Raw genomic sequence first — 57495 nt, 5'->3', positions numbered from 1 at the left:
GAGCGGATCGAAGCGATGCGCCTCGACCGCCGCCACCACGTCCTCGGGGAGGTCGGGACAGGTCGCGGTGGTGCCGAAGCTGCCGTCGCGCATGCCGCGTCCGGCGCGCCCGGCGATCTGCGCCACCTCGGCGGCACTCAGCCGGCGCGGCCGCGACCCGTCGAACTTCGACAGCCCGGCGAAGCCGACATGGTTCACGTCCATGTTCAGCCCCATGCCGATCGCGTCGGTGGCGACGAGGTAGTCGACCTCCTTGTCCTGGTACAGCGCCACCTGCGCGTTGCGCGTGCGCGGCGACAGCCGGCCCATCACCACCGCGCAGCCGCCTCTACGGCGCCGGATCAGTTCCGCGATCGCATAGACCTCGGCCGCCGAGAACGCGACCACCGCCGAGCGCGGCGGCAGCTTGGTGAGCTTGGCGTTCCCTGTATAGGTGAGCTGCGACAATCTTGGCCTGGTCTCGATGTCGGCGTCCGGGATCAGGCGGCCCAGCAGCGGGCGGATCGTCTCGGCGCCGAGGAACATGGTCTCCACCAGGCCGCGCGCATGCAGCAGCCGCTCGGTGAAGACATGGCCACGGTCGGCGTCGGCGCAGAGCTGGATCTCGTCGACAGCGACAAACTCGGCGCTCCGGTCCAGCGGCATCGCCTCCACCGTGCAGGAGAAGTAGCGCGCGCCGGGCGGGACGATCTTTTCCTCGCCGGTGATCAGGGCGACGTGGCGCTCGCCCTTGGCGGCCACCATGCGGTCGTAGTTCTCGCGCGCCAGCAGCCGCAGGGGAAAGCCGATGATGCCCGAGCCGTGCGCCAGCAGCCGCTCGATGGCGAGATGGGTCTTGCCGGTATTGGTCGGCCCGAGCACCGCGCGGACGCGGTGCCGGCCGTAGGCTGGGTCATCCGCTGCTCCCTGCGACCTGCCGCCGGCGGCGGGGGAGTATGGGCTGCGAGCCCGGAAAGCGACGCCCGGCATGGGTTTGATGGTCGGGTCGGCGCGTGCGGATTGCAAGCGCAGCTTGGGGATTGCAAGCCCAGGTTGGCTGCATGACGGTGCCGGACCTTGCGAAGGATGACCATGATGTTCGACCGCCCGCTCGATTGCCTTGCCGACGGGCTCGGCGATGCCCGCGACACGCGGCCGGTGCATGTCGTCCGCCCCGAGTCGCTGCCGGACTTGGTCCAGGAGCTCGTGCAGGGCACCGGCTTTGCGGGGTCGCTGGCCGGCTGGCTGGAGCAGACCGGCTTCACCGCGAGCGCCGGGGAGATCGCGCTGCTGCCGGGCGGCGCGGGTGTCGGCGCGGCATTGCTCGGACTCGGTTCGGGGCGGCAGGCGCCGGCCCCGGAGGTCTATGCCGGATTGCCGCGTGGCCTGCCGCCCGGCGACTGGCATCTGGCCGGACCGGAGCCGCACGATGCCGAAATGGCGGTGCTCGGCTTCTGCCTCGGCGCCTACCGCTTCGGTGCGTTGCGCGATCCGGACGCGCGGCCGGCGGCGCGCCTCGCGATGCAGCATAGCGAGGGCGCGGCTCTGGCAGGCGCCGCGCAGGCGCGCGCGATCTGGCTGGCGCGCGACCTGGTCAACATGCCGGCGAACCGGCTCGGCCCGCAGCAGCTGGCCGAGGCGGCGTGCGAGGTTGCCGCACGCTTCGGCGCCCGCACCGCGCTGGTGTCCGGGGCGGATCTCGAATGCGGCTATCCCGCGATCCACGCCGTCGGGCGCGGGTCACGCCGCGCCCCCTGCGTCATGCGCGCCGACTGGCAGGGCTCGGCGGCCGATGCGCGGGCGCCGCTGGTGTCGCTCGTTGGCAAGGGCGTCTGCTTTGACACCGGCGGCCTGGACCTGAAGACCTCGGCGGCGATGCTGCGCATGAAGAAGGATATGGGCGGGGCCGCGATCATGCTCGGCCTCGCGCGGCTGATCATGCAGCGCGACCTGCCGGTGCGGCTGCAGCTGCGGCTGGGCTGCGTGGAGAACAGCGTGTCCGGCGACGCGATGCGGCCGTCCGATGTGATCGCGACCCGCGCCGGGCTCAACGTGGAGATCGGCAACACCGACGCCGAAGGACGGCTGGTGCTGAGTGACCTGCTGGCGGAGGCCTGCGAGGCCGCGCCGTCGGTCCTGATCGATGCCGCGACCCTGACCGGCGCCGCGCGGGTCGCACTCGGTCCCGACCTGCCGGCGCTGTTCAGCAACGATGACGATCTGGCGGGGGCCCTGCTGCAAGGCGGGATCGCCGCGCACGACCCGGTCTGGCGGCTGCCGCTGCATCCGGCGTACGACAGCTGGCTCAGCAGCCCGGTCGCACACCTGAATAATGTTTCATCGAAGCCGATGGCTGGTGCAGTCACGGCAGCCTTGTTTCTGCAACGATTCGTCAAAAAATCTGTCCGTTGGGCCCATCTCGACACATATGCCTGGCGCGACTCGGCGTCGCCGGGGCAACCGGAGGGGGGAGACGCCCAGGGACTCCGGGCCTGTTACAAAGGTTTGTTGCGGATTCTTAACCTGCACGGGGAACCGGATCAGCTTGGTAACATAATCGGCACTGAACCAAATCGATCTCCCCGTCTATAAAGCGAGCTGTTACGATCCTGTTAACGCTTTTGGGGATGGGCGCCATCGCGACCTGTCCTTCGCCGAATGCAGTCAGACCAACCGGATTATCGGTCGTGTCGTTGAAGAAAGGATTTGAAGGTGCCACAACCCTCGTCATCGGATCAGCTCGTTGGAACCCTGCGTGACACTGTCGTGTCGATGGTCCGCCGCGACGGACCGGACCTGTCGGCCCGCCAGCTCGGCGTGTTCCTGACCTGCTATCTCCAGGAGGGCGCGCACACGGTCCGCGGTTTGGCTGCGGAGCTGAACGTCTCGAAGCCGGCGATCACCCGGGCGCTCGACCGGCTCGGCGAACTCGATCTCGCCCGCCGCAAGGTCGATCCGATGGACCGCCGCTCCATCCTGGTGCAGCGGACCCTCAAGGGCGCCGCCTACCTGCGCGAGCTGCGTTCGATCATGACCGAGGCCTCCAGCGTCGCGCGCAAGGGTGGCCATGCCGCCGAGCATGGGTCGCGCCGCGCCGGCTGATCCGGCCTCCTGCCTGACCTGACGCCCGTGCCGACCTGACGACTGTGCCACGTGTTCCGCGAAAGCGGGATGCGGGGTGCGTCGTCGTCTCATACCCTGAGGCTTTTCTGGTCGGCGGGGCGATCTGCAGGCCTGTGTGTCCAAACGGGCACCCCTCCGGGCAGAGCCGCCATGGCCGCCCGCCTGTCCTGCAACCGGGCCGGTTCTCGAACGATACTGCCGCGAGCGCATCACATGACGATGCCGCGTCCTCCACGCCAAGAAAGGATCCTATCCATGCGGATCGCCGCCTTTGCTGCCGGTCTTGCCCTCTCCCTGCCCGTCCTCGCGGCGCCTGTGTTCGCGGGTCCGGCGCTCGCCGCGCGCGACCCTGGCGCCTCCGGCCCGGTCATCGGCCACGTCACCATCACCGCCAAGGCCGCCGATGTCGGCGTCGGCTATACCTGGGGTGACGGCGTGCTGCGCTTCCACGGCCGCGACTACCATTTCAACGTCAAGGGCGTGGATGTGGCGGCGGTCGGCTATTCGAGCGTGACCGGCCACGGCCGCGTCTATCACCTGCGCCATCTGCATGATTTCGACGGGACCTATGCCGCGGCCGACGGCGAGGCGACGCTCGGCAACGGCATCGGCGGCCGTGTGCTGAAGAACGGCAACGGCGTCGAGATACGCATCGACGACATCAGCAAGGGTGCCAGACTCTCCGGCGCGGCGCAGGGCATCCAGCTCAAGCTCTCCGAGTAGTCGCGCCGCACCTGCCCGGGCCACACGCCGTGTGGTCCGGGCAGCCGGCTCGAAGTGGCTACCAGCGCCCGACCGGATGAGTTCGGGTTCGACGGTGCACCAGCGCGGTCCAGGCGAGTTGCGGCACCAGCGCCGCCGCGACCACCGCGGGGAGCGAACCTTGCCCGCGCTGCAGCCCCAGCATCAACACGGCGCCCCACAGCACGAACCCCCAATGCAGCAGGGCGACCAGCCACGCCGGCACGCCGGCGCGGAACGCGACCTGGTACAGGTGGCCGCGATGCGCTTGCGACAGGCGCTCGCCACGCAGCGCGCGCCGGCACAGGGTGAAGCCGACATCGTAGAGGACGCCCGCCAGCAGCAACGGTCCGGCCAGCAGGCCGGCGGCTGAGGCACTGTGCCGCCAGTGCAGCAGCGCGCAGGCGGCGACCGCGAGCCCGGCGCCCTGGCTCCCGACATCGCCGAGGAAGATCCGGGCCCGCGGGTAGTTGAAGGGCAGGAAGCCGAGCAGCCCGGCGCAGAGCAGCAGCCCGGTGACGGCGCAGAGCGGGTCGGCCGCATCCAGGCCGAGCGCCAGCCCGCAGAGCGCCATGCTCCCGGCGGCCAGTCCGTTGAGGCCGTCGATGAAGTTCAGCGCGTTGGTCGCGAACATCAGCCAGCAGAAACCGATCGCCAGCGCCGGCCATGCAGCGCCGGCCGGCAGCGCGATCATCGTCGCCACCAGCGCCGCGCAGCCCGCCTGTGCCGCGAGCTTCACCAGCGGCCGGTATTGCCGCAGATCGTCCAGCCACGACACCGCGGCCAGGACCACCACCGCCAGCAGCAGAACCGCCGCACGCCGTCCCGCGACGACGCCCGCCGGAAGCTGGACGAGTGCCACCGGCAGCAGCAGCACCAGCGCCAGCACCGGGCCGACGCCGCCGCCCTTCGGAGTCGGGCGCACATGCGCGCTGCGATGGCCCGGACGATCCAGCACGCCGACCCGGATCATCAGCCGCACCGCGGCGGCCGAGATCAGCAGGGCCGCCACGCACAGCGGCACCACCAGCGACGGCGGCAGGCCGGCTGCCGGGACAAGACGCATCCCCCCTCCTTCCAGGCCCCGGTGCTTCCCTTCTAGCTCAGGTGCTTCTAGGCCGGGACCGGCTGGGCTATAGGGCGGCGGTGATGGCCTCGCAACGCCCCGTCAAACCGCCGGACCCCGATCGCGTGCCGGGTGGCGGCCAGCCGCCCCGGACGGCCCGGATGCGGTCCATCAACCGCATCCTGGTCAACATGGCGCTCGATGGCGCCCTCGCGGCCGCCGCCGCGCCGATCGCACGCTACCTCGCCGACCCGCATGGCGGCCTGATCCATCCGCTCTGGTTCCTGGCCGGCGGCGCCATCACCCTGCTGGTCGGCGGCGCGCCGTTCCGCATGCCGCAGCAATATTGGCGCTTCTCCGGCGTTGCCGACCTGCTCAGCATCGCCGGCGGCTCGGTGCTGAGTGCGGCGCTGTTCGCGCTGCTGTTCCACGTCACCGGCTTTCCGCTGCCCAGCGTCACCTTCCCGGTGATCCACGCCATGGTGCTGCTGCTGATGCTGGGCGGCCTGCGCATCGTCTATCGGCTGTCGCAGGCCAAGCGCGTGCGGCTCTCGGCCGAGGCGGTGCAGCCGGTGCTGCTGATCGGCGCCGACGAGCCCGCCGACCTGTTCCTGCGCGCCATCGGCCGCGACCGCTCCTCGCCGCTGCGCATCCTCGGGCTGCTGGCGCTGGGCGGCCACCAGGCCGGCCGGCGCATACGCGGCCACAGCATCCTGGGCACGGTGCGCGACGCCGGCCTGGTGCTCGACCGCCTTGCCGCCGCCGGCCGCGCGCCGCGCGCCCTGGTGGTGACCGAACCGGATTTCCGCGGCGAGAACCTGGCGGCGTTGATCGAGGCGGCGGATGCGCGCGGCATCGCGGTGCGCCGGGCGCCGAACCCGACCACGCTGGCGCCGGCGGCGCGCGTCGAGCTGCGCCCGGTGGCGATCGAGGAGCTGCTCAACCGTCCGCAGGTGCCGCTCGACCGGGACGGCATGGCCGGGCTGGTGCGCGGCCGGCGGGTGCTGGTGACCGGGGCGGGCGGCAGCATCGGCTCGGAACTGGCGCGCCAGGTGGCGTCGCTCGATCCGGAGCAGCTCGTGCTGGTCGATCATGGCGAGTTCGCGCTCTGGCAGATCGACCTCGAGCTCGGCGAGACGATGCCGCACGTGAAGCGGGCCGCGGTGATCGCCGATACCAGGGATGTGCTGCGCATCGACCGGGTGTTCCAGTCGTACCGGCCCGAGCTGGTGTTCCATGCGGCCGCCCTCAAGCATGTCCCGATGGTCGAGCTGAACCCGAACGAGGGGCTGCTCACCAATATCGTCGGCACCAGGCAGGTCGCCGACGCCGCGGCGCGGGCGGGGGCTCGCGCGATGGTGCTGATCTCGACCGACAAGGCGGTCAATCCGAGCAGCCTGATGGGAGCCTCCAAGCGCGCCGCCGAGATGTATTGCCAGGCGCTGGATATCCGGGCGCGGCATCTCGAGCAGGACCGGGGGGACTTGGAGTCCGAGGCGGCCGGCACGATGCGCTGCGTGACGGTTCGTTTCGGCAACGTGCTCGGCAGCAACGGCTCGGTGGTGCCGCTGTTCCGGCGCCAGCTCGAGCGCGGCGGCCCGCTGACTGTGACGCATCCGGACATGCAGCGCTACTTCATGACGGTGCCGGAAGCGGTCGGACTGGTGCTGCAGGCGAGCGTGCTGGGCATCGCGCGCTCGGGTGTCGGCCCCACCCTTGGCGACAGCACCCTCGGCGACAGCACCGCGTCGCGCCTGCGCGATGGCGGCATCTTCGTGCTCGACATGGGCCGGCTGGTGAAGATCGTCGATCTCGCGCGCCAGATGATCCGGCTCGCCGGCTTGCGGCCGGACGAGGACGTGGCGATCCGCTATACCGGCCTGCGGCCGGGCGAGAAGCTGATCGAGGAGCTGTTCCACGGCCACGAGCCGCCGGTGCCGACCAGCCATCCCGGCCTGCTGATGGCGACGCCGCGCACCGCCGACCTGCTGGCGGTGGGCGGCACGATCGATGCGATCGCGGCGGCCTGCCGCGGCGGCGACACGGCCGCCGCGATCAGCCTGCTGCACGCCCTGGTGCCCGAGTTCGCGCACAACCATGACGGCGCCTTGCCTGGTCCGGCCGCGGCACCCGTGCTGGCGGCGTTGCCGGTCAGCCGCGCCGAGAGGACCGCCTGATGACCCCGATCGCCTTTCTCGACCTCAAGGCGCAGCAGGCCCGCCTCGCGCCCGCCTTGCGGGCGCGGCTGGAGACGGTGCTGGCGCACTGCCAGTTCGTGCTCGGCCCTGAGGTGGCGGAACTCGAACAGCGGCTGGCCGCCTATTGTGGTGCGGCCGAGTGCGTCGGCGTCAGTTCCGGCACCGACGCCTTGCAGATCGCGATGATGGCCGAGGGCATCGGGCCGGGCGACGCGGTGTTCCTGCCGGCCTTCACCTACACCGCGACCGCCGAGGTGCCGCTGCTGCTCGGCGCCACGCCGGTGTTCGTCGATGTCGACCCGCGCAGCTTCCAGATCGACTGTGCCTCGCTGCGCGCGCGGATCGAGGCCGTGCGCCGGGCCGGCCGGCTGCGTCCGGCGGCGATCGTCGGCGTCGACCTGTTCGGGCAGCCGGCGCCTTGGGTGGAAGTGCGTGGCATCGCGCAGGCCGAGGGGATGTTCCTGCTCGACGATTGCGCGCAGAGCTTCGGCGCCAGCCTGGACGGACCAGACCGGGTGGCCCGCAAGCTCGGGCGCGAGGCGGACGCCACCGCGATCAGCTTCTTTCCGTCCAAGCCGCTGGGCGGCTACGGCGATGGCGGCGCGCTGCTGACCGACGATCCGGCGCGCGCGACGCTGTACCGGTCGTTGCGCACGCATGGCGAGGGCGAGACCCGCTACGAGGTGCTGCGCATCGGCATGAACGGCCGGCTGGACACGCTGCAGGCCGCGGTGCTGCTGGCCAAGCTCGACGGCTTCGACGCGGAACTCGCCCGGCGCGAGGCGATCGCCTGCGCCTACGATGCCGGGCTGGCCGGCAAGCTGGCGACGCCGGTACGGGTGGCCGGCAGCACCAGCGCCTGGGCGGTGTACGCGGTGCTGCTGCCGGACGCAGCGGCCCGCGCCACGACGCAGGCGGCGCTGCGTGAGGCGGGCGTGCCGAGTGCGATCTACTATCCGCGCCCGCTGCACCATCAGCCGGCCTATCGCGACCGGCATGACGGGGTGTCGCTGCCGGTGTCGGAGGATCTCGCGACCCGCATCCTTGCGCTGCCGATCCATCCGGACCTGACCGACCAGGAGGTGGCGCGGGTGATCGCCGCGGTGCCGGGGTAGACTGTTTGCAAACGCCTGCTGCTGGCGATCCCCCACTTTCCTAAGGTTGGGCGCCTTTTCTGTGCTCCGTTGCTCACGGCCCCGTCTTTCAAGTATGGGGAGGCCGCTGCGCTGCGGTGCTCGAAAAGCCACGCCGGCCGCGGCCCTACGGGCCGCTCTCATCCAGCATCAGGCGTTTTCAAACAGTCTCCTGGCAGTTTAACATAAGGGGGCCTGGGGCCTCAGGCCCCAGCGGGTCCAGGGCAGCGCCCTGGCCTTGCTTGTTCAGCCCCCGGCGCGCGCGAGGTCAGCCGGCCAGGGTGCCGCCGTCGATGGCGAGGCTTTGGCCGGTGATGAACGGCGCCTTGTCCGAGGCGAGGAACAGGATCGCCTGCGCGACTTCCTCGACATTGCCGAGGCGGCCGGCCGGGACCAGCGAGGTCATGAACGACTTGCCTGCCTCGGAGCCGCCGGTGAAGCGGTCCAGCATGGCGGTGACGATCGGCCCGGGCGCGATCGCGTTGACCCGCACGCCGGACTTGGCGGCTTCCAGAGCGGCGCTCCGGGTCAGGCCCTCGACGGCGTGCTTGCTGGCGACATAGACCGCGGCACCTGGAAAGCCGACCGAACCGGCCACCGAGGAGACGTTGACGATGTTGCCGTGGCCCTGCGGCAGCATGATGCGGAGCTGGTGCTTGAGGCTGAGCAGCACGCCGAGCACGTTGGTGTCGAAGGTCGCAGTGTAGTTCTCGATGGTCTGCTCGACGAGCGGGCCGATGCGACCCTCGGTGCCGGCATTGTTGACGGCGACGTCGAGGCGTCCGAAGCGCGTCACGGTCTGGTCGACCAGCGCGCGCACCTCGTCCTCGTGGCGGACGTCGGCCTGGATGAATTCGGCTTGTGTGCCGAGGTCGCGCAGTTCGGCGGCAAGCGCCTGGCCGGTGTCCTTGTTGCGACCCGAGACAACGAGGCTCGCGTGATCGCGGGCAAAGGCGAAGGCGGTGGCACGGCCGATGCCGGCGAGCGCGCCGGTGATCAGGACGACTTGGCTCGTCATGAGTGGATCCTTGCTGGCAGCCGGGGATCGGCGGCCTGTCGCTCCAATATGGACGTCCATATTGAGCCTGCAAGGGCCGTCAGCTGGATCGCGGTGCGGGCAGGATCCGCTCGAACAGCAGACGCTCGAAGCGGTCGAGCGGGGCGGCTTCGCCGGTCACCTTGGCCAGCAGGTTGGCGCCCTGCAGCGAGGCCACGATGAAGCCGGCGACGTCGTCGCAATCGAGCTGGGCGTCGATCTCGCCGGCCGCGACGGCGGCGCGCAGGCAGCAGGCGACGCTGGCCTGGAGTTCGCTGAAGGCGGCCAGCACGCGCCGGCGGATCGATCCGCTCTGTTCGCAGGCATCGGCGGCGAAGTTGCCCAGCAGGCAGCCGTTGCGCATGCTGCAGGCCGCCATGCTCTCGCGTCCGGCCTGCAGCCAGGCGTGCAGGCGCTGCAGGGGCGGCAGCGCCTCGTTGAGCAGCGTGCGGGCACCCAGGGCGCGCCCGGCCGCGTCGTACAGGTCGATGATCTCCAGTCCGAACGCCTCCTTGGAGGCGAAGTGATTGGTGAACGAGCCCTGCGGCACGCCTGCCGCCTGGACGATGTCGCGCACGCTCGCATTGGCGAAGCCGCGCTCATGCACGACACGCAGGCCTTCGGTGAGGATCTTCTCTCTGTTCGAGGTTCTGGCCATAACCTCAATATGGGCGTCCATAGTAGGCGGGCAAGCGAGGTCAAGCTATTGACCTGGACGGGCCTGAGCCGCGAAGGAGGGTGCCCTAAGAGCGTGCCGGGAGAATCATGAATGAAGATCACTGCGATAAGCACGCTCGTGGTGAATGCGCAGATGCGCAACTGGATCTTCGTGCGCGTCGAGACCGACCAGGCCGGGCTGTATGGCTGGGGCGAGGCGACGCTCGAATGGAAGACCCGGGCGGTGGTCGGCGCCGTCGAGGACCTGTCGCCGCTGGTGGTCGGGCGTGACCCGCGCGATATCGAGCAGCTCGTGCGGATCATGCGCAAGCACGGCTTCTGGCGCATCGGGGTGATCGGCAGCAGCGCGGTCGCCGGCATCGAGGTGGCGTTGTGGGACATCCTCGGCAAGAGCCTCGGCGTTCCGGTCTGGCGCCTGCTCGGCGGCCGCACGCGCGACCGGGTGCGCGTGTACACGCATCTGGGGCTCGGGCAGCTCGATGCGGTCTATCACACGCTGGCCGCGGCACCGCTGATCGAGCGCGCGCACAAGGTGCTGGAGCGCGGCTACCGGGCGATGAAGCTGGTGTTCATTCCCTACACCCACTACACCGCCGCCCGACGCGACATCGACCAGGTCGGGCGCATGATGGCCGACCTGCGGGCCGCGGTCGGCGACGAGGTCGAGCTGATGGTCGATTTCCACGGCCGCTGCGCGTCGGTGGGCGCCGCGCTGCACTATATCGAGGCCTTGGCGCCGGGGCGCCCACTGTTCGTCGAGGAGCCGTTGCCGCCGCAGGACGTGGCCGGACTGGCCATACTGTCGCAGCGCGCGCGGGTGCCGCTCGCGGCCGGCGAACGGCTGGTCGATCGGCACGAGTTCGCGCCGCTGCTCGCCGGCCGGATGATCGACATCGCGCAGCCCGACCTGTGCCATGTCGGGGGGTTCACCGAGGCGCGGAAGATCGCAGCTTTGGCGGAAGCGAACGGGGTCGGCATCGCGCCGCACAACCCGCTCGGCCCGCTCGCCGGCGTGGCGGCGCTGCATTTCGACATCGCCACGCCGAACTTCGTGATCCAGGAGGAGATGTCCGGCGCGGTGCCCTGGTACGAGGATGTGCTGCACGGCCCGATCCGGCGGGTGGACGGAGACTGGCAGGTGCCGGAGGCGCCGGGGCTGGGCATCGAGATCGACGAGGCGCAAGCGGCCCGGCACCCGTTCCGGCAGGAGATCATGACCGCGACCGAGGCGAGGCTGGCGGACGGCACGGTGGTCGACTGGTAGCCGCCGGGGCGCGCGGCTCGGGTTGCCAGTCTCGGGTTGCCAGTCATGACCGCGCCGGCACGCTAAAAGCACGGTATCGAGTTTCGATCCTCTACAATAACGATGCTGCGCCCCGGCGGATATGCTTTGAGATGAGCAGACCTGCTGGACTGGTACCGTGCCGTGACGCATCCGCTTGCCAATCGCGATCCCGAGGATGCCGCCCGGCTGGCCCTGGCAGTGGCGTTCCCCGCCCTGCTCGACCTGCAGGACCCGCATGACCCGCAGGACCGGCCGGCGGCGCCGCCCATGGTGGATGCGCTGCTGGAGGTCATGGAGGCGCGCTGGCACGACAGCCCGGCCGATCGGTGGCGGCATGACGGCCTTGCCTGGGAATTGCTGTCGGCGCTGCCGCTGCCGCCGGCGGCGCATGTGGTCGAGGCCGACCGCCGCGGCACCCGCTGGACGCGGCGCTGGATCGAGCGCGGCCATCGCGTCACCACCCTGGCCGGCATCGGCGACGCGGCAGCGGTTGCCGGGGACGCCGACCTGGTGCTGGCGACGGCGTCGCTGCAGGCGGCGCACGATCCGCACCGCGCGCTGCAGCATCTGAGCGGCCTGCTGCGGCCGGGCGGCGTGCTCTGTGTCCGCGTCGAGACCCTGCTGTCCCTGGTGCTGGGCTGGCGGCCGGACGATCGTCGCGTGAGAAGCGGCGAGCGACGCCTCTATGACAGCGCCACCCTGAAGGCGGCGCTGCTCGATGCCGGCCTGGTGGATGCGCGCTGCCACGCGCTCGCGGTGACCGCAACCGCATCCGGCCGGCTGGCCGCCTGCGCGCCGCCTGCCGGCGATGCCGTCCTGCATGCCGCCATCGACCGGCATGCCGCGCACGATCCGCTGCTCGCGGATGCCGGGCTGCACATCCTGGCGGTCGCACGCCGTCCGTGAACCTGGCGGCGCGGCCTTTCGGGCCGGCCCGTGCTTCTTGTGTGACGGTTCTTTCGCGATTATTTGTCTGACCAATCGTATCCGGATGCCAGCCGGACAGACAAGCACGAGAGAACACCGCCATGCCGAACGGCCAGGATCCCGGCACCATGCATCGCGCCAAGCCGGCGGGCCTGCGCTCGCAGGCCTGGTTCGACAACCCGCACAATCCGGACATGACCGCGCTCTATCTCGAGCGCTACATGAATTTCGGCCTGTCGCAGAAGGAGCTGCAGTCCGGCCGGCCGATCATCGGCATCGCGCAGACCGGCTCGGATCTCTCGCCGTGCAATCGCCACCACCTGGTCCTTGCCGAACGCGTGCGCGAGGGCATACGCGAGGCGGGCGGGATCGCCATCGAGTTCCCGGTGCATCCGATCCAGGAGACCGGCAAGCGGCCGACCGCGGGCCTCGACCGCAACCTCGCCTATATGGGCCTGGTCGAGGTGCTGTACGGCTACCCGCTCGACGGCGTCGTGCTGACCATCGGCTGCGACAAGACCACGCCCGCCTGCCTGATGGCGGCGGCGACCGTCAACATCCCGGCAATCGCGCTCTCGGTCGGCCCGATGCTGAATGGCTGGTTCCGCGGCCAGCGTACCGGCTCTGGCACCATCATCTGGCATGCGCGGCAGCTGCTGGCCGCCGGCGAGATCGACCACGAGGGCTTCATCAAGCTGGTGGCCTCGTCCGCCCCCTCGGCCGGCTACTGCAACACGATGGGCACCGCGACCACGATGAACTCGCTGGCCGAAGCGCTCGGCATGCAGCTGCCCGGCTCGGCGGCGATCCCCGCACCCTATCGCGACCGCCAGGAGATGGCCTGGGAGACCGGCCGGCGCATCGTCGACATGGTGCGCGACGACCTCAAGCCGTCCGACGTGATGACCAAGGACGCCTTCGTCAACGCGATCCGGGTGAACTCGGCGATCGGCGGCTCGACCAACGCGCCGATCCATCTGGCCGCGATCGCGCGTCACCTCGGCCTGGAGCTGCCGATCGAGGAATGGCAGAGCTACGGCCACGACATCCCGCTGCTGGTCAACCTGCAGCCGGCCGGCGAATATCTCGGCGAGGACTACTACCGCGCCGGCGGCGTGCCGGCGGTGGTCGGCGAGCTGATCCGGCACGGACTGATCCGCGAGCAGGCGATGACGGTGAAGGGCATCACCATCGGCGAGACCTGCGGCGGGCTGGGCACGCTGGATGCGGAGGTGATCCGGCCGTTCGAGCGACCGCTCAAGCAGCGCGCCGGCTTCCTGGTGCTGCACGGCAACCTGTTCCACTCCGCGATCATGAAGACCAGCGTGATCTCCGAGGAGTTCCGCGAACGCTACCTGAACGACCCGAACGATCCGGAGGCATTCGAGGGCCGCGCCGTGGTGTTCGACGGTCCCGAGGACTACCACGCCCGCATCGACGATCCGGCGCTCGACGTCACCACGCACGACATCCTGGTGATGCGCGGCGCCGGGCCGATCGGCTACCCGGGCGCCGCCGAGGTGGTCAACATGCGGCCGCCCTCGTACCTGATCCAGCAGGGCGTGCACGCGCTCGCCTGCATCGGCGACGGCCGGCAATCCGGCACCTCGGGCTCGCCCTCGATCCTGAACGCGTCGCCGGAGGCGGCGGCCGGTGGCAATCTCGCCATCCTGCGCAGCGGCGACCGGCTGCGGGTCGACCTGCGCCAGGGCCGCGTCGACATGCTGGTGCCGGAGGCCGAGATCGCCGAGCGCCGCGTCGCCCTGCAGGCCGATGGCGGCTACCGCTACCCGGCCAGCCAGACGCCCTGGCAGGAGCTGCAGCGCGGCGTGGTCGGCCAGTTGCAGACCGGGGCGGTGCTGGAGCCGGCGGTCGCCTACCAGCGCATCGCGCAGACCAAGGGATTGCCGCGCGATAATCATTAGGCAGGCAGGCGCGCGGCCCGCTCCGGAACCGGCTCGCCGCGGGTGCGTTGACGCTCTTACGGGCGGAGAGAAGCACGATGAGCACCACCACCTACACGGCGACGCCTGTGCGGGGGAGTGGCAAGACCCTGCTCACCGGTGGCGTCGCGGCCCTGGCCGGGTTGATGTTCGGCCTCGATATCGGGGTGATCTCGGGCGCGCTTGCCTTCATCGCCAAGCAGTTCAGCATTAGCGAGACGATGCAGGAGCTGATCGTCAGCAGCATGATGTTCGGTGCTGCCGTCGGCGCGATCCTGGCGGGCTACCTGTCGTCGAGCTTCGGCCGCAAGCGCTCGCTGATCCTGAGCGCCACCCTGTTCGTCGTCTCTTCGCTGCTCTGCGCCATGGCGCCGTCGGTCGGCTGGCTGCTCGCCGGCCGGGTCCTGCTCGGGCTCGCCATCGGCGTCGCCACCTTCACGGCGCCGCTCTACATCTCCGAGATCGCCGACGAGCGCCGGCGCGGCTCGATGATCTCGACCTACCAGTTGATGATCACCGTCGGCATCCTGGTCGCCTTCATCTCGGACGCTCTGCTCAGCTACAGCGGCGCGTGGCGCTGGATGCTGGGGCTCGTCGCCGTCCCCGGCGTGCTGTTCCTGGCAGGCGTGTTCGTGCTGCCAGACAGCCCGCGCTGGCTGATGATGAAAGGCCGGCGCCAGGATGCGGTGACCGTGCTCAACGATCTGCGTCCGGACAGCGCCGCGGTGCAGAGCGAGATCAAGGAGATCGAGGACCAGCTCAGGCAGAAGCAGAAGGGCTTCGCCATGTTCGGGGCCAACTCGAATTTCCGCCGCTCGGTATGGCTCGGCGTGCTGCTGCAGGTCATGCAGCAATTCACCGGCATGAATGTCGTGATGTATTACGCACCGAAGATCTTCGGCCTCGCCGGGTTCGGCCAGAATGCGTCGATGTGGGGGACCGCCATCGTCGGCGTGGTGAACGTGCTCGCCACCTTCATCGCCATCGGCCTGGTGGATCGCTGGGGCCGTCGCCCGATGCTGATCATGGGCTTTGCGGTGATGGCGATCGGCATGGGTGCGCTCGGCCTGCTGATCTTCGCCGGCATCGAGACCGAGCTCCAGCGCATCCTCGCGATCGCCGTGCTGCTCTGCTTCATCACCGGCTTCGCCTTCTCGGCCGGCCCGCTGATCTGGGTGCTGTGCTCGGAAGTGCAGCCGCTGCAGGGCCGCGATTTCGGCATCGCCTGCTCGACCTTCACCAACTGGGCGGCGAACTTCGTGGTCGGCCAGACCTTCCTGACGTTGCTCAGCACCTTCGGCAATGCCGAAACCTTCTGGCTCTACGCGGCGCTGAACGCGGTCTTTATTCTCGTCACCATCGCGCTGGTGCCGGAGACGAAAGGCATCTCGCTCGAGCATATCGAGCGCAACCTGATGGAAGGCCGCAAGCTGCGCAATATCGGTCGTTGAGTGCGGCCGATCGTGGCATCGGCGTCAGGCGGCGTTCAAATCAACCAGCGAAACGGGTGCAGGCGATCCCGGTCGCGTCGGTTTCGATCGCGAACAGCGAACCGGCGAGGGGTTGGGTCCGCAGTTCGGCGCCGGTGAGTTCCATGCAGGCGCTGGTGACGTACAACGTGCGCAGGTCGGCGCCCCCGAACACGCAGCAGGTCGGGCGGCTGACCGGCAGCGTCAGCACCGCATCGATGCGGCCGTCGGGCGCATAGCGCACCACCCGGCTGCCCTCCCATTGCGCGTTCCAGATATAGCCCTCGCGGTCGACCGTGCTGCCATCCGGATAGGCGCTGTCGCCATCGACAATGATCAGGTCTCGGCGGTTGCCGATGGTGCCGGCGGCGCTGTCGAAATCATAGGCGCGAATGACCCGCTCGGGCGTGTCGGCAAAATAGAACCGTGTATTGTCGGGACTGAAGCCGATCCCGTTCGAGATCGCGATCCCTTGCTCGATCCGCGTGCAGCCGAGGTCGGCATCGATACGATACAGCGCGCCGGTCCGCACCTCGTCCGCCTCGTTCATGGTGCCGATCCAGAGCCGGCCGTGGCTGTCGGTGCGCGCATCGTTGAAACGGATGCCGGGCCCGGCCTGGTCGAGCGAGAAGAAAGCCGCGGCCAGGCCGGTGGCGGGCTCGAACATGTGCAGGCTGCGCGACAACGCCACCAGCATGCCGCCATGCGCGCGTGGGATCGCGGTGGCGACGCGATCCGGCATGGACCAAAGCTGCCGCGCACCGGTGGCCGGATGCAGCCGGTGGATCTGGCGTCCGTAGATATCGACCCAGGTCAGTGCCTGGTCGACGGCGTCCCAGAACGGCGATTCGCCCAGCAGGTCATGGCCGTGGGCGGCGATGCGCGTCTCGTAACTCACGGCCGGACCGGAGAGCCGGCTTCCCGCGCGCCGAGCATGAAGGCATCCGCCACGAGCTGCAGCGGCCGGATCTCGACGTCCGAGCGGCCGGTGCGCAGCAGCGTCTCGAAATGCGCGTAGAGCCGCGGATACTCCTCGTCCTGCGCCTCGACCAATACCCGGCCGTCGAGCCTGAGCAGCGCCCCGCCACGCTCGAGGGTGAGCCGCCCACCATCGCCGAGCGTCCAGTCGATGGTCCAGGTCTCGCCATCCTGCTGGTCCCAGTCATGCTCGGAGTAAAAGCCGGTGCCGGTGCCAGGTGTCGCGAACTCGAGCCGCGCCGACATCGGCGTGTGCGCGCCCTGCGGGATCAGCAGCTTTGCCGCGCGCACGAAGATCGGCTCCGGCATCACGCCGACCAGGATGGAAAACGCATTCATCCCGGAATCGAACACCCCCATGCCGCCGGGCTGCCAGAACCAGTCCACCCCCGGATGCCATTTGCGGACATCCTCCTTCCACGCCATGCGCATGCCCTGCACGCCGCGCTCGGCCAGGATGATGCGGGCCTGGTCCACGGCGGCGCTGAACAGCGAATGCCACGCCGTGAACAGGGTCAGGCCGAGCTTGTCCGCATGGCGGGCGAGGTCGGCGATCTCGGCCGGCGTGGCGGCGGGCGGCTTTTCCAGCAGCACGTGGCGGCCGGCATCGAGCGCCTGGCGCGCCAGGCCGTAGCGGATCTGCGGCGGCGTGCAGAGCGCCACCGCGTCGAGCTCGGGCTGGCACTGCAGCATCTCGGCCAGCGACGCATAGACCGGCACGCCGGGCGGCCCCTGCACCGCTACCGGATTGGCGATCGCCGCGAGCCGCAGCCCGCTGCTGGCGGCCAGCGCCGGCGCATGCTGCATGCGGGCAATCTGGCCATAGCCGACGATCCCGATCGTGAGCCGGCGCTCGGTGTTGCGGACATCCCTCATGGTCCCGACACCGCGCCGCCGGCGACTGCATTCCAGGCGTTCACATACGCGTCCGCACGCCTGCGTACGTCCGCGGCGCTGCGTCCCGGAGCATAGAGACCCGAGCCGAGCCCGAAGCCGTCGGCGCCGGCGCGGACGAACTCGGCGAGGTTTTCCGGGGTCACCCCGCCGACCGGCAGGAAGAGGGTCTGCTTCGGAAACACCGCCCGCATGGCGCGCAGCACGTTCGGCCCGACCAGTTCGGCGGGGAACAGTTTCAGCGCATCCGCGCCGGCCTTCAGGGCGGCGAAGCCTTCCGTCGGCGTGGCGATCCCCGGCATGCAGACCATGCCGGCCTGCTTGGCTGCGCGTATCACCTCGGCATCGCCGTGCGGCATGACGATCAGCCGGCCACCGACAGCGCCGATCTCCGCCACCTGCGAGGGCGTCATCACCGTGCCGGCGCCGATCAGGCAGGTCTCGCCGTAGCGCTCCGCCAGCAGGCGGATGCTTTCCAGCGGGTGCTGCGAGTTCAGCGGCACCTCGAGCATGGTCATGCCGGCCTCCACCAGCGCATCGCCGACCGCCAGCGCCTCCTCCGGGGCGAGGCCGCGCAGGATGGCGGTGAAGGGCATGCGCCCGATCATCTGTCTGAGCATCTCAGGTTCCCGGTTGATGCAGTGCGGGGGACGAGGGCACCAGCCCGGCTGCGGCTGCGATATCCAGCAACCCCTGCAGCGCGCTGTTGTCGATCCGTTCGGGCGGCCCGCGCCCGGTGGCCTGGAAGGCGCGGACATAGCGCGCGCACAGCCTGTCGTCGCCGGTCAGCGCCACCCGGGCGGCGCCGGCCAGCAACGGCGCCGCGAGGCGCAGCTCCTCGCCGATCAGCAGGCCGGACAGGTAGTCCAGCGCGGCTCCGGCTTCGATCGCGCCGGTCAGCATCAGCGCGCGCGCCCCGAACAGCCGGGCCAGGGCGCCGCGGTCCTGTGCCGCCAGCACGCCGCGATCGAACGCCGCGTCGCGCACGTCGGTGGCCGGCTCCGGCGCCTCGGCGACAGCCCGGCCGAGGATCGAATGCTGCGACAGCAGCGCATACAGCTCGCCGGTCATCAGGGTCTCGAACGAGACCAGCCGGTGCCCCTGTAGCCGTGCCCATTTCGAGTGCGTGCCGGGCAGCACCAGCAGCGCGTCGCCCCCGAGCCGGCGCATGGCGCCGACCGCCTGCGTCTCCTCGCCACGCATCACATCGGGTGCGGCGGCGTCGTTCCCCTCCAGCACGCCCGGAACCAGATGCAGCAGGCCGGCACCGGTCTGGATCGTGCGCAGGCACCCGGCCAGTGTCTCGAGGCCGGCCGGAGTCGGCAGGTAGGGCACCTCGAGCCAGCCCTGCCGGCTGCCGACCATCCCGCAGGCGATCGCCGGACGCGCGCGGTCGTGCCAGCCCTCGGTGATGGCGGCATAGGCCACCGGATAGCCGCCCTCGGGCAGGTGCATGATGCCCCAGCCTTCCTGGCGGGCTGCGCGCACCGTGCCGTTCGGCGAAACCAGCCACGCCCGCAACGAACTGGTGCCCCAGTCGAGGGCGATCAGCCCATCCGTGCCCATCATTTGTCCGACAATTCAACCGCATCCCGGTTATGGACCGGTCCCGGCACCGCATCAACCGGCGCGTGCGCAGCCACGTCACCGGCGCCGGCTGCGAGCGAGGCATGCATGTCGGCCAGCGCGAAGCGGACCAGCTCGGTCATGCGCGCGCGAGCGCGCTCGGGATCGCGCCGGGTGATCGCGTCGAGCACCAGCCGATGCTCGGGCATCGGATCGCGAGGATGCGCCTGCACCCGTTGCTTGAACAACGTGGTCCAGCGGATCGCCGCCCCCACGCTGCTCGACAACGCCGTGATCGCCTCGTTCTGGGTCGCCGCCAGGATTGCGTGGTGGAAGCCGCGATCCGCGGCGCGTCCGGCCTCGGTGGACAGGGTCAGGCGGTCCATCTCGTCGAGCGCCTCGGCCATGACGCGCAGGTCGCGCGCCGAGGCCCGCTCGGCTGCATAGCCGGCGGCCGCCGGCTCGACCATCATCCGCACCTCGAACAGGTCGCGCACGAAGGCGTCGCTCGGATGCGTCTGCAGGAACCAGCCCAGCACGTCGGGATCGAGGATGTGCCAGCGATGGCGCGGACTGACCCGCGTGCCGGTCCGGGTGCGGCTTTCGACCATGCCCTTGGCGGCCAGGATGCGCACCGCCTCGCGATAGGCGGTCCGCGAGACCTCGAGCTGCGCGCTGGAGGCGACTTCCCCGGACAGCGTGTCGCCCGGCGACAGGGTGCCGGCGGCGATTGCGACCCCGAGGTCGCGGGCAATCGCCGTGTGCAGCCGCTCCGGTGCGCGCGGATGCGGCACTGACGGACTGTCGGCCTTCAGGCTGGCGGTCCGTCTTGGCCGGTTGTTCAAGGCGGCGTGCTCCCTGCATGCATCCGGACGCAGCCGCCCGGTTGCGCATACAGGCTCAGTCTGCCCCTGACCGGGCCTGCGAGGAAGTCTCTCAGCGCAGAACGCACCCCTATCTCCGTGTAGGATAAAGGACATATTAAGCGTTCAGTAGTGATACCGGCATTGGATAACCTCGATCCGCTGATCCTCACCCTGGCGCCCCTGGACACGATAGACCAGCCGGTGCTGCGCCGTGATCCGTCGGGACCACCAGCCGGACAGATCGCCCTTCAGGGCTTCCGGCTTGCCGATCCCCTGGAAGGGATGGCGACGCACATCCTCGATCAGCACGTTCAGCCTGCGATGGATCGTCGGATCCGCATCGACCCAGTGCAGATAGTCAGCCCACCCGTCATCGCTGAAATGGACCCTCACGTCCCGGGCGGCACCAGATCATGCTCGGTGCCGCGATCCGCCTCGAACTGCTGCACCCCACGCAGCAGACGTTCGGCGTTTCCGGGGCTGCTCAGCAGATGCACCGTTTCCTGCCAGCCGGCGAACTCCTTCTCGGAGATCATCACCACGTTGCCCTTGCCACCCTGGCGCGTCACCACGAGGGGTGCCCGGGCCTCGATCGCCTCGTCCAGATAGCGCGACAGGTTCTGCCGCAGCTCGGTATAGGAAACATGCGTCATCAGAGCGCCTCCAGGCCGATCCTAGCACATCGTCGTACAGAAACCTGTACTGATTCAGAGACGCAGAGCTAGCCTAGAGCCTGATCGTCTCAGGCTGAACCAGCCTGAGACGTGAATCAGTCTCTAGATCAATCTGGTAGAGCAAGACCGGCTCAACTTGAGCCGGTCTTGCTCTAGGTCATGTGGACGGATTTGGACAAGATGAGGCCGCAGGCGAAGGCCACGATTGACTCGTAGTTCTGCCGGGTTTTCTCGCATCGCAATGTTACTCGCTTGAAGCGCTTGAGCTTGCCGACTGCCTGCTCGATACGGGCGCGAGTTTTGTAGAGCAGCCTCGGGAAGTGCCTGGGGCTGTGGACGGTGATCTTGCGGACCGGAATCAGTGGGACGATGCCAAGCTTTCGTGCTGCGCTTCGGTTGCTCTTGGCGTCGTAGCCTTTGTCAGTCAGCACGGCACGCGGCTTGATGTCGGGACCGATGCCGAGCAACAGGGGGAACTGCGGGCTGTCGTTGGCCTCGCCGCCGGTCAGATGGAAGGCGAGTGGCTGCCCATCGAAGTCGGTCTTGAGGTGGATTTTGGTCGAGAAGCCGCCGCGCGACCGGCCAAGCGCCTGATTTTGCTGCCCCCTTTTGCACCTGCGGCCGAGACATGAGCGCGAACCGTAGTGCTGTCGAACATCTGCACGAGGTGCGCTCTGGGGCTGAGTTCGGCCAGCGACTGAAAGAATGCCTCGAAGACACCGCTGTTGCTCAGCCGCGAGAACCGCTTCCAGACCGTGTTCCAGAGCCCGTATTCGGCTGGCAGCGCCCGCCACGAGACGTTCTGCAGCGTGAAGAAATGCAGCGCCTCGAGAAAGCGTCTGTCATCACGAGCCTTCTCGCCCCGCCTCGGAAGACAGCCCCGGAAGACCTCCAGAACGATCTCCCAATCCTCCTCGCTCATCCGCGTCAGCATCAAACAGGTCCACTTCTGCCGACCCGCTATGAATCACTGATCGACCGTCTTGTGAATCCCTGGCCGATTCCGTCCACATGACCTAGTACCCCTGGATGACCCGGTAGTCGTTGTGCCCGTCCGCCTCGAACCGGCCGGCTCCCTCGTCCACCCGGATGCACGGCCGATTGTCCGTGCCGCAACAAGTGCATCAATATGCCTTGGCTGCGACAGAAGCGGGCGTAGCGCCAGGCGCCAGCGGTTCACGGATGAGGAGCAGGCCCGCCGTTCCCGTCACTCCATCCAGCCTGGTTCCGGTGGTCCAAACCATGTTGCCGTAAGGAGAGGTCTCCAGACAGACCTTGACCAGCTGGTCAAGGTCACGCGCTTCATGGGGCCAGGGCTATCCAGATAGTCAGGACTTGCCGCGGCCGCCTGGCAGATGGCCGCTGGTCAGCTCGTCGGCCAGCGCCTGGTTGCGGTACACGGTCTTGAGGGCTGCCAGCAGCGCCGTGGTGTCCACCGCGACGGCGCGGTTCTGGGTGCCGTCATAGGTGAAGTCGCCGCCCAGCGAGTGGATGTTGCCGTCGAAGATCAGGCCGACCGCGCGTCCCTGCGCATCGATCACCGGGCTGCCGGAGTTGCCGCCGATGATGTCGTTGGTGGAGGCGAAGTCGAACCGGGTGGCGAGGTCGAGACGCGACTTCGCGTCCAGCCAGGGCCTGGTGAGCTTGAACGGGTCGCTGCCGGTGGCGCGGTCGTAGAGGCCGGCGAAATTGGTGAAGGCGGGAACCTGGTGGCCATTCTCGTCCCAGCCCTTCACCGTGCCGTACGAGACCCGCTGGGTGAAGGTCGCGTCCGGATAGACGCTGGTGCCCTCGCGCGCGAACCGCGCTCGCGCCAGCGCCTCGCTGGCTTCGCGCTGCGGCGCCTTGACCTGGTTGTCCCACTGGTCGCGCAGGCCACGGGCGATCGGCTCGACGGTGCGCGCCAGCACGATCATCGGGTCGGTCGACTTGGCGATGGCGGCCGGCCCACCTTTCCAGAGCGCCATGCGCACCTTCGGATCGCCCAGATGGGTGAACAAGACCAGGTGCGCGGACAGCTCTTCCGGCGACTGCTTGCCGAGGATGGTCTTCACCGAGGCGTCGTCGGCGCCCAGCGCCTGGCGCAGCCGGGTCAGCGAAAACGCGAGCAGGGTCTGCTCGAGCCGCGGATGCACCGGCGCAGAGGAGCCGAGCTGGGCTTCCAGGGCCGGCAGCTTGGCGTCGTGGTACTCGGTGAGGCGATCGGCGTCCGGCTTGGCACGCTCGGCGGCGCCGCGCACCAGCATCTTGGCATAGCCGAACAGGTCGCCGCCGAAGCCGCGCGGCGCCCGGGTGCCCTCCAGCATCACGAACGGGGTGAACAGCCGGCGCTCGGCGACCAGCGAGGGAGCGAGCGTCGCCCACGGATCGCCGTACTGCGCCTTGCGGTGCGGGTTCGCATCGATCCACTTGCGCAAGCTGTCCTCGGCCTGCTGCTTGGCCGCCAGCATTTTCGGGTCGGCCAGTGTCTGCAGCCAGCCGGTGAACACCTTGAGGCTGTTCTCGACGCCGAACAGCTCGTCCTGCGCGTCCTGCGCCGGGGCGACGCCGCCGCGGCTGTACTCCCACAGCACGCCGTCGAGCGTCGAGTAGTAGCCGAAAATCGAGGGCAGCTCGAGGTCGCGCAGCAGCTGCAGTTGCGCCACCGGCGCCTCGCGCGAGGTCGAGCCCGGATTGCCCGAGGTGAAGACCAGCTCGCCATCCTTGGGGCCGGCGGCATCAAACGGGAAGAACTGCGTGTGCGCCGGATGGCCGTTCTCGTACGCACGCAGGAACGTCACGTCGAGGTCGTAGCGGGGGAAGTTGAAATTGTCCGGGTCGCCGCCGAAGAAGGCGGCGTTCTGGTCGGGCGCGAATACCAGCCGCACATCCTGGTAGCGGCGGTAGCGGTACAAGGCGGTGCGGCCGCCATGGTAGAGCGCCACCACGTCGCAGCGCCAGGTGGTGGCGTCGCCGCCGACGCAGGACTTCTCGATCTCGCTCTCGGCGGCTTCCTGCGCGTGGGTGTAGTCGGCGCCATGCTTACCCGCGAGGGCCGCATGCATCTTCGGCGTGACGTCGCTGATGGTGTCGAGCCGGTCGAGCTCCATCGCCGGGCATTTCGGCTCGCGCGGCTGCGAGACCGAGCTGTAGCCGTCCTGCATGAAGTTGTGGTCGGCGCCGGACAGTTCGGACAGGCATTCGTTGGCGCAGTGGTGGTTGGTCATGACCAGGCCGTCGCCGGAGACGAACGAGGCTGAGCAGCCAAGTGCCAGCCGCGCGGAGGATTGCGTCACCCGCTTGATCCAGTCCGCGGACGGCGTGAAGCCGTACTGCGCCTGCAGCTGTTTCACCGGCAGGTTGTCCATCGTCCACATGCCTTCCTCGGCACGGGCAACCGGCGCCCAGATCAGAGCGACGATGCCTAGGCAGGCGATGCCGAGGGCAAGGGCGCCGTGGCGCAGGCCGGCTCGGACGCTGGAACTGGATCGCTGCATGCGGGAATGACCTGTCGGGGCTGTTGCGACAGGCTCAATATCCGGGTTTGCGCCGGCAACCAAGAGGCCGGCGCCCCGCTGGGCGGAGCGCCGGTAGTCTGAGTGTTTACTTGAGCGCCTTCAGCAGGGTCAGCCCGGCCAGCAGCTTCGCCGCATCAAGCTTGCCGACGCCGGATGCGTTGTCGAACCCGGTGATGGCGTTGTAGCCCCAGTTGTCGCCGGCAGTGACGTCGTTGGTGGTGAGGTCGGAGAGCTGGTAGAGCACCGGGCTGAGCTCGCCGGTGCGTCCGCCGAGCGCCTGCACGAACAGCGCGTTCACGCCGTTGAGCTGCGGCGCCACGAAGCTGGTGCCGCCGTAGAAGTTCGAGACGGCGCCGTCCTGGATATACTGGTAGCCGGACTCCGGATCGGCATTGGTGCTGATGTCGGGGCTGTTGCGTCCGGCAAAATTGGCCGGCAGCGTCACCTGCAGGACACTGCCCGACCCGCTATTCTGGGTGTAGGTCTGGCCCGGCTTGGTGCGGGTGATGCCCGGCGTCGCCAGCTGGTACCAGGGCTCGCCCCAGTAGGAACTCACGCCGCCGCCGCCGCCGGTCGAGAAGACGCTGGAGACCGGGAACTCGGACGCCTTGCCCTGGGCTGCGGCCTCGCTGGAGATGTAGTCCCAGCTCCAGGCCTGCTCCTGCGCCACCGTCAGGACGACGTCGCCCAGGGAATACGAGAACGGCAGGGTGGTGCCGCCAGCCGCGGTCACCAGCGGATCGCTGGCCGGATGGTCCACTGCGTAGGGCGCATTGCAGGTCGGCGCGGTGGCGGTCGGCGTGCCATAGGCCGGGCAGTCGCGCACGGTGTCGTAGGATCCGGAATCACCGGCGGCGATGAAGACGCTCTGTCCCTGCAACGCCATTTCGAGGAACGCCTCATGGAAGACCTGCAGCTGGTAGGTCTCGCCCGGGGTTTTGGTGGCGGCGTCGTAGAAGAAACCGAGCTCCGGCTGGCCCCAGCTCGACGACACCGTGTCGGCGATGTTCTCCGACGCCGCGGCCTCGAAACCGTCGATGAAGTTCGCATTGCTGATGTTGGGCGCGATGTACACCCGCTCGCTGGCACCCGGCGCGATGCCGCCGCTCTCCTCGACATCGAGGTCGGTCTCGCCTTCGCCGTCGGTGTTGTTGGTGCTCGCGGTCTCGCCGCCATCCACGTTCACCTTGGTGATGCGCGACTGCGAAACGTTGAGGCCGATCTGCTGCCAGAAGGAATAGGCGTCCGCGGCAGTGAAGGTGTTCAGCGTCACGATGCCGATCGTGGTGCCGCGCCCGGTGATGCCGCGGCTGCTGATCGGCGTCACGTCGTAGAACTTCTCGAAGTCGGCCGGCAGGTAGTTGCCGGGCGTGCCGCCGGTCAGGCTGGCGGACGTCGCGGCGACGGCGGCCTTGCGCGCACCGGCGGCGGCGAGCGCTGCCACATGCCTCGGCTTGGGATAGGCCATCGTGTTCAGGCCGCCGATGCCGCGGATCAGGCCGGCAAGCGCCGCGGGGATCTGCTGCGCCGTCAGCGAGGCGGTGCCGGTGCGGCCATCGACCGTGAACTGCTTGAGCTTGACGTTGAAGGTGCTCTCGACGTTGTTCACCGAGCTGCCGACCTCGATCGCGAGGTGGTTCGCATAGACATACTGGATGGTGAAGCCGAGATTCTCGAGCGTCGCCTCGACCTTGGCGATCTGGGCATCGCTGTCCGCATAGGCCGCGATGAACTGCTTGACGCTGAGGAACTGGTGGTAGGTGGAGCTGCCCGGCGTCTGCATGGCGCGGGCGGCGGCCTCGGCCGCGGCCAGGTTCTTGATCGGCAGATAGACCGTCAAGGCCAGGGGGACGCCGATACTGGGATCGGCGCGGGCGGACCGCACTCCGCCGGCGGTAGCCATCATGCCGGTCAGGACGGATGCCACGGAAAGGGCAAGGCAACGCTTCAGGGATCTCGACATCAAGCTTCCTCTCGTTGGCCGGTAGATCGAGAGGCGCCCGGACTGCCCGCCGAAAGCGATGCAGAGCCGGATCGTTGTCTCATCCCACTGGGTGGAGGAAGGTTAATAAAGCAGGCTTGAACGCGTCAATAAGCTAATCGCAGTAACTTTTTGGTTAGCTACAAAGCTGCGGTGATTTGCAGTTCCGGCTCCCGGCCTGCTGCCCGCTGACGCGGCTCGTTCTGGTCCATGCGCGCCGGGTCCATGCGCGCCGGGCGGCCGAGCAGGTAGCCCTGCACCTGGTCGCACCCCTTGCCCTGGATCATCGCAAGTTGCTGCGGCGTCTCCACCCCCTCGGCGACCACCGTGAGACCGAGATGATGGCCAAGTTCGATGATCGTCCGCACCAGCAGGTCGGCGCCTTCACCCTGGCCCAGCGTCCGCACGAAGGACCGGTCGATCTTGATCTTGTCCACGGCGAAGGACGACAGGTAGCTCAGACTCGAATAGCCGGTGCCGAAATCGTCAAGCGACACGCGCACGCCCTGGGCGCGGAGCGCGGAGAGGGTGCGTATGGCCTCGTCGGTGTCGGTGATCAGCACCCCCTCGGTGATCTCGATCTCGAGCCGGTGCGCCGGCAGGCCCGAGGTGAGCAGGGCGTCGGCCACGATCGACGGCAGGTTCGACTGCCGGAACTGCATCGGCGAGACGTTCACCGCGATCGACTGCCGCGCCGGCCAGGTCGACGCCTCGATGCAGGCGGTCCGGATCGCCCATTCGCCGACCGGAACGATCAGCCCGGTCTGCTCGGCCAGCGGGATGAAATCGATCGGCATCACCATCCCGCGCTTGGGGTGGTGCCAGCGTATCAGCGCCTCGTAGCCCTCGATCACGCCGCTGCTGCAGCTGAACAGCGGCTGGTAGTGCAGCTCGAGCTCGTCATTCTCGATGGCCAGGCGCAGGTCGTGCTCCAGTTCGACCCGCTCGTGCAGCACCAGGTCCATGCCGCGCTCGAAGAACTTGAACGATCCCGGGCTCTCGCGCTTGGCCTCGCGCAGCGCGGTGCCGGCGGCACGCAGCAGCGCCGCCTGGTTGACCGCATCCTGCGGATAGAGCGCAATGCCGATGCTGGCACTCGGTGCGACGCGCAGGCCCTCATGCTCGAACGCCTGGCCGAGGGTCTCCAGCAGGCGCCCGGCCAGCGCCGCCACCTGTCGCGCATCATCCTGCAGCGCGCAGACGATGACGAATTCATCGCCGCCGATACGCGCCAGGGTGTCCGACGAGCGCAGCTCCGCGGTGAGCCGCGACGCCAGTTCGCTCAGCAGCAGGTCGGCGCCATGGTCGCCGAGCAGGTCGTTGCAGGCCTTGAAGCGGTCGAGATCGAGATGCAGCAGGGCCACCGAGGTCTGCTGCGCGTCGCTGGCCGCCAGCGTGTGGATCATGCGCTCGTGCAGCAGCAGCCGGTTCGGCACGCCGGTCAGCGCGTCATGCTGCGCCAGGTGCCGGATGGTCTCGGCGTCGCGACGACGTTCGGATTGATCGACCAGAGCAACCGCGGTCGCCGGCCGGCCGATGAAGTCGATGGCGCGGCAGGCGACCTCGACGGGGACCAGCCGGCCGCCGCGTACTCGCACCTCCAGCTTCGCCGGTGCCTGCGGTTCGCTGCCCTGGTTCATCTGCGCCTGCGCGGCCGCCTGGCTGCCGGCCGAGAACAGCTCCAGGAACTGCCGGCCGATCAACGCGTCCATCGGCTCGCCGAACAGCGTGGCGCCGGCGGCATTGACCTCCAGGATCAGGCCGTCCTGGTGGATGATCATGACCTCGCGCGAGATCGAGCTCAGCAGGCGCAGGCGCTTGAGTTCCAGGACGGTGCGGTCGGAAAGATGCTGCTCCATCAGGGTCGCGGCCAGGCTTGCCACCAGCACGACCAGGCTGACCGCGCCGACGCCGGTCGCCAGCATGCCGTAGCTGAAGCCGCCCGGCGCCCCCACGCCAGGCCCGGGCATGCCGCGGGCGGCCGCGTGCGGACCGAGCGTGATCTGCAGCGCCGACATGCCGATGAAATGGATGCTCAGGACGCAGGCGGCGAGCCAGGCGGAGACCTCGATGCGCCGTCCCAGCCGCGACAGCCGGTCGGAGCGCGCGAAGGCGATCATCGCCAGCAGGATGCCGACCACCAGCGACCAGGCCAATTGCGGCCGGTCGATCCAGAGCGTCCCCGGCACATCCATCGCCGCGACGCCGGTCGCATGCATGGCGGCCACGCTGGCGCCGAGCGCCGTACCTGCCAGCACGCACCGTATCCCGCGCGGCAGCGACAGGCGCTGGCAGAGCAGCGCCAGCAGCGTGCCGCAGGTCGCGACCAGGATCGAGAGCAGGGTGAGGCCCGGGCGGTAGGTGATCTCGGTGCCGGGCATGAAGGCGAGCATGGCCACGAAATGCAGCGACCAGACGCCGCAGCCGAACACCGCGGCGGCGGCGGCCAGCCAGGCCAGCAAGCCGAGACGGCCCGGGCGTTCGGCGCGCGCCACCAGCGTCAGCGTCGTGAAGCAGGCAAGCAGGCAGATGCACGCCGCCAGCACCAGGAGCCGCGGATCATGCTGGTTGGTGATGCATCCGATGACGCGCATCATGAACAGGTCATTCGCCTTCTTGCCGATAGACCTGAATATGAAATGAAATCGCTTAGAACTCAATCCTCACGTTCAATTCACGTTCGCGGCTTCGAGTTCGTGTTCGGCCAGCAGCCACTGCTCCTCCGCCGCGCTGGCCTGGCGGCCGATCGCCGCCAGCCGGGTGTGCATTTCGGTGATCTCGCCGGCCTTGCCGGTCAGGTAGAGGGCCGGGTCCGCCAGGCGCCGTTCCAGCGCGGTGCGCTCCGCGGCCAACCTTGCCATCGTCCGCTCCGCCTCCTGCGCCCGCCTGCGAACCGGCGCCAGCACCCGTCGCTGCTCCGCCCGGTCGCGCCGATCGGCCGCCTGCCGGGGATTGGCGACAAGTCCGGGATTGGCGGCTTCACCGGGAGCGGGCGCCGCATGGGCCACGCGGTTGGCGATCCGGGCGCGTTCACCCAGCCAGGTGCGGTAGTCCGCCATGTCGCCGTCGAACGGCCGCACGGTGCCGTCGCCGACCAGCCACAGCCGGTCGGCCACCAGCTCGACCAGATGGGCGTCGTGGCTGATCAGCAACAAAGCGCCGGAAAACTCGGCCAGCGCCCGCACCAGCGCCTCGCGGGCGTCGATGTCGAGATGGTTGGTGGGCTCGTCCAGGATCAGCAGCTGCGGCGCATCGCGGGTTGCCAGCGCCAGCAGCAGCCGGGCCTTCTCGCCGCCGGAGAGGTCGCGCGACGGAGTGCCGGCGCGGTCGGCATCGAGGCCGAAGCGCGCGAGCTGGCCGCGCAGCAGGGTCGGCGGCGCTTCCGGCATGGCGCGCGCCATGTGCGCGACCGGGCTCTCCTCCGGTTCCAGCTCGTCGGCCTGGTGCTGCGCGAAATAGCCGACCCTGAGCTGGCGCGCGAGAGCGAGGCTGCCGCGCATCGGCGCGAGGCGGCCGGCGATGAGCTTGGCGAAGGTGGACTTGCCGCATCCGTTGGCGCCCAGCAGGGCGATGCGGTCGTCCATGTCCAGGCGCAGCGTCAGCCCGCGCAGCACCGGCTTGCCGTCATAGCCGGCATCGACCCGGTCCATGCTCAGCATCGGCGGGGCGAGCTGTGCCGGCTCCGGGAAGGCGAAGCGGACCGGCGCGTCCTCGACCACGCTCTCGATATGGTCGAGCTTTTCCAGCGCCTTGATGCGGGCCTGCGCCTGCCGTGCCTTGGTCGCCTTGGCGCGGAACCGGTCGACGAAGGATTGCATGTCAGCGCGCCGCTGGGCGATGCGCTCCGCCGCGCGGTTCTGCTGCAGTGCGCGCTCGGTGCGTAGGCGTACGAACTCGTCGTAGCCGCCCGGGGTGAGCGACAGCTTGCCGCCATCGAGATGGGCGATCGCGTGCACCGCGCGGTCGAGCAGGTTGCGGTCGTGGCTGACGATCAGCGCGGCACCCGGGAAGCGCGCCAGCCAGGTCTCCAGCCAGAGCGTCGCCTCGAGGTCGAGATGGTTGGTCGGCTCGTCGAGCAGCAGCAGGTCGGGCTGCAGGAACAGGGCGGTCGCCAGCGCCACCCGCATGCGCCAGCCGCCGGAGAATTCGCACACGGCGCGCGCCTGTGCCGCCGCGTCGAAGCCGAGGCCGGCCAGGATGGTCGCCGCCCGCGCGGGCGCGCTGTCGGCGGCAATCCCGCGAAGGCGCTCGTGGATGTCGGCGAGCCGGGCCGGATCAAGCTCGGTCCCGGCGGCGTCAAGCAGGCCGGCGCGCTCGGTATCGCCATCGAGCACGGTTTGCAGCAGACTTCCCGGACCCGATGGCGCTTCCTGCAGGATCCGCGCGATGCGTGCGCGCGACGACAGCCGGATCTCGCCGCCGTCGGGCGCGATGTCGCCGGCGATCGCCGCCAGCAGGGTGGACTTGCCGGCGCCGTTGCGCCCCAGCAGGCCGACCCGGCGGCCCGGCTCGATCGTGAGATCGGCGCCATCCAGCAGTGTGCGGCCCGCGATGCGCAGGGTGAGGCCGGAGATGACGAGCAGGCTCAAGTGGTGGTTCCGCGGCGAAGGGCGTGTGGCCAGCCCGGCCGATTTGTTCTAGATGCGCGCCCGGTAGCAACAGACTTCACCCAGAAACTTTACAAGGAGCCAGGACATGGCGACCGAGCGCACGCTTTCCATCATCAAGCCGGACGCCACCCGGCGCAACCTGACCGGTCGCATCAACGCGCTGTTCGAGGCAGCCGGCCTGCGCATCGTCGCCCAGCGCCGCATCCGCCTGTCCGACCTGGAGGCCGGCGCCTTCTATGCGGTGCATCGAGAGCGTCCGTTCTATGCGAGCCTGGTCGCCTCGATGACCGCGGGCCCGGTGGTGGTGCAGGTCCTCGAGGGCGAGGGCGCGGTGCTGAAGAACCGTTCCGTGATGGGCGCCACCAACCCGAAGCAGGCCGAGCCGCACACGGTGCGCGCGCAGTTCGCCGAAAGCATCGAGGCGAATTCGGTGCACGGCTCCGACAGTCCGGAGAACGCCGCCGCCGAGATCGCCTTCTTCTTCTCGGGGACCGAGATTCTTCCCTGAGCAGCACCGGCCTGAGCAGCACCGGCCTGAGCAGCACCGACCAGAGCAGCACCGGCCCGAGCAGCACCGGGTCTCCGGAGGCCATACCGCCAGGTCAGATCGTCGCCGCGGTGCTCGGCAACACCCTCGAGGTGTTCGACTTCATCGCCTACGGCACCTTCGCGGTGATGATCGGCCGGGCGTTCTTCCCGGCGCACGACCCGGAGCTGTCGCTGCTGCTGTCGGTCTCCACCTTCGGGGTCGGCTTCGTCACCCGGCCGCTCGGTGCGCTGCTGATCGGGGCGCTGGCCGACGGCCGCGGCAACCGGGCCGGCATGCTGGCCTCGCTGGCGCTGATGGGGGTCGGCAGCCTGATCATCGGCCTGCTGCCGGGCTTTGCCACGCTCGGCACGGCCGCGCCGCTGCTGCTGGTGCTGGCGCGCCTGATCCAGGGCCTCGCCTGGGGCGGCGAGGCCGGTCCCGCCACGATCTTCCTGCTCGACGCCGCCGGCAGCGGGCGGCAGGGACGGCTCATCGCCTGGCAGGGGGTGAGCCAGGCCTGCGCGGTGCTGCTGTGCGGCCTGGTCGGCGTGCTGCTGGACGTGCTGCTCGGACCCGCCGCGCTGTCGCGCTGGGGCTGGCGGGTGCCGTTCCTGCTCGGCACCGCGGTGGTGCCGGTCGGGCTCTGGCTGCGCTCGGGGCTGCATGAGCCGCGACGTGGCAACCCTGTCGCGCCGCGACGTGGCGCCCCGGTCGCCGAGCCTGCTGCGCATCCGTCGCTGCGCCGGGTGCTGGCCTGCGGCTTCCTGATGATGGCGGGGGGCACCGTCACCCAGTATTTCCTGAATTTCTCCACCAGCTACGCGCTGACCGCGCTGCACCTGCCGATACGCAACGCGCTGCTGGTGGCCGTGGTGATCGGCGTCTGCGGCGCGGGCGCCGCATGGGGCGGCGGCGTGCTGTCCGACCGGGTCGGCAGCCGGCGCGTGGCGATCTGGCCGCGCCTGCTGCTGGCCCTGCTGGTGCTGCCCGGCCTGTGGCTTGCCTCGCGCAGCGGCAGTGCCGCCTTGTTCATCGGGCTGTGCGCGGCGATCGCGATGCTGCAGGCATCCGGCTTCGTCGCCAGTGTCGTGCTGATGGTGCAGCACCTGCCGCAGGCCTTGCGCGCGACGCGGTTCGGCATGGCCACCCTTTTTGGAATGGTCTATGCGGTGGCGATCGCGGCCTTCGGTGGCACCGCGCAGGTTGCCTTCGTCTGGCTGATCCGCCAGACCGGCAGCGTGATCGCGCCGGGCTGGTACCTGCTGCTGGTGAACCTGGTGTGCGCGGGTGCTGCCCTGGCGCTGCCGGAAGTCGGCAGCTCTAACAGGGTGCTGAAGAAGCAAGACCAGGGCGCTGCCCTGGTCCCGCTGGGGCCGAAGGCCCCAGACCCCGATTCTTAAATTTCAGGATTTCAAAGGCTCGCCTTTGATGGGCTTGAGCCGCGAAGCGGATCGAGGGGGCAAAGCCCCTGGCCTGCTAAACCAGCGTCCAGTCGAGCAGCACCACGATGGCGATGACGACCGCCACGGCCCAGAATGCCGCCCGGCAGAAACGCGCCCAGAACATCTGGCGGTCGGCCATCAGGGCCTCCGCTGTCGTCGGCAACGGGGCGCCTTCGCTGCGGGGAGCCTGCTCGGTTGCCATGCTCGTCGATCCTCGTGGACGCTCCGGGCTGCAGATCTAGCGCAAAAGCGGCCACCCGATAAATGCCGCATCACACCGCAAGCAGCACGCCTTCGCGCGGCCCGGCCGCGCGGCCGCCGAGATGCCGGCGCAGCGCCAGCGGATACAGGAGGTGCTCCTGCTCCAGCACCCGGGCCGCCAGCGTCTCCGGCGTGTCGCCGGGATGCACGCAGATCGCCGCCTGTCCCAGGATCGGGCCGTCATCGACCCGCTCGGTGACCAGGTGCACGGTGCAGCCATGCAGGGTGACGCCGGCCTGCAAGGCGCGTGCGTGGGTTTGCAGGCCGGGAAACGCCGGCAGCAGGCTTGGATGGATGTTCAGCATGCGGCCGGCCCAGCGGGTGGTGAGCAGCGGGGTCAGCAGGCGCATGTAGCCGGCGAGGCAGACGCAGCCGATGTCGGCCTCGCGCAGCGCCGCGTCGATCGCCTGCTCGTGCGCGGCGCGGTCGCGCCCATGCGCACGGTGGTCGATCGCCTGCGCCTGGATGCCCGCATCCCGCGCGGTGTCCAGGCCGGGGGACGCTGGATTGTTGCTCAGCACCAGCGCGATCTCGGCCGGATAGTCCGGCGCGGCACTTGCCGCGATCAGCGCGTGGAGGTTGCTGCCGCGTCCGCTGACCAGCACCGCGACCCGGGTGCGCGCCATCCCGATCAGGCCTGCGGAAACAGCGGCAGGCTCGCATAGCGCAGCGTGGCCGGGGCGTCGGCCGGCCCGGCTTCGATGCGGCCGATCACGCAGGCGGTCTCGCCGAGTTCGGACAACAGGGCCGTGGCGCTCGCGGCGTTCGAGACGATCAGCGCCATGCCGATGCCGCAGTTGAACACGCGCAGCATTTCCTCGGGCGCGACCCCGCCGGCTCGTGCGAGCCAGCCGAACACCGGCGGCGGCGTCCAGGCCTCGCCGTCGATGGCGACCCGGGTGCCCGCCGGGAGTGCGCGCGGCAGGTTGCCCGGCAGGCCGCCGCCGGTGATGTGGGCGGCGCCCCGCAGCAGGCCGGCCCGGTGCAGGGCCAGCACCTGGTGCACGTAGAGCCGGGTCGGCGTCATCAGCGCCGCGCCGAGCGACAGGCCCGGCGCGAACGGGGCCGGGTCGTCCCAGCCCAGCCCGGCCGCGCGGACGATGCTGCGCACCAGCGAGAAGCCGTTCGCGTGCACGCCGCTGCTCGGCAGGCCGAGCACGATGTCCCCCGGAGCGATGGTCTTCGGCAGCAGCGCGTTGCGCTCGGCGGCACCCACCGAGAAGCCGGCGAGATCGTAGTGGCCCGGGCCGTACATGCCCGGCATCTCTGCGGTCTCGCCACCGACCAGGGCGCAACCGGCGAGCCGGCAGCCGTCGGCGATGCCGCGCACCACGCGCGCCGCAGCCTCCACCGCGAGCTTGCCGGTGGCGAAATAGTCCAGGAAGAACAGCGGCTCGGCGCCCTGCACCACGAGGTCGTTGACGCACATGGCGACCAGGTCGATGCCGACCGCGTCATGCCGCCCGGTCTCGATCGCCACCATCAGCTTGGTGCCGACGCCGTCGGTGGCGGAGACCAGCACCGGGTCGCGGTACCCGGCCGCCTTGAGGTCGAACAGCGCGCCGAAGCCGCCCAGGCCGCCCATGCTGCCGGGCCGGTCGGTGGCGCCGGCGGCCGGCCGGATCGCCTCGACCAGCCGCTCGCCCGCCTCGATATCCACGCCGGACGCGCGGTAGGTGCCCTCGGGCGGCATCTGGGTCATGCGGTGGCTGCCTCGTGCGCGTTGCGAACCAAGCCGGCATGGCTGGCCGGCGGTTCCTCGGGTAGATGCAATGCGGGTTCCTTTACGGCAGGCGGGGCGCGTCGTAAAACAATGAGAGAATCAGGTGAGCGGCCGGGTGGAGAGCACGGCGCGCAGCGGCAGCTTGCATTGCCGTTCGCGCACCGGCCACGCTTCGCGCGCGCGGATTTCATCGCCGCCCCATCGAACGCCGCGGCGCTGGCCTGGCTCGAGCGCCGCCGCGAGACCGACTGGCCCGACCATCGGCTGGCGCTATGGGGTGCGGCCGGCAGCGGCAAGACCCACCTGCTGCAGGTCTGGGCGCAGGACCATGACGCGCTGCTGCTGCCCGGCACGGCGTTGCGCGGGCTGACCCGGTTGCCGGAGAGGAGCGGCGACGCGGGCGGCATCGCGGTCGACGATGCCGACCTCGCCGCCGACGAGCGCGCCCTGCTGCACCTGCTGAACGCGGCCCGCGAGGACCGTCTGCCGATCCTGCTCTCCGGTCGCGCGCCGCCCGCCCGCTGGGAGATGCGGCTGCCCGACCTCGCGAGCCGGCTGCGGGCGACGGCGGCCGTCGGGCTGCGGCAGCCGGAGGAGGGATTGCTGCGCATCCTGCTGCAGCGGCTGCTCGCCGAGCGCCAGCTCGCGGTGGCGCAGCCGGTGGTGGACTGGCTGCTGCTGCGCCTGCCGCGGCGAGCGGACGCCATGCGGGAGGCGGCCCGCCGGCTCGACCAGGCGGCCCTCGCCTCGGGGGGTGCTGTGACACGCAGCCTGGCAGGATTGGTGCTCGACGAACTGCTCATCGGCCCGGACGAGTTCGTCGAGGACATGCCGGAGGGCGCGCCGCTGCTCTGAGCAGCAGAGTTGACACCAGGAGCGCCCGACCTTCTCCTGCCGCGCCGCAACTTCGCGCGCTCCGGTCCGGAGCCGTCAGGATGAAGTCTCTTGCCCACATCGCGCGAAGCCGTCCGGAGCAAGCAGTCGCGCCTCGCGCGGGCGGCGGCGGTGTTCGGCCCCGGGCTCGTGGTCATGCTCGCCGATACCGACGTGGGCAGCATCATCACAGCCGGGCAGAGCGGCGTGCAGTGGGGCTACCGGCTGCTGCTGCTGCAGTTCCTGCTGATGCCGATCCTGTTCATGGTGCAGGAACTGACCGTGCGGCTCGGCATCTTCACCGGGCGCGGCCATGGCGAGCTGATACGCGAGACCTTCGGGCGGTTCTGGGCGATCGTCTCGGCGGCCGGGCTCGCGGTCGCCACCGGCGGGGCGCTGCTGACCGAGTTCTCGGGCGTGGCAGGCGTCGGCGAGCTCTATGGCGTGCCACGGGCGGTGACGCTGGCGCTGGCGGCAGGCGCCCTGCTGCTGGTGGTGATCACCGGGTCGTACCGGCGCGCCGAGCGGGTGATGATCGCGGTCGGGCTGTTCGAGCTGGCGTTCTTCTATGTCGCCTGGGCGGCGCACCCGCACATGGCGGACATCGTGCGTGGCGCGGTGAACATCCCGTTCGCCAACAAGGGCTATGTCTATCTCGCGGCTGCCAATATCGGCGCCGTCATCATGCCCTGGATGATCTTCTACCAGCAGTCCGCGGTCGCCGACAAAAAGCTGCGTCCCGAGCATTACGGCGCCGCCCGCTGGGATACCGCGATCGGCGCGGTCATCACGCAGCTGGTGATGGCCGCGGTACTGATCGCGTGTGCCGCCACGATTGCGCCGAACCGGCCGGATGCCAGCCTGAATACGATCGGCGAGATGAGCCAGGCGCTGACCCCGTTCCTCGGCGGCCAGGCCGGTCGTCTGGTGTTCAGCCTGGGCGTGCTCGGCGCCGGCATGGTGGCGGCGATCGTGGCCTCCCTGGCGCTGGCCTGGGGCGTCGGCGAGGTTGCCGGCTATCGCCGCTCGCTGGAGTTGCGGCCGCTGGAGGCGCGCTGGTTCTACGGCATCTACGCCACTTGCGTGGTGGCGGGCGCGCTGCTGGTGGCGGTGTGGCCGGACCTGGTGGCGCTCAATGTCGGCGTGCAGGTGATGAATGCGCTGCTGCTGCCTCTGGTGCTGGGCTTCCTGATCGCGCTTGCGGTACGCGCGCTGCCGGACCAGCACCGGCTGCGCGGGCCGTATTTCTGGCTGGTAGTGGCCGTCTCAGGGCTCACCACCGCACTTGGCGTGTTCGGCGGCTTGCAAGGCGCAGGCAGCCTCTAACGCCTGCCCTGGTCGAGAAAGTTTAGCAGGGCGGCGTTGAACAGAGCGGGGTCCTGCAGGAACGCGAAGTGGCTGGTGTTCGGCAGGATCAGCAATCCGGCGTCGGGAATGGCGGCGGCGATGTGCTCGGTGTGCTGGCGCTTGATGGCCTCGTCATGGTCGCCGTCCGCGACCAGCACCGGAGTGCGGATTGCGGCGAGCTGCGCGTCGGTCCAGTTCGGCTGGTCCGCCCACATGCGGCCGATCTGCGCGACGAAGGCGTCGTACTGCCCGGGCGTTGCCGAGTAGCGTCTATACTCGTCGCCGGCGCGGCGGATGAAGGCGGCGAAGTTCGGGTTCTTCTCGACGCCGTCCCGCACGCCGTCGGTCGTCACGTTGGCGGCGAAGGCGAACACGGACCGGATGCGATCGGCATGGCGCATGGCGAGATCGAGACCGATGATGGCGCCGTCGCTCCAGCCCACGATGTCCGCGCGCCGGATCCCGAGCGCGTCCATCAGCCCGACCACGTCGTTTGCCATCAGGTCGTAGCCGAACGGACGGCCGTCTCGCGTGCTGCGTCCGTGCCCGCGGCTGTCCATGACAATCACGCGGTGACGCGGCGCCAGCGCCCGCACCTGGCGTCCCCAGTAGTCCGCGTTGGCGAGGCCGCCATGCAGCAGGATGACCGGCGGTCCCTGGCCGACGACGGCATAATGGATGCGTATGCCATCGACCGCTGCCTCGCCTGCGTGACTGGTCGCCAGTGCTACAGGCGTCGGCGGCAAGGTCTGCCAGCGTGCCGGCGCGGCGTCCGCAAGCCGGGGCAGGGCAGCGGCAAGCAGCAAAATCAGGCTGAGCCTGCGCATGGGCATTCTCCGTGGGTGGGGCTGCCGGGCAATCAGGCAAAATACTCGTCCGTGACCTCGTGAAGCCGCAAGGTCGGGCATCGGCTCTGCGACCTGGTGCAGCGGACGGCAATATTTTCTCCGAGACGCTTGTCCAGGCATGGCTCGATTCAGCCCGTATGCAAGCTGAGGGCTGCACCGCTGGCCGCGCCCAGCGCCACTACCGCCAGCGGTGGAACTTGCCACATCGTCAGGAGCAGGAAGCCGGCCACGGCCACGATGAAGTCGGCCGGCCGCAGGATCGTGCTGGTCCAGAGCGGGTCGTAGAGCGCCATCGCAAGCAGCCCGACCACGGCCGCATTGGCGCCTTGCACCGCGGCGCGTGCTGCCGGACGGGCGCGCAGCCAGTTCCAGAACGGCAGGGTTCCCGCCACCAGCAGAAGCCCTGGCAGGAAGATCGCCAGGAGGGCGATGGTGGCACCCTGCAGGCCGCCGGAACCCGGCCAGGCGACCGCTCCGAGATACGCGGCAAAGCTGAAGAGCGGTCCGGGCACGGCCTGCACCAGACCGTAGCCTGCCAGGAAGCGATCCTCCGGCACCCAGCCGGGCGCGACGACGGCATCGTGCAGCAGGGGCAGCACGACGTGGCCGCCGCCGAACACCAGGGCGCCGGCGCGGCTGAACGCCTCGAACAGCCTCAGCCCCTGCGGCACGGCTTCTGGACGCTGCGCCGCCAGGACCGGCGGCAACACCAGCAACGCAAGGAACAGCCCGAGACAGCGCGCCCCGGCCGGGGCCGACACCGGCTGCACGATCGGTATCGCATCCCGCGGCGCGCCGGTGCCCCGGCACAGCAGCAGCCCGGCTGCCGCTCCGAGGAAGATGGCGACCATCTGCGCCACGCCGGCCGGAGCCGCGGCGGTGGCGAGCATAGCGGCCATCGCGATCGCGGCGCGCGGCCGGTCCGGGCACAGCGATCGCGCCATGCCCAGGACCGCCCCCGCCACCACCGCCACCGCCGCCAGCCTGAGGCCGTGCAACAGCCCGTGGCCGAGCGGCGAGGCCGCCAGGCCGCCTGCCAGGTCGGCGCACAGCAGCATGAACAAGGCTGACGGCAGGGTGAAGCCGGCCCAGGCGGCGAGCGCGCCGATTGGCCCGGCGCGCAGCAGGCCGAGCGCGAAGCCGGCCTGGCTCGAGGCGGGTCCGGGCAGGAACTGGCACAGCCCGACGATCTCGGCGTAGTCCTGCTCGCTCACCCAGCCGCGGCGCTCGACCAGTTCGCTGCGGAAATAGCCGAGATGCGCGACCGGGCCGCCGAACGAGGTCAGTCCCAGCCGGAGGAACGCCAGCAGGACCTCGAACGGCGTCCCGGGACGGCCGGCCAACGCCTCGCACCGTCGCTCAGCTGCCGCGGGCGTAGATCGTCTTGGCGTTGCCGGCATCGATCAGTTGCGTCGGCACGGTGATCAGGGCCGGCACCGAGGCGGCGCAGTCGATCAGGATCTTCCTGGCGAGATCCAGCGCCTGGGCCGCCCCGGTCGGATACACCATGGTGGCCGCCCACTCGCCGTCGGCGACGGCGCGGATGCCGCCGGACGGTCCGGGCAGGCCGTCGGTGCCGATGATCTTGACCTGCCCGGACTTGCCGGCCTGCTTGGCGGCGATGTAGGCGCCGGCTGCGGCGAGGTCATTGCTGGCATAGACCAGCTTGATGTCGGGATGCGACTGCAGCATGGCGCCGAACACCGTCACCGCCTTGTCCTGCATCCAGTCGACCGGCTGCACCGCGACCAGCTTGAGCTTCGGATTGCTCGCGATGCCGGCCTTGAAGCCTTCGAGGCGCTCGATCGCCGGCGACGAGCTCGGCAGGCCTTCCAGGATCGCAACCTCGCCGCCTTCGGGTGCGAGTGTCGTCGCGGCGTACTCCCCGGCCTGCTTGGCGATGGCGCGGTTGTCGCCGGTCACGAAGCTTGTGTAGTCATGGCCCAGCGTCTTGCGATCGAGCTCGATCACCGGAATGCCCGCCTTGTACACGCGGCTGACCGCAGGCGTCAGCGGGGCCGCCTCGAAGGCGGAGACGAACAGGATGTCGACCTGCTGGGTCAGGAAGTTCTCGACCTGCGAGACCTGGGTATTGTCGCTGGCCTGCCCGTCGGCGATCACGATCTTGAACTGCGGAATGGTCTTCACCAGCCGTTCGAGCTCGTGATTGACCTGCGCCCGGTACGGCTCCTTGAAGTTCGCCTGCGAGAAGCCGATCACGTAGTGGTCGTGGGGTCCGCAGGTTTTTGAGAGTGGCTTGGCGAAAGCCGGCGTCGCCATCAGCGTTCCAGCTACCAGCATCGGTATGATACGCATCGTCGTGTCTCCCCTGGTCATGTTTTTGTTCAACGTGAGCCTGCGTCGCGTCCGACCACCGTCTGCAGGCCGGCGGCGAGCACGATGATGGCACCCGTGGCCAGCAGCTGCATGGCGGCGCTCACGTCGTTGAGCTGCAGGATATTGGCGAGTGCTCCGAGCATCACGGCGCCGGCGATGGTGCCGATCATGCTGCCGGCGCCGCCGAACAGGTCGGTGCCCCCGATCACCACGGCGGCGATCGCGTTCAGCTCGTAGCCGGATCCGTCGTTCGGGCTGCCGAAGCTGAACTGTCCGGCATGCACGATGCCGGCGACGCCGGCGCACAGGCCGCTCAGCCCGTACACCGAGATGCGCACCCACTGCACCGGAATGCCGGACAGACGCGCCGCGCGTTCGTTGCCGCCGACCGCGAACACGTAGCGGCCGTAGCGCGTGCGGTTGAGCAGGAACGCCGCCAGGATCGCGAGGATCACGAACACCAGGGTCGCGACCGGAAAGGTGTCGCCGAACAGCCGTTCGCCGAGCAGCGCGAAACCGGGCGGCGCGCGTCCGGGGCCGTCGCCGTAGGTGATGTTGATGAAGTTGTTGTCCGACGCGATCAGCGCCAGCCCGCGCGCCGCCTGCAGGCCCGCGAGCGTGACGATGAAGGCCTGGATGCGCAGCCGGGTCGAGAGCACGCCCTGCAGCAGGCCGAACACCACCGCCACCAGCAGCACCAGCGGCAGCGTGCTCGCGAGAGTCCAGCCGTCATTGACCAGCAGCGCCGCCGTCAGCACGCTCGACAGGCCGAGCACCGCGCCGACCGAGAGGTCGATGCCGCCGGCGATGATCACGAAGGTCATGCCAAGTGCGAGGATGCCGGTCTCGGAGATCGAGCGCACGATGTTGGCGACGTTGTCGGCGGCGAGGAACAGGATGCGGCCATGCCGGTGCGGTGAGAACAGCACGCCGCCGAGCAGCACCAGCACCAGGCCGAGCAGGCTCTGGAAGCGCACCAGAAGTGCAAGCGGCCGCAGGTGTGGCCGGGCGGCCGACGGCGCGATGGTGCTCACCGGGGCACCTTCAGGCGGCCCCCGACCGCGTCGTGCGCGCGTCACCCATGCTGTGCCGGCGCAGGGTTGCCTCGTCGACGCCGGCTGCGAACTCGGCAACCGTCACGCCGTCCTGCATGACCAGGATGCGGTCGCACAGCCCGATAAGTTCCGGCAGCTCGGACGACGCGACCAGCACGCCGAGCCCTTGACCCGCGAGCCCGCGCAACTGCCGGTAGATCTCGGCCTTGGCGCCGACATCGACACCGCGGGTCGGCTCGTCGAGCAGCAGCAGGCGCGGCTCGCTGAGCAGCTCCTTGGCGAACACCACCTTCTGCTGGTTGCCGCCGGAGAGGGTGATCACCTTCGCCTCCGGCCGGCGCGGCCGGACATCCGAGCGCTCGAGGGCTGCTGCCACCTGCCGGCGTTCGGCCGCCGGTGCGACCAGTCCGTGCGGCGTCATGCGCCGCAGCGTCGACATCACGATGTTGCGGGCCACCGTGTGCCCGGGTACGAAGCCGCTGCCACGCCGGTCGTCGGTAACGAAGGCGAGGCCGGCGCGGCGCGCCGCGTCCACCGTTCCCGGGCGGAACGGGCGGCCACCGACGCCGATCTCGCCCTCCCAGCGACCGGCCGCCTCGAAGCCGAACAGCGCCGACAGCAATTCGGTGCGGCCCGAACCCATCAGGCCGGACAGGCCGACGATCTCGCCCGCATGCACGGCGAGCGAGACGTCGCGCGGCGCTCTCCAGCCGGCCCGCGGCAGGTCGGGGACGAAGCGCGCATGCGACAGCGACAGCAGTACCGGGCCGTACGACCGCCCGTGCGCCGGGAACAGCGCGCTGAAATCGCGGCCGACCAGCAGGCGCACGAGCTCGGCCTGCGGCGCGTCCGGTGCGGCCTGCCCGGCAACGGTGCCGTCGCGCATCACCGTCACGCGGTCGCCGATGCGCGCAACCTCTTCCAGCCGGTGCGAGATATAGATGATGCCGACACCGCGGGCGCGCAGCTCGCGCACGACCCCGAACAGATGCTCCGCCTCGGTGGCAGACAGGGCGGCGGTCGGTTCGTCGAGGATCAGGATGCGCGCCTCGGCCGCCAGCGCCTTGGCGATCGCCACCAGTTGCCGCTCGCCCATGCGCAGCGAGGCGACCCGCCGCGAGGCCTTCAGCGTCACCCCGGCACGCGCCAGCAGGCCGCTCGCCTCGCGGCGCATGCGGGCGCCATCAAGGGTCCGGCGCGCGGTGAGCGGCTCGTGGCCGAGGAACAGGTTGGCGGCGATATCGAGCCCCGGCACCAGGTCGAGCTCCTGCGGGATCATGACGATGCCCGCCTCCTGCGCCTCGCGCGGGCTCTGCAGCCGCACCGGCTGTCCGTCGAGCCGGAGCGTGCCGGCATCGGGCGCCACCACGCCGGACAGCACGCTCATCAGCGTGCTCTTGCCGGCGCCGTTCTCGCCGAGCAGGACGTGCACCTCGCCGGGGCAGAGGTCGAAATCGACGCCGCGCAGGGCGTGCACGCCGCCGAAGCGCTTCTCGATGCCGACAAGCTCCAGCAGCAGGGTCTGGTCCAAGGCGTTTCCCCGGCCGGTCATCGCTTCAAGGCGACGCGCGCTTTATTGCGTCGACGCTAGACACCGGGGAAGCGTTGTCAAGCCGTGACGAAATGCGTGGCGAGCCGTCAGTACGCTAGGGCCACTCCGTCCGCGCGCATCTCCGACGCCGCCGCATAGACCCGGTCGCGGCCGGCCATGCGGTGCTCGATGCATTCGTAGCGGCCGAAGCCGCCATCGGATGCACCGATCTTCCAGCCCAGTCCGGCCAGCGCCGCGCGCGTCGCCGCCGGCACGCCTGCCTCCAGTCGTAGCAGCCCGTCCGGCCCGAGCCCTGCGATGTCCTCGCCCATGCTCTGCGACGATCCTTCGTGATGCCAGCGCGGCGCGTCGCCGGCGGCCTGGATGTCGAGGCCGTAATCGATCCGGTTGAGCACGATCTGCGTCTGCCCCATCGGCTGCATGTCGCCACCCATCACGCCGAACGCCATCCAGGGCCGGCCCGCGCGGGTGGCGAAGCCGGGGATGATGGTCTGGAACGGCCGCTTGCCCGGCGCATACAGGTTCGGGTGGCCGTCGTGGAGCGAGAACAGCTCGCCGCGATCCTGGAACATGAAGCCGAGCCCGTCCGGCACCAGTCCCGAACCCATGCCGCGGAAGTTGGACTGGATCATCGACACCATCATGCCGTCCGGGCCGGCGACGCTGAAATAGGTGGTGTCGCCGTGGCTCGGCGCGTCGCCCGGATGCGCCGGCGTCAGGATCCGGTCGGGACGGATCAGCCTGGCGCGCTGCGCCGCATAGTCCTTGGAGTTCAGCCACGCGACAGGGATCTTGGCGAAATGCGGGTCGGCGTAGTAGCGCCCCCGGTCCTCGTAGGCGAGGCGCTTGGCTTCCGCCTGCAGGTGGATCGAGAGCGGTGACTGGAACCCTGCCGCGCGGAGGTCGAAAGTCTCCAGGATGTTCAGCATCTGCAGGGTCGCGAGCCCCTGGGTGTTGGCCGCCATGCCGTAGATCTCGGCGCCGCGATAGGTTGTGACCAGCGGGTCGAGCCACTCCGAATGATGGCGCCTAAGGTCGTCGCGCGTCATCCAGCCGCCGATGCGCCGGAAATAGCGCTCGATGGTTTGCGCCACCGGCCCCTCATAGAAGGCGTCGCGGCCGCCTTCGGCGATCAGCCGGTAGGTGCGTGCGAGATCGGGATTGCGCCGCACGTCGCCCTCGTTCGGCATCTGGCCGCCGGGCGCATAGGTGTGCATCGCGTTCGCCGTCTCCTCCACCCCGATGCCCGGGCGCAGGAACACCGCGAGGTTGCGCTTGATGTAGTAGCCGATGATCTGCGGCACCGGAGCACCCTGCTCGCAGAGCGCGATCGCGGGCTCGAACAGCGTGTGCCAGGGCAGGCGGCCGTAGCGCTGGTGCAGCGTCCACCAGGCATCGAGCGCGCCGGGCACCGACACGCTGATCGCACCCAGCTTGGGGATGACGCCGTTCCTGGCCCGCGCGCGCACCGTCTCCAGGCTGAGGCCGCGCGGCGAGGCGCCGGAGCCGGCGAGCGAGACGACACGCCTGAGCTTCGGGTCCCAGATCATGGCGTAGCAGTCGCCGCCGAGGCCGGCACTGGTCGGTTCCAGGAAACCCAGGCAGGCGTTCGCCGCGATCGCGGCGTCCGCCGCCGTGCCGCCGCGTCGCAGGATGGCGATCGCCGCCTGGGTGGCGAGCGGATGCGCGGTGCCGGCGGCCCCGTTCAGGCCCATCGCCGCCGAGCGCGAGGCGAAGCTGGCCCCGGATGGCCGGTCACCGGCATGCACGTCCGGACGGTCGAAGCGCTCGGCGCCGTCGGGCTGGAACTTCGCCAGGCCCGCGGCGCGAACGCCCCAGGCGGCGTCCGGCGGCAGGGAGTGGGCGCCGCCCTGGCCCGGTGCCTCGGGTGTCGCGGCGGGGTGCGTCTGGGCACCGGCGGCGATCGGGACGGCAGCCGCGGGAAGGGCGGCAATAAAGGTGCGTCTGCGCAAGGTGTCTGTTTCCTCATGGCCGGCAGCCGATGTCATCGAAGCGTCACGTCGAAGGCCGCCCGGGTCAAGCCGGCGCGGCATCGCATGCTTTGCTCGGGTGGCGATCTGCCCTACCGTCGCGCGGCAATCGCAAACGAGTGTGCTGGTGCCGGAACCCGCGGATCGACCGAAACGCAACGCCCCGCGCGGGGGCAGGCCAAGGGCGATGGCGGTGGCCGCGGCGTCGGCGAGCGTGCAGGCGAGGCCGCATGCGCCCGCTCGGCGCCAGGGACCGGTCGCCGTGGAGGCCCGACGCCTGGATCCGGTCGAGGCGGTGCCGGCAATCGCGCCGGGCCAGCCGGGCCGCTTCATCAACCGCGAACTGTCCTGGCTCGACTTCAACCAGCGCGTGGTGGAGGAGGCCGACAATGCGCGCAACCCGCTGCTCGAGCGGCTGCGCTTCCTGTCGATCTCCGCCGGCAACCTCGATGAATTCTACTCGGTGCGGGTGGCGGGGCTGGTCGGCCAGGTGCGCGAGAGCCTGACCTCGCGCTCTCCCGACGGCCGCACGCCGGCGCAGCAGCTGCAGGCGGTGGCAGAGCGTGCCCGCCTCCTGCTCGACGAGCAGCAGCGGATCTGGCGCGAGCTGCGCGCCGCCATGCGCGAGCAGGGCATCATCGTCTGCGAGCCGGCGGCCCTCGGCGCCGAGGAGCACGCCTGGCTGGAGAGCTTCTTCATGGACCGGCTGTTCCCGGTGCTGACGCCGCTCGCCATCGACCCCGCGCACCCGTTCCCGTTCATGCCCAACATGGGCCAGGCGCTGGCGCTCCGCCTGCTGCGTGACGACGACGAGCGCCACGTGATGAGCGGGCTCGTCATGCTGCCGGCGCAGGTGGAGCGCTTCATCCGGCTGCCTGGTGGGGGACACGCTGGAGGGGGCCAAGCCGGGGCGGCCCAGGACCTGGCGCGGTTCATCCTGCTCGAGGACCTGGTCAGCCTGTTCCTCGATCGTCTGTTCCCGGGCTTCCATGTCGGCGGCCGCGGCGTGTTCCGGGTCATCCGCGATACCGACGTGGAGTTCGAGGAGGAGGCCGAGGATCTCGTGCGCTCCTACGAGACCGCGCTCAAGCGTCGGCGCCGCGGCGTGGTGATCCATCTCGATGTCGAGGCGGACATGCCGGCCGACCTCTCGGCACTGGTCGCCGACGAGCTCGACGTGCCGGTGGACGAGATGCAGCTGCATGCCGGGCTGATCGGCATGGTCGACGTGAAGCAGCTCATCGTGGATGACCGTCCGGACCTGCTGTTCGCGCCCTATGCGCCGCGCTTTCCGGAACGCATCCGCGATTTCGGTGGCGACTGCTTTGCCGCGATCCGCACCAAGGACATCATCGTCCACCACCCGTTCGAGAGTTTCGACGTGGTGGTGCAGTTCCTGCGGCAGGCCGCACTCGATCCCGCCGTGGTGGCGATCAAGCAGACGCTGTACCGCACGTCGCGTGACAGCCCGATCGTGAAGGCCCTGATCGAGGCGGCGGAATCCGGGAAGTCGGTCACCGCGATGGTCGAGCTGCGCGCGCGCTTCGATGAGGAGGCCAACATCCGCCTGGCGCGCACGCTGGAAGCCGCCGGCGTGCAGGTGGTGTTCGGCTTCGCCGAGCTGAAGACGCACGCCAAGCTCAGCCTGGTGGTGCGTCGCGAGGGCGGCGGCGTGCGCAGCTATGCGCATTTCGGTACCGGCAACTACCATCCGATCACCGCGCGCATCTATACCGACCTCAGCTTCTTCACCTGCGACGCGGCGCTGGTGCGCGACAGCGCGCGACTGTTCAACTACATGACCGGCTATGCCAGGCCCGCTTCGATGGACGTGCTGGCGTTCTCGCCGCTGACCACGCGCAGCACGCTGACCGGCCTGATCGATGCCGAGATCAAGTTCGCGCGGGCCGGCAAGCCGGCGCAGATCTGGCTCAAGATGAATTCGCTGGTCGATGAGGAGCTGATCGACAAGCTCTACGATGCGTCCCGCGCCGGCGTGCGCATCCTGATCGTGGTGCGCGGCATCTGCTGCCTGCGCCCGGGGGTGCCGGGACTGTCCGAGACCATCCAGGTGAAGTCCATCGTCGGACGCTTCCTCGAGCACAGCCGGGTGTTCGCGTTCAGCAACGGCCATCGCATGCCGTCGCGCGATGCGCTGGTGTATATTTCCAGCGCCGACTGGATGGCGCGCAACATGGACTGGCGCGTCGAGAGCATGGTGCCGATACGCAATCCGACGGTGCACGCGCAGGTGCTCGACCAGATCATGGTGATGGACCTGAAGGACAACCTGCAATCCTGGCAGCTCGGCCCCGATGCGGTCTGGCGCCGGCTCGATCCGGGCAGCAAGCCGTTCTCGGCGCACGAGTATTTCATGACCAACCCGTCCTTGTCGGGACGCGGCTCGGCGGCGCGCGGACAGGTGGTGCCGGTGGCGCGTCCGTTGCCGCGCCGTCCCGATCGTATCCTCGAGGATTGAGGCCCAGGCATGAGTGCAACTGGCATGAGTGCAGCTACCAATTCCGGCCGGCTGCGGCGCTCCGCCGTCGTCGATCTCGGATCCAATTCGGTGCGGCTGGTGGTGTTCGAGGGCCACGCGCGCAACCCGGTCACCATCTTCAACGAAAAGGCGGTGCTGCGTCTCGGACGCGGGCTGGAGGCGACCGGACGGCTGAACGAAGACGGCGTGGCCCAGGCGATGAGCGTGATGGCGCGCTTCAATGCGGTGGCGCGCGGCATGCAGGCCGACCCGTTCGAGGTGCTGGCGACGGCCGCGGTGCGCGACGCGAGCAACGGTGGCGAGTTCATCGGCGTGCTGCGAGCCGCGATGCCACAAGCCGGCATACGCATCCTGTCCGGTCTCGAGGAGGCCGACTATTCGGCGACCGGGGTGCTGTGCGGCCTGCCGCAGGCGGAAGGGCTGATGGCCGATATCGGCGGCGGCTCGCTGGAGCTGGTGCGGCTGGGCGATGGCCGCATGTACGAGGCGCGCACGCTGCGGCTCGGCGTGATCCGGCTCTCGGACCGGGCCGGTGGCGACGTGCAGCGCGCGCGCGCACTGGTCGAGAACGATCTCGATGGCGTCGAATGGCTCCCCGTCGCGAGCGGCCGCACGCTGTACCTGGTCGGCGGCGCGTTCCGCGCGCTGGCCAGGCTGCAGATCGCGCGCACCTTCTATCCGCTCAACATCGTGCACCAGTACGAACTCACGCCGGAGGATGCGCGCGAGATGACCGGCTGGGTGATCGGCGCCACCCGCCGCACCCTGGAGCGGCTGCCCGGCGCGCCGCGCAAGCGCCTCGACGACATGCCGTTCGCGGCCACCGTGCTGCGCCGGCTGCTGCGCCGGGTGCAGCCGGACCGCGTGGTGTTCAGCGTCGACGGGCTGCGCGAGGGCTGGTACATGCGCCGGGTCGCCCCGGGCGTGATGGACGAGCCGCCTTTGGAGGCCTGCTCGCATGACCTCGCGACCCGGCTCAGCCGCAGCACGACGCTGCCGCCGGCGCTGATCGACTGGACGTCGGCGCTGTTCGCCGGCGAGGGCGCCGAGGACCGACGGCTGCGGGTGAGTGCCTGCTGGGTGTCCGATACCGGGGCGCTCGATCATCCGGAATACCGCGCCGAGCAGACCTTTCTTCGTATCCTGCGCCAGCCCGGCATGGCGCTTTCGCATCCGACCAGGGCTTTCCTCGCCTTGGTGCTGGCGATGCGCTACGAGGCCGAGCTCGATCAGGCCTTCCTGCAGCCGGCGCGCCGCCTGCTCGACGCGCGCGGCTTCCAGCAGGCGGAGATCCTGGGGCTCGCGCTGCGCCTGGCCTATGTGCTGTGCGCCGGCATTCCCGAGCTGCTGGCCGGCACCAGCCTGCTGCGCGACGGCAACCGGCTGGTGCTGCGCCTTTCCGCCGAGCGGCTGGCGTCCGGCACCGAGAGCGTCGGCCGCCGGCTCGACCGGCTGGCGCAGGCGGCAGGCCTGGCGCCGGTGATCGAAGGCGCGTGACGCTGCGGCGGCCTGCGACTGCCGCACTGCTGGCCGCGCTCTTCGCCGCACCGGTCGCGCGCGCGGCCGATCCGTCCGCCTTGTGGAAGATCGTCGACGGGCGCTGCGTTCCCGACGAGAGGATGCATGCCGCCCCGGCGCCGTGCGAAACGGTCGATCTGGCGCAGGGGTACGCGGTGCTCAAGGACATCCGCGGGCGGGAGCAGTATCTGCTGATCCCGACGCGACGCCTGGGCGGCATCGAGAGCCCGGAACTGCTGCAACCGCAGACACCGAACTATTTCGCGGCCGCCTGGCAGCAGGCGCCGCTTGTCGAAGCCAGGGTCGGCCACAGCCTGCCGCGGGACGATCTGTCGCTCGCGATCAACTCGGCCTACGGGCGCAGCCAGAACCAGCTGCACATCCATATCGACTGCATCAGCACGGCGGCGCATGCGATTTTGCAGTCACGATCAGGCACGATTGGAAGCCGGTGGACAAGGCTGCCGCCGATCGCGGGCGTTGCGTATCGGGCCATGTTCATTGCCGGCGAGACCCTGGGACCGCACGACCCGTTCCGCCTGCTGGCGGCGTCGCTGCATGATACACGCCGCGAGATGGGCCGGCATACGCTCGTGCTGGTCGGCACGTCGGTGCCGCGCCCGGGCTTTTTCCTGCTCGACGGCGAACTCGACCGGCTGCGTCTCGACTTTGCCTCGGGCGAGGAGCTGCAGGACCATGCCTGCCGGATCGCCGGCACGCCCTTGCACTGACCCGGCACCTCAGAGCCTTGTGTGGACGGGTGCCTGGACGCAAGGGCATTTGACTTCGGCGCCGCGGTCGGGTGCGGTCACGTATCCGGCCTGTTTGCGCGGCCCATCACCGCTGGACTTGATGCAGTTCACGGCCTGGCTCCCGATCAGTCTCGGGCGCTCGGAGGCGCGGGCACTGGCTCGCGATCCGCCTCCTTTCGCGACCAGCTGGCTGACTTGACCTGGTGGATGACGCGCGCGATCCCGGGATCATCTCGGACGCGCGTCCGGTGCGGACGATGGACGTGCGAGGCAGCTATCGGATGGTGCCGTTCATGCCGTTCGGGAAAAAGCCGCCGCCCGTGGGAACGCCGTCATAGAGGATGTCCAGCGCCTGAGCCGGCGTCCGGCGATAGACCAGTGCATTGCTATCGACGTTGGTGAAATTGTAGGCCTGGCCCGGGATCGAGGTACCCTGATCGGCGACGCCGGAAAGCCTGGCACGCAGTGCGGAGATCGCGTCTGTGGCCTGACCGGCGCCGATATTGCTGAGCAGAGTTCGGATCGCGCCCGCGTGATATCCCTCAACCCCGAGAATGCCAGCTGCGGCTTCGACGTTGTCCTTATTGGTGAAATAGCGTGCAGCGCCTGCGGCGGCGGTAATGCAGACATCCTCGAGCATGTAGGCTCCAAGCAGAAAGGTCACGTCGCTTTCATAAGGATTGAAGGTTTGGCCTGGCGAGATCAGCCCAGCGCCGATGGCGAAATTGGTCCAGGACGAGGCGATGTCGACGGTTGGCTGCGCCACCGCGGCCGAACCAAGCACGGCCCGGAAGAACTGCAGGTGAGCCAGCTCGTCTACCGCAAGGCGCTGCACGTACTGCGCGATCGCAGCACTCTGGAAAGCAACCGGGCCGCCGGCGGAGACGGCGCCCAGTGTTCCGATCCCGGTGGTGTCCGCAGCCGGCACGCCCTGCCCGGTCAGTCCGTAGAGATAGTAGTTGGCGCCGAGTGCTTCGAAGTTCGAGAAGAAAGCAATGTAGTCGTTGTCGGTGTATCCCGCCGCCATCGCCGGGCTGCTTCCAAGCACCAGGCTGCCGGCACCGAGTGTTCCGGCTACGGCGGAACTCGCAGCACCTGCTCCGAGCGTGCGAAGAACGCTGCGTCGATCCATGTCGAGGCCGGGATATTGTGTTGTCTGTGCCACGTGGCGATACTCCTGGTCGACTGCCTGGTGTTCTAGCCGTGAACGGGCTGAAGCCTCTGGTGGAGGTGCTAGCGAAGGGTGCCGTTCATCCCAGTCGGGAAGAACAGGCCGCCGGTTCCGGCTGGACCGCCGCCATAGACAATGTTCAGCACCTGTGCGGGTGTGCGGCGGAACGCCAGGGCGTTGATGTCGGCCGAGGCGAAATTGTAGTTATTGCCCGGTATGATGATGCCCATGTCGTCCTGAACTCCCGACAGCTGGGCGCGAAGTGCCGAGATCGCATTGGCGACCTGACCGCCGCCGATATCGGCGAGCAAGGTACGGATCGCGCCGCCATGGTATGCCTCGACAGCGAGGATCGCACCCGCGGCTTCCAGGTAGTCCGGGTCGGTGATGTAGCGCGCTGCACCTGCGTAGGCGGTGACGCCGACGTCCTCAAAGATGTATGCACCGATCAGGAAGCTGATCTCGTCCGCGAACGGATTGAATGTTTGACCCGACTGGATCAGCCCGGCGGCTACAGCCAGCGTTGTAAAGCTCGTGTCGAGATCGATGCTCGGTTCCGCGACCGCGGCCGCGCCGAGGGAGGTCCTGAGAAAGCGCACATGTGTCAGCTCGTCCACCGCAAGCGTTTGCGCATATTGCGCAATCGCTTCACTTTGGAAGGGAACCGCACTGCCGCCGGTCACGCTGCCCTGAACACCAACTCCGGCCACATCGCTGCTTTGCAAACCGGTGCCGAGGAACGCGCGTAGATAGAACTCGGCTTCGAGATATTCGAGATTGAGCGCGAAATTAAGGATCTCCGGGTCGGTCAAGGTTGCCGCCGCGGCCGGTTCGGCGTTGACGGCAACACCTGCGGCGGCTACCGCGGCGATACCAGCGCCCAGGCCGAATCGGCGCAAGGCCGAGCGTCGACCCGCGTTCTCCTGCCCCGGCTTGTCCTGCCCCGGCTTGTCCTGCACTGCCATCTCGATCGATGGATCGTAGGGCGGCCGCGATGAAGACGATGCATCGGTCATCTAATAGACTCCGAACAAGAGCGGACCTTGAGCACCCAATTTTTCCGGGAGCGTCACGAGGTTTCGGTGGACATACCCGCGCGGGCCGTCGCGGTTCCCCGGGCCGAGCAGCGCCGGACGATCAAGCACATCGTTTGGATGTATAGGCACGGCTAACCACCGGGTGGGCGTGTTCGTCCTGGTCGGTCTACTGCTCGCTAGGGCGTGCTGGAGACCAAGCTTCGTCGTCGACCTTACTTTTGCCCTCGCTGCTGCCGGTACGGAAGCTACTCGGATCAGCGCCGTATACAGCCCGAAAGGCTCGGGAGAAGTAGCTCCGGCTCACGTAGCCGATGCTCTTCGCGACGACCTTGATCGGCAGGTCCGTCGTCGTGAGAAGGCGGGCGGCGATTGACAGGCGCGCTTTCTGCACGAAATCGATGGGGCTCTGCTGGAACGCCTGTGAGAAGTGCTCGGCGAAGGACGCGCGGCTCATTCCAGCCAACGACGCCAAGCTCTCTACGGTGTGCGCCCCCGCCGGGTTCTCGATGATGGCAAGCATGGCGCGTGCAAGCCGAGGATGGTGTAGTGCCGAGAACAGGGGCGAGGTGGCGTCGTAACGAGGCAGGCTCTGGCGCAGCAGCGTGATCAAGCACTGCTTCATCAGCGCCTCCGTCATCGCCTGCGTGCCAAGGCTAGGGCTGGTAACCTCAGCGAGCATAAGCTCGAAGGCGTCCCTGGACGTGGAGCTGGTCGATAGGTCTTCGATCATCGGCTCGCGCAGGAGATCGAAAGGTCCCGGGGCGCTTCCATAGGAGGCCGGGATCGTGCCGCACAGCAACAGGATGTCGCTTTTGCCGTCGCCGGCTGTGAAGGTGACGAGGCCATCAGCCAGCATCGAGCAGTGATCTTCCGCGAGGACCGTCCGTGCCGTGGCACCTGCCTCCCCAAGCACGTGCGACTGGCGGGAGGGCACGATCAGGACGCTCCGGGAAGCAAACGGCAGCCATTGACCGTTGCTTACGCGTAAGGACCCAGAGCCCTGCAGAACGTAGTGGACCGTGATCACATCGAAGGAGGGAAAGGCGAGCCGAAATCCCTGTTGGATCTCACAAACGGAAAAGGCGTGAAGCCGAACGGCTAGAGCTGTTAGGAAACGGTCAAGGGTATCTGCTGCCATTTCGCAATCCTTATCTCTGCCCTTTCTCAACGGCTTGACGCGCCTAAGTCCGTTGGCGTTCGGCGCGCACTCCCTGCTCACGCGGCTGTGAGCATTCGAGGGTTTCTTTGCAGCCTCAACGTCGTATTGCCGCGCCACGACCGAGACCGAGGCTCCGGGCGAAAGCGATGCCGCGACGATCTCCCGCTTGAGTGCCTCAGGCCATGACCTATGCCGGCGCCTGACCCTCGAACTTGTGTCCATTACCGCGTTCGTGAACGCTTCCAACATGAGCACGGCGACCAGGTCCGCCACGCGGCTGATCCCTTGGGGAGCGATCACGCCGAGCTCGGCCATATGCCCGCGCGACGCGTTCACCATCATGGTTCGCTGCCGCACCAGCAGCTCGCGCGTCCGGTGCAGCATCAGCACGGCCTGTTGTTCGGCCGATTTGACCGGCACGAAACGCATGGTCGGCCGGGTGACGGCCTCGCAGATTGCTTCCGCGTCGGCTGCGTCCGTCTTGCCGCGCTTGACGTAGGGTTTGACGTAGCTCGCCGGCATCAGCCGCACCTCGTGGCCCAGCGCCTTGATCTCCCGTGCCGAAGGGCCGCGGCCGGCGTGACGCTCCGAGCGCCGAAGGGCCGCGGCCTCCTGGCCGTGAGCATCGGAGCGGAGGAATGGCGCCCATCCTTGGAAAGAGGGGATCGCCAGCAGCAGGCGTTTGCAAATGGGCTTTCAGAACGACTTCAGCAGCCGGTCCAGGTAGTCGAGTTCCGCCGGCGGGCGGGTGCGGTCGGTGTCGCGCCGGCGCAGTTCCTGCTCGATCTCGCGCGAGCGTAGCCGTTCGGCGGTGTCCGGCACGTGGGTATCGCCGTCATCGGCATGCGGGCCGGCGCCGATCGGACGCCCAAGCGGATCGCGCTGGCCGGGATGCGTGTCCTGGCCGTCGCCCTGCGCCTCCTGGCCCGGCGCATCGCCGGGATCCTCCGACGGGCTGCTGCCCGGCATGCCCGGCAGGAGCATCGGGCTGCCACCGCTGCTGGACGAGGCCAGGGCCTGCTGCATCTGCTGCCCGCCCTTCTGCAACGCCGCCAGCGCCTGCTGTTGCGCCTGCTGCGCCGCCTGGTCCTGGCCGGCGGCGAGGGCCTCGCGGGCGCTCTGCATGGCGCGTCCGGCCTCGTTGAAGCCGCCGGGCTGCTTGCCGCTGAGGCCCTTGAACTCCTGGCCCAGCTCCTCGAGCGCCCGCGACAAGGCGTGCTGGGTGCGGGTGTCGGTCGCACGCTGCGCCGCGCGGGCCTGCTCGGCGGCCTGGTCGGCTTTCTGGCGCTTCGCCTCCGCCTGCGGATCGGGCGCGTCCGGGTCACGGCCGGTCGGGTTCGGCGGCGGGAAACCCTGCTCCTGCGGCGGCGACACGCCGAGGCGGCTCAGCAGCTCGGCCGTCGCCTCGTCCATCTGGCCGCGCTGGTCGGCGCCGCTTCGCGCTTGCGCCTCGCGCTGCTGCGCGCCCTGCCGCGCCTGGCTCTGGTCGAGCAGGTCGCCCTCGCGTCGCTCCAGGTCGTGCAGGCCTGCCATCTGCTCGCGCACCTGCGCCTGCGCCTGGGCCTGCTCGCGCAGGCTCTGCAGGTCCTGCGGCGTGGCGCTGCGCATGCGGTCCAGCATCGACTGCATCCGCTGCAGCTGCTGCATCGCCTCCTGGGTATGGCCCGCTGAGGCGGCATCGCGCATCTGCTGCAGCATGCGCGCGAGGTCGCCGCCGGTGAGAGCATGCGCGTCCGGCATCGGCGGCAGCATGCTGTGCTCGCGTTTCGCCTGCTCGGCCAGCGCCTGCAGCCGGCGTCCGATGGCGGCGGTCAGGGCCTGGATGCGCCGCTCGAGCTCGGACTGTTCGTGCGCGATCTGGCCCTTGTCGCCGAGCTGGCGCATGTGCTCGAGCTGCTGGGCGAGGGCGTCGCGGGCGGCCCGTACGTCGGAAGCGGCCCGGGCGCCGGCGCGGTCGTTGTGCAGCCCGTCCTCCAGCGCCAGCGCCAGGTCCCACAGCCGGGCGGTCGCCTCGACGATGGCGGCGTCGTCCGGCACGTCGTCGTCGCGCAGCAGCGAGGCCGCGCTGGACAGGTTGAGGAACAGCCCGGGGTCGGTGGCGAACGCGCCAGGTGCCTCGCCCAGCGCCTGCAGGTCGGACGCCGTCGCCGCGCGGGTCTCGCGCCCGAGCGCCAGGCGCTTGCGGGCGTCGAGCACGGCACGCGCCAGCGGATTGCGGAACGGCCGCTGCGGCAGGCGCAGACGCGCCTCGCCCGACAGCGCGGTACGCCCGGTGGCGTCGGTCGCGAGCAGGGTTGCCACCACCGGCTCGCCGGCACGTGGATCGGCGGCGAGGTCCGGCAGGGCAGTGCCGCTGGCATTGCGCGCATCCGGCGGCAGCGGGATCGGGACCCGCAGCGGCGCGATGCCGGCAGCCTTCGGATCGGCGAGCCGTAGCTCGGCGGCGAGAGTGCTCACGCCATACGGGTGCGCCACGTGCCAGGGCAGGCGGGTCAGCCAGGGCTCGGAGGCGGGACCGGGGGTGCCGTTCCAGGCCACGACGATCTGCGGCGGCGGCGCCACGCGCAGGGTCCAGTCCGCGAGCGCGCGGCCGTTGGCGCGCAGGGTCAGGCGGGTGCCGGCCCGCAGCGCGTGGTGCAGGGCCCAGCTGCCCGCCGCCAGCCGGTCGAAGCGGACCCCGGACGCTGGCTCCGGAGGCGCCGGGTTCGGATCAAGCGCTCGCAGGGCGAGCCGCGGATGGCCGAGCACACCGGTCAGGCTGAGCTGCAGCACCGATCCGGCCGGCACGGTGACGTCGGCCCGCGCCTCGGCCAGGAACACCGGCGCGGCGTGGGTGTCGTCAGGCGGCGTGACCCAGGCCTGCAGGCGCGGCATCGGCCCGGGCGGCTCGAACAGGCCCGGCAGGAAGCCCGAAGCCAGCCGGTCCCCGATGTTGCCGCCCGCGACCAGCAGGGCCGCCAGCAGCGCCGGCCCGAGCAGCAGGCTGAGGCGATGCGGATCGTGCCGCAGCAGGCCCAGGCGTGGCCAGCCGGTGCGCAGCCCGCCGATGGCAGCACCCACGCGCGCGAGATGCGCCTCCCAGATGGAACCACCGATGGCACCGGCGTCGCCTGCCGGCCGGTCGGCGAGGGCCTGCAGCGGACGGTGGCGCAGGCCGGAGCGCTGCTCGATGCGGCGATCGATCGCATTCTGCGGCGGCGTGGCGATCCGGCGCAGTCGACGCCAGGCCAGAGACAGCACGGCGCCGAGCACGAGCAGCAGCAGCGGCACCTGCAGCCACACTGGCAGACGCTGCGGCAGGTCGAGCAGAGACAGCACGGCGTAGAGGGCGAGCCACGCGAGGCAGTGCAGCAGGGCCGGCCACGCCTGCTCGATGCGCAGGATCCGGGAGGCACGCTGCCGGGCGCGGCCGGCCTCGGCGCTCCAGTCCGAGGGCGATCCCGCCATTTTCATGCAAGCCAGTCCGGGCTCATGCAAGCCAGTCCGGGACGGTCTCGTCCCGCCAGAGCGCCTCGACCGGCGGCCGGGCCCTTATCGTGGCCCAGCGTCCGCGGTCGACCAGCGCCTGGGCCGCCAGCGGCCGCGCATTGTAGGTCGAGCTCATCACCGATCCATAGGCGCCGGTATCGAGGATGGCGACGCGGTCGCCGGCTGCCAGCGTAGGCAGCATGCGGTCACGCGCGAAGCCGTCGCCGGTCTCGCAGACCGGCCCCACCACATGCGCAGGGGCGACGGGACGCAGCGCCGCCGCCGGGGAGAGCGGGACGATGCCGTGCCAGGACCCGTACAGGCTCGGGCGCAGCAGGTCGTTCATCGCCGCGTCGAGCACGATGAAGGGCGGCGCGCGCTGCTGGCGCTTGACCAGCAGCACCGAGGCCAGCAGCACGCCGGCCGGCGCCACCAGCCAGCGCCCGGGCTCGATGGCAAGCCGCACCCCGATGTCGCCGAGGGTCGCGCGCATCGCGCCGGCCAGGGCGCGTGGCGAGAGGCTGCCCTCGTCGCGGTAGCAGACCCCGAGGCCGCCGCCGCAATCGACCGTCTCGACGTGTTCGCCCGCCTCGCGCAGGGCGCCGACCAGTCCGGCAATGCGGGCGAACGCATGGCGGAACGGCGCCGCGGCGGCGATCTGGCTGCCGATATGGACGGCGAGGCCGACCGGGCGCAGGCCGGGCAGCCGGCCGGCTTCTGCGTAGAGCATTGGAATGTCGCGATGGTCGATGCCGAACTTGTCGCCGCGCCGGCCGGTGCTGATCTTGTCGTGGCTACCGGCATCGATGTCCGGATTGACCCGCAGCGCGATGCGGCTGACCCGGCCCACTGCGACGGACAGCGCCGACAGCCGGAGCATCTCCTCGGCGCTCTCGACGTTGATCTGGCCGACCTCGACGCCGATCGCGAGCCGCAGCTCGTCGTCCGATTTGCCGACGCCGGAGAACACGATGCTCCCGGGTGAGATCCCGGCTGCCAGTGCCCGGCGCAGCTCGCCGCCGCTCACCACGTCCGCACCTGCCCCTTCGGCCTGCAGCACCCGCAGCACGGCCAGGTGATCGTTGGCCTTGACGGCGTAATGCACCGAGACGGCGAGGGCGGCCTCCCGGAAGGCGCCGGCCAGCTCCCGGTAGCGCGCGCGGAGCGTGTCGGCTCCGGTCACCCAGACCGGCGTGCCAAGCGCGTCGGCCACCGCCCGCAGCGGCACATCGTCCAGCATCAGCCCGGAGACCGCATGCATGGACACATGCGGACGGCGGCCCAGCAA

At 69.7% G+C, this 57495-nt stretch carries 45 protein-coding genes and 3 pseudogenes (2 of these 48 only partly in view); 16 read left to right on the top strand and 32 right to left on the bottom strand.

Going from position 1 to position 57495, the window contains the following annotated elements:
• Positions 1–969, bottom strand: partial view of a helicase-related protein gene (locus ACQY4O_RS08360; RefSeq protein ID WP_428375739.1) — the beginning only. The gene continues 1674 nt to the left of window position 1, outside the view; the window shows 969 of its 2643 coding nt (coding positions 1–969); it begins with the start codon at positions 967–969; its stop codon lies beyond the left edge, outside the window.
• A 96-nt stretch (positions 970–1065) separates the two neighbouring features.
• Between ACQY4O_RS08360 and ACQY4O_RS08355 the strand changes: the two genes are divergently transcribed.
• From ACQY4O_RS08355 to ACQY4O_RS08345, 3 genes are all read left to right on the top strand, one after another.
• Positions 1066–2571, top strand: a complete 1506-nt coding sequence (locus ACQY4O_RS08355) for a leucyl aminopeptidase family protein (RefSeq protein ID WP_428375738.1) — start codon at positions 1066–1068, stop codon at positions 2569–2571.
• Positions 2572–2691: 120 nt separating this feature from the next.
• Positions 2692–3081: a MarR family transcriptional regulator gene (locus tag ACQY4O_RS08350; protein WP_428375736.1), complete on the top strand. Its 390-nt coding sequence runs from the start codon at positions 2692–2694 to the stop codon at positions 3079–3081.
• A gap of 276 nt (positions 3082–3357) precedes the next feature.
• A complete protein-coding gene (locus tag ACQY4O_RS08345) occupies positions 3358–3825 on the top strand; it encodes a hypothetical protein (protein ID WP_428375735.1) in 468 nt (155 codons plus the stop codon).
• 58 nt (positions 3826–3883) lie between these two features.
• Here ACQY4O_RS08345 and ACQY4O_RS08340 read toward each other — a convergent pair whose 3' ends face one another.
• On the bottom strand, positions 3884–4909 hold the full coding sequence (locus ACQY4O_RS08340; protein ID WP_428375734.1) for a hypothetical protein: 1026 nt from the start codon (positions 4907–4909) through the stop codon (positions 3884–3886).
• Between the two features lie 161 nt (positions 4910–5070).
• Between ACQY4O_RS08340 and ACQY4O_RS08335 the strand changes: the two genes are divergently transcribed.
• Both ACQY4O_RS08335 and ACQY4O_RS08330 read left to right on the top strand, forming a co-directional pair.
• Positions 5071–7086: a polysaccharide biosynthesis protein gene (locus ACQY4O_RS08335; protein WP_428375732.1), complete on the top strand. Its 2016-nt coding sequence runs from the start codon at positions 5071–5073 to the stop codon at positions 7084–7086.
• A complete protein-coding gene (locus ACQY4O_RS08330; RefSeq protein WP_428375730.1) occupies positions 7086–8222 on the top strand; it encodes a DegT/DnrJ/EryC1/StrS family aminotransferase in 1137 nt (378 codons plus the stop codon). Before ACQY4O_RS08335 ends, ACQY4O_RS08330 begins: the two co-directional genes overlap by 1 nt.
• A gap of 286 nt (positions 8223–8508) precedes the next feature.
• Here the strand turns inward: ACQY4O_RS08330 and ACQY4O_RS08325 are convergent, their stop codons facing one another.
• Both ACQY4O_RS08325 and ACQY4O_RS08320 read right to left on the bottom strand, forming a co-directional pair.
• A complete protein-coding gene (locus ACQY4O_RS08325) occupies positions 8509–9258 on the bottom strand; it encodes a glucose 1-dehydrogenase (RefSeq protein ID WP_428375729.1) in 750 nt (249 codons plus the stop codon).
• Positions 9259–9337: 79 nt separating this feature from the next.
• Positions 9338–9934 (bottom strand): TetR family transcriptional regulator C-terminal domain-containing protein, encoded by a 597-nt coding sequence (locus ACQY4O_RS08320; RefSeq protein WP_428375727.1) that lies wholly within the window; start codon positions 9932–9934, stop codon positions 9338–9340.
• A 111-nt stretch (positions 9935–10045) separates the two neighbouring features.
• On the opposite strand from ACQY4O_RS08320, the gene dgoD reads away from it, so the two are divergent.
• The 4 genes from dgoD (at position 10046) to ACQY4O_RS08300 (ending at position 15560) form a co-directional block, all read left to right on the top strand.
• Positions 10046–11218: a galactonate dehydratase gene (gene dgoD / locus ACQY4O_RS08315; protein ID WP_428375725.1), complete on the top strand. Its 1173-nt coding sequence runs from the start codon at positions 10046–10048 to the stop codon at positions 11216–11218.
• A 162-nt stretch (positions 11219–11380) separates the two neighbouring features.
• Positions 11381–12145: a hypothetical protein gene (locus tag ACQY4O_RS08310; RefSeq protein ID WP_428375723.1), complete on the top strand. Its 765-nt coding sequence runs from the start codon at positions 11381–11383 to the stop codon at positions 12143–12145.
• A 122-nt stretch (positions 12146–12267) separates the two neighbouring features.
• Positions 12268–14091, top strand: coding sequence for an IlvD/Edd family dehydratase (locus ACQY4O_RS08305; RefSeq protein ID WP_428375721.1), 1824 nt, complete (start codon positions 12268–12270; stop codon positions 14089–14091).
• Positions 14092–14168: 77 nt separating this feature from the next.
• Positions 14169–15560 (top strand): sugar porter family MFS transporter, encoded by a 1392-nt coding sequence (locus ACQY4O_RS08300; protein ID WP_428375719.1) that lies wholly within the window; start codon positions 14169–14171, stop codon positions 15558–15560.
• 40 nt (positions 15561–15600) lie between these two features.
• On the opposite strand, the gene ACQY4O_RS08295 is transcribed toward ACQY4O_RS08300, so the two are convergent.
• The 13 genes and pseudogenes from ACQY4O_RS08295 to ACQY4O_RS08235 all read right to left on the bottom strand — a co-directional run bounded on the left by ACQY4O_RS08295 (position 15601) and on the right by ACQY4O_RS08235 (position 30623).
• Positions 15601–16476: an SMP-30/gluconolactonase/LRE family protein gene (locus ACQY4O_RS08295; RefSeq protein WP_428375718.1), complete on the bottom strand. Its 876-nt coding sequence runs from the start codon at positions 16474–16476 to the stop codon at positions 15601–15603.
• On the bottom strand, positions 16473–17432 hold the full coding sequence (locus tag ACQY4O_RS08290) for a Gfo/Idh/MocA family protein (RefSeq protein ID WP_428375717.1): 960 nt from the start codon (positions 17430–17432) through the stop codon (positions 16473–16475). The genes ACQY4O_RS08295 and ACQY4O_RS08290 overlap by 4 nt, the downstream gene beginning before the upstream one ends.
• Complete coding sequence (locus ACQY4O_RS08285) at positions 17429–18070, bottom strand: 2-dehydro-3-deoxy-6-phosphogalactonate aldolase (protein WP_428375716.1); 642 nt, start codon at positions 18068–18070, stop codon at positions 17429–17431. The genes ACQY4O_RS08290 and ACQY4O_RS08285 overlap by 4 nt, the downstream gene beginning before the upstream one ends.
• A gap of 1 nt (position 18071) precedes the next feature.
• Complete coding sequence (locus ACQY4O_RS08280; protein ID WP_428375714.1) at positions 18072–19019, bottom strand: 2-dehydro-3-deoxygalactonokinase; 948 nt, start codon at positions 19017–19019, stop codon at positions 18072–18074.
• Positions 19016–19810 (bottom strand): FadR/GntR family transcriptional regulator, encoded by a 795-nt coding sequence (locus ACQY4O_RS08275; RefSeq protein ID WP_428375712.1) that lies wholly within the window; start codon positions 19808–19810, stop codon positions 19016–19018. The genes ACQY4O_RS08280 and ACQY4O_RS08275 overlap by 4 nt, the downstream gene beginning before the upstream one ends.
• A gap of 195 nt (positions 19811–20005) precedes the next feature.
• The gene (locus tag ACQY4O_RS08270; RefSeq protein WP_428375711.1) at positions 20006–20275 is read right to left on the bottom strand and encodes a Txe/YoeB family addiction module toxin; all 270 of its coding nucleotides are present in this window, start codon (positions 20273–20275) and stop codon (positions 20006–20008) included.
• The gene (locus tag ACQY4O_RS08265; protein WP_428375709.1) at positions 20272–20535 is read right to left on the bottom strand and encodes a type II toxin-antitoxin system Phd/YefM family antitoxin; all 264 of its coding nucleotides are present in this window, start codon (positions 20533–20535) and stop codon (positions 20272–20274) included. The genes ACQY4O_RS08270 and ACQY4O_RS08265 overlap by 4 nt, the downstream gene beginning before the upstream one ends.
• A 173-nt stretch (positions 20536–20708) precedes the next feature.
• Positions 20709–21128, bottom strand: a pseudogene (locus ACQY4O_RS08260) (transposase); the annotation flags it as partial.
• Positions 21062–21478, bottom strand: coding sequence for a transposase (locus ACQY4O_RS08255; protein WP_428375103.1), 417 nt, complete (start codon positions 21476–21478; stop codon positions 21062–21064). The gene ACQY4O_RS08255 and the pseudogene ACQY4O_RS08260, both read right to left, overlap by 67 nt.
• Before the next feature lie 406 nt (positions 21479–21884).
• A complete protein-coding gene (locus ACQY4O_RS08250) occupies positions 21885–24032 on the bottom strand; it encodes a S46 family peptidase (protein WP_428375708.1) in 2148 nt (715 codons plus the stop codon).
• A 106-nt stretch (positions 24033–24138) separates the two neighbouring features.
• Positions 24139–25959: a S53 family peptidase gene (locus ACQY4O_RS08245; RefSeq protein WP_428375707.1), complete on the bottom strand. Its 1821-nt coding sequence runs from the start codon at positions 25957–25959 to the stop codon at positions 24139–24141.
• Positions 25960–26174: 215 nt separating this feature from the next.
• Entirely contained in the window at positions 26175–28631 is a 2457-nt protein-coding gene (locus ACQY4O_RS08240) for an EAL domain-containing protein (protein WP_428375706.1), read from the bottom strand.
• 72 nt (positions 28632–28703) lie between these two features.
• A complete protein-coding gene (locus ACQY4O_RS08235; protein ID WP_428375705.1) occupies positions 28704–30623 on the bottom strand; it encodes an ABC-F family ATP-binding cassette domain-containing protein in 1920 nt (639 codons plus the stop codon).
• Between the two features lie 106 nt (positions 30624–30729).
• On the opposite strand from ACQY4O_RS08235, the gene ndk reads away from it, so the two are divergent.
• Positions 30730–31152, top strand: a complete 423-nt coding sequence (gene ndk / locus ACQY4O_RS08230) for a nucleoside-diphosphate kinase (RefSeq protein ID WP_428375703.1) — start codon at positions 30730–30732, stop codon at positions 31150–31152.
• Positions 31153–31262: 110 nt separating this feature from the next.
• Complete coding sequence (locus ACQY4O_RS08225; RefSeq protein ID WP_428375701.1) at positions 31263–32573, top strand: MFS transporter; 1311 nt, start codon at positions 31263–31265, stop codon at positions 32571–32573.
• A 76-nt stretch (positions 32574–32649) separates the two neighbouring features.
• On the opposite strand, the gene ACQY4O_RS08220 is transcribed toward ACQY4O_RS08225, so the two are convergent.
• The 3 genes from ACQY4O_RS08220 to purM form a co-directional block, all read right to left on the bottom strand.
• On the bottom strand, positions 32650–32817 hold the full coding sequence (locus tag ACQY4O_RS08220) for a hypothetical protein (RefSeq protein ID WP_428375700.1): 168 nt from the start codon (positions 32815–32817) through the stop codon (positions 32650–32652).
• Positions 32818–32887: 70 nt separating this feature from the next.
• Positions 32888–33502, bottom strand: coding sequence for a phosphoribosylglycinamide formyltransferase (gene purN, locus ACQY4O_RS08215; RefSeq protein ID WP_428375699.1), 615 nt, complete (start codon positions 33500–33502; stop codon positions 32888–32890).
• Between the two features lie 5 nt (positions 33503–33507).
• Positions 33508–34578: a phosphoribosylformylglycinamidine cyclo-ligase gene (purM, locus tag ACQY4O_RS08210; RefSeq protein ID WP_428375698.1), complete on the bottom strand. Its 1071-nt coding sequence runs from the start codon at positions 34576–34578 to the stop codon at positions 33508–33510.
• 111 nt (positions 34579–34689) lie between these two features.
• Here purM and ACQY4O_RS08205 point away from each other — a divergent pair, with 111 nt between their 5' ends.
• Together ACQY4O_RS08205 and ACQY4O_RS08200 are read left to right on the top strand one after the other, a co-directional pair.
• Positions 34690–35454: a chromosomal replication initiator DnaA gene (locus tag ACQY4O_RS08205; RefSeq protein WP_428375696.1), complete on the top strand. Its 765-nt coding sequence runs from the start codon at positions 34690–34692 to the stop codon at positions 35452–35454.
• Positions 35455–35544: 90 nt separating this feature from the next.
• Complete coding sequence (locus ACQY4O_RS08200) at positions 35545–36798, top strand: NRAMP family divalent metal transporter (protein ID WP_428375694.1); 1254 nt, start codon at positions 35545–35547, stop codon at positions 36796–36798.
• On the opposite strand, the gene ACQY4O_RS08195 is transcribed toward ACQY4O_RS08200, so the two are convergent.
• The 6 genes from ACQY4O_RS08195 to ACQY4O_RS08170 form a co-directional block, all read right to left on the bottom strand.
• The gene (locus ACQY4O_RS08195) at positions 36795–37646 is read right to left on the bottom strand and encodes an alpha/beta fold hydrolase (RefSeq protein ID WP_428375692.1); all 852 of its coding nucleotides are present in this window, start codon (positions 37644–37646) and stop codon (positions 36795–36797) included. The two genes, ACQY4O_RS08200 and ACQY4O_RS08195, sit on opposite strands and share 4 nt — an antisense overlap.
• A gap of 149 nt (positions 37647–37795) precedes the next feature.
• A complete protein-coding gene (gene chrA / locus ACQY4O_RS08190; RefSeq protein ID WP_428375690.1) occupies positions 37796–39010 on the bottom strand; it encodes a chromate efflux transporter in 1215 nt (404 codons plus the stop codon).
• A 16-nt stretch (positions 39011–39026) separates the two neighbouring features.
• Positions 39027–39983 (bottom strand): substrate-binding domain-containing protein, encoded by a 957-nt coding sequence (locus tag ACQY4O_RS08185; protein WP_428375688.1) that lies wholly within the window; start codon positions 39981–39983, stop codon positions 39027–39029.
• A 29-nt stretch (positions 39984–40012) separates the two neighbouring features.
• A complete protein-coding gene (locus ACQY4O_RS08180; protein WP_428375687.1) occupies positions 40013–41038 on the bottom strand; it encodes an ABC transporter permease in 1026 nt (341 codons plus the stop codon).
• A gap of 10 nt (positions 41039–41048) precedes the next feature.
• Positions 41049–42611: a sugar ABC transporter ATP-binding protein gene (locus tag ACQY4O_RS08175; protein WP_428375685.1), complete on the bottom strand. Its 1563-nt coding sequence runs from the start codon at positions 42609–42611 to the stop codon at positions 41049–41051.
• A gap of 86 nt (positions 42612–42697) precedes the next feature.
• Positions 42698–44584 carry a gamma-glutamyltransferase family protein gene (locus tag ACQY4O_RS08170; RefSeq protein WP_428375684.1) on the bottom strand — a complete coding sequence of 629 codons (1887 nt, stop codon included), beginning with the start codon at positions 44582–44584 and terminating at the stop codon, positions 42698–42700.
• 205 nt (positions 44585–44789) lie between these two features.
• Here ACQY4O_RS08170 and ACQY4O_RS08165 point away from each other — a divergent pair, with 205 nt between their 5' ends.
• Genes ACQY4O_RS08165 through ACQY4O_RS08155 form a run of 3 tightly spaced genes read left to right on the top strand, consistent with a single transcriptional unit; the run spans position 44790 to position 49351 of the window.
• Positions 44790–47081: an RNA degradosome polyphosphate kinase gene (locus ACQY4O_RS08165; protein ID WP_428375683.1), complete on the top strand. Its 2292-nt coding sequence runs from the start codon at positions 44790–44792 to the stop codon at positions 47079–47081.
• A 24-nt stretch (positions 47082–47105) separates the two neighbouring features.
• Positions 47106–48599, top strand: a complete 1494-nt coding sequence (locus ACQY4O_RS08160; protein WP_428375681.1) for a Ppx/GppA family phosphatase — start codon at positions 47106–47108, stop codon at positions 48597–48599.
• Positions 48596–49351: a CDP-diacylglycerol diphosphatase gene (locus ACQY4O_RS08155; RefSeq protein ID WP_428375680.1), complete on the top strand. Its 756-nt coding sequence runs from the start codon at positions 48596–48598 to the stop codon at positions 49349–49351. The genes ACQY4O_RS08160 and ACQY4O_RS08155 overlap by 4 nt, the downstream gene beginning before the upstream one ends.
• A 295-nt stretch (positions 49352–49646) precedes the next feature.
• Here ACQY4O_RS08155 and ACQY4O_RS08150 read toward each other — a convergent pair whose 3' ends face one another.
• The 6 genes and pseudogenes from ACQY4O_RS08150 to lysA all read right to left on the bottom strand — a co-directional run.
• Positions 49647–50537, bottom strand: coding sequence for a ferritin-like domain-containing protein (locus ACQY4O_RS08150; RefSeq protein ID WP_428375679.1), 891 nt, complete (start codon positions 50535–50537; stop codon positions 49647–49649).
• 68 nt (positions 50538–50605) lie between these two features.
• On the bottom strand, positions 50606–51559 hold the full coding sequence (locus tag ACQY4O_RS08145; protein WP_428375678.1) for a ferritin-like domain-containing protein: 954 nt from the start codon (positions 51557–51559) through the stop codon (positions 50606–50608).
• 187 nt (positions 51560–51746) lie between these two features.
• Positions 51747–52697 (bottom strand): annotated as a pseudogene (locus tag ACQY4O_RS08140) (helix-turn-helix domain-containing protein); the annotation flags it as partial.
• 144 nt (positions 52698–52841) lie between these two features.
• Positions 52842–53300: pseudogene (locus tag ACQY4O_RS08135) on the bottom strand (IS110 family transposase); the annotation flags it as partial.
• Between the two features lie 135 nt (positions 53301–53435).
• Entirely contained in the window at positions 53436–56186 is a 2751-nt protein-coding gene (locus ACQY4O_RS08130; RefSeq protein WP_428375677.1) for a DUF4175 domain-containing protein, read from the bottom strand.
• A 22-nt stretch (positions 56187–56208) separates the two neighbouring features.
• Positions 56209–57495: the 3' portion of a diaminopimelate decarboxylase gene (gene lysA, locus ACQY4O_RS08125; protein WP_428378143.1), read on the bottom strand. The gene runs 27 nt beyond the window's last position; the window shows 1287 of its 1314 coding nt (coding positions 28–1314); the start codon falls outside the window, past its right edge; it ends in the stop codon at positions 56209–56211.

This window comes from Lichenicoccus sp. (assembly GCF_965277665.1).
Taxonomy (GTDB): Bacteria; Pseudomonadota; Alphaproteobacteria; order Acetobacterales; family Acetobacteraceae; genus Lichenicoccus.
The sequence above is the reverse complement of the archived record's forward strand: the minus strand, read 5'-3'. Positions and strand labels throughout refer to the sequence as shown.

What these genes read in the sequence shown, in the direction of transcription:
- ACQY4O_RS08300 (WP_428375719.1), top strand. Translation starts at nt 14,169, where the DNA reads ATGAGCACCACCACCTACACGGCGACGCCTGTGCGGGGGAGTGGCAAG.
- ACQY4O_RS08285 (WP_428375716.1), bottom strand. Translation starts at nt 18,070, where the DNA reads ATGCTCAGACAGATGATCGGGCGCATGCCCTTCACCGCCATCCTGCGC.
- ACQY4O_RS08130 (WP_428375677.1), bottom strand. Translation starts at nt 56,186, where the DNA reads ATGGCGGGATCGCCCTCGGACTGGAGCGCCGAGGCCGGCCGCGCCCGG.
- ACQY4O_RS08305 (WP_428375721.1), top strand. Translation starts at nt 12,268, where the DNA reads ATGCCGAACGGCCAGGATCCCGGCACCATGCATCGCGCCAAGCCGGCG.
- ACQY4O_RS08265 (WP_428375709.1), bottom strand. Translation starts at nt 20,535, where the DNA reads ATGACGCATGTTTCCTATACCGAGCTGCGGCAGAACCTGTCGCGCTAT.
- ACQY4O_RS08345 (WP_428375735.1), top strand. Translation starts at nt 3,358, where the DNA reads ATGCGGATCGCCGCCTTTGCTGCCGGTCTTGCCCTCTCCCTGCCCGTC.
- ACQY4O_RS08355 (WP_428375738.1), top strand. Translation starts at nt 1,066, where the DNA reads ATGACCATGATGTTCGACCGCCCGCTCGATTGCCTTGCCGACGGGCTC.
- ACQY4O_RS08320 (WP_428375727.1), bottom strand. Translation starts at nt 9,934, where the DNA reads ATGGCCAGAACCTCGAACAGAGAGAAGATCCTCACCGAAGGCCTGCGT.
- ACQY4O_RS08175 (WP_428375685.1), bottom strand. Translation starts at nt 42,611, where the DNA reads ATGACCGGCCGGGGAAACGCCTTGGACCAGACCCTGCTGCTGGAGCTT.
- dgoD (WP_428375725.1), top strand. Translation starts at nt 10,046, where the DNA reads ATGAAGATCACTGCGATAAGCACGCTCGTGGTGAATGCGCAGATGCGC.
- ACQY4O_RS08195 (WP_428375692.1), bottom strand. Translation starts at nt 37,646, where the DNA reads ATGCGCAGGCTCAGCCTGATTTTGCTGCTTGCCGCTGCCCTGCCCCGG.
- ACQY4O_RS08205 (WP_428375696.1), top strand. Translation starts at nt 34,690, where the DNA reads ATGAGAGAATCAGGTGAGCGGCCGGGTGGAGAGCACGGCGCGCAGCGG.
- purM (WP_428375698.1), bottom strand. Translation starts at nt 34,578, where the DNA reads ATGACCCAGATGCCGCCCGAGGGCACCTACCGCGCGTCCGGCGTGGAT.
- ACQY4O_RS08245 (WP_428375707.1), bottom strand. Translation starts at nt 25,959, where the DNA reads ATGATGGCTACCGCCGGCGGAGTGCGGTCCGCCCGCGCCGATCCCAGT.
- ACQY4O_RS08290 (WP_428375717.1), bottom strand. Translation starts at nt 17,432, where the DNA reads ATGAGGGATGTCCGCAACACCGAGCGCCGGCTCACGATCGGGATCGTC.
- ndk (WP_428375703.1), top strand. Translation starts at nt 30,730, where the DNA reads ATGGCGACCGAGCGCACGCTTTCCATCATCAAGCCGGACGCCACCCGG.
- ACQY4O_RS08165 (WP_428375683.1), top strand. Translation starts at nt 44,790, where the DNA reads ATGGCGGTGGCCGCGGCGTCGGCGAGCGTGCAGGCGAGGCCGCATGCG.
- ACQY4O_RS08330 (WP_428375730.1), top strand. Translation starts at nt 7,086, where the DNA reads ATGACCCCGATCGCCTTTCTCGACCTCAAGGCGCAGCAGGCCCGCCTC.
- ACQY4O_RS08185 (WP_428375688.1), bottom strand. Translation starts at nt 39,983, where the DNA reads ATGCGTATCATACCGATGCTGGTAGCTGGAACGCTGATGGCGACGCCG.
- purN (WP_428375699.1), bottom strand. Translation starts at nt 33,502, where the DNA reads ATGGCGCGCACCCGGGTCGCGGTGCTGGTCAGCGGACGCGGCAGCAAC.
- ACQY4O_RS08325 (WP_428375729.1), bottom strand. Translation starts at nt 9,258, where the DNA reads ATGACGAGCCAAGTCGTCCTGATCACCGGCGCGCTCGCCGGCATCGGC.
- ACQY4O_RS08240 (WP_428375706.1), bottom strand. Translation starts at nt 28,631, where the DNA reads ATGATGCGCGTCATCGGATGCATCACCAACCAGCATGATCCGCGGCTC.
- ACQY4O_RS08255 (WP_428375103.1), bottom strand. Translation starts at nt 21,478, where the DNA reads ATGAGCGAGGAGGATTGGGAGATCGTTCTGGAGGTCTTCCGGGGCTGT.
- ACQY4O_RS08280 (WP_428375714.1), bottom strand. Translation starts at nt 19,019, where the DNA reads ATGATGGGCACGGATGGGCTGATCGCCCTCGACTGGGGCACCAGTTCG.
- ACQY4O_RS08335 (WP_428375732.1), top strand. Translation starts at nt 5,071, where the DNA reads ATGCGGTCCATCAACCGCATCCTGGTCAACATGGCGCTCGATGGCGCC.
- ACQY4O_RS08160 (WP_428375681.1), top strand. Translation starts at nt 47,106, where the DNA reads ATGAGTGCAGCTACCAATTCCGGCCGGCTGCGGCGCTCCGCCGTCGTC.
- ACQY4O_RS08145 (WP_428375678.1), bottom strand. Translation starts at nt 51,559, where the DNA reads ATGACCGATGCATCGTCTTCATCGCGGCCGCCCTACGATCCATCGATC.
- ACQY4O_RS08340 (WP_428375734.1), bottom strand. Translation starts at nt 4,909, where the DNA reads ATGCGTCTTGTCCCGGCAGCCGGCCTGCCGCCGTCGCTGGTGGTGCCG.
- ACQY4O_RS08220 (WP_428375700.1), bottom strand. Translation starts at nt 32,817, where the DNA reads ATGGCAACCGAGCAGGCTCCCCGCAGCGAAGGCGCCCCGTTGCCGACG.
- ACQY4O_RS08250 (WP_428375708.1), bottom strand. Translation starts at nt 24,032, where the DNA reads ATGCAGCGATCCAGTTCCAGCGTCCGAGCCGGCCTGCGCCACGGCGCC.